We start from the raw sequence: 57,671 nt of genomic DNA on the forward strand, positions 1-57,671 counted from the left end.
CAGCATCGCCGTAGGTTTTGCTTTTCGCGGCAGCGGTTACCGTTACTGTTTTTGCGCCAATCGTTAAATCAGCACCAATATAAGTTAAAGTATAGTTGCCATTCAGTGCAAGTGTACCCTGGTTGATGGCATAAGTACCTACGTTTTCGCCTGCTGCCCTTGTTAAGCTACCTGTAAAACTGTCTGCACCTACCAGTGCGCCCGAGGTAATGCTGTACGTCAGTGCAGGGTCGGCATCGCCGTAGTTCTTTGTCTTCGCATCTGCCGTTACCGTGATCGCTTTTGCATTAACAGTAAGTGTTTGTTGTTTATTAGCAGCTGCGCTGTGTGTCGCATCTCCTGTCTGGATGGCTGTAATGGTTGATGTACCTACAGCAATAATGTGAATTTTACCATTTACAATTGTTGCTACGCTTGTATTACTACTTGTATAAGTAATTGGAATGCCAGGATTGTCACTGGTTGCTCCCGGATCAAAGTCTGCATCACCATAAGTTTTTGCAGGCAAAGTATTGAATGTAATAGTTTGAGGAAGGCTTGGGGTTCCGTCTACCAGTACGCCAGCGGTACTGCCCACATTATTTAATGTAGTATTTACATCGTTACCAGCTGCATCCCTAATGGTAGCCCCATTGATATTTAACGCACCTAAAACAATGCCATCCAAATCTCTGTCTGTACTGGCAACTGTGTATCGATATACGAATGCAGTGGTGCCGCTACCCGAAATATAATTTGCACGTACAGTACCCCCTGTATTTAAATTTACATCAATATAAGGTGTACCACCTGTGGCGTCGACTGTAACAGCTTCTGAAAAATTAACCGTGAAATCAAGGTTTTGTGAAGCGGTATAAGTACCATTAGCCGGAACAGCTACCGAGGTAACGGAAGGTGCAATTTTATCGATATTGTATGTTTCTCCAATAAACGGCAGGTTAGTAATTGTGCTAGGCGAGATACCGGTAGAATTAGCAAGATTTAGCCTAATCGTTCCAGAACCTGTACCCGTATTAATGGTAACGGTATAAGTAGTACCTGAACCAGATACGGAAGGCGAAATACCGTTTATGGTACCACTTGTGGTGATGGAAAAATTAGTTGTACTCAGACCTGTTACCGATTTATTAAAAGTAACGGTATAGGTTACAGCCGCAGCATTAGTTGGATTCGATGCCGCACGAACAATTGAAGTTACTGTCGCCTGGTTAATAACCGTTACATTTTTGGTAGCTGTATTACTATTTGCAGTACCATCGTTTACTGTAAAACTTATCGTTCTTGTTGCGGTATTTGGTGATCCCGCCGTATTATTATAGGCAACTGATCTTAAAGCAGCCTGCCATTGCGCAACCGTTGCAATAGCCCCACTTGATGTTAAAGTTAATACACCTGTACCGGCATTATAGCTACCGGTAATATTGCCATATAACGCTGAAGAATTATTCGTGTAAGTCAATATATCTTCTCCGGCAATGAAGTTTCCAGTGATACCAACCGTAGCAAAACTTAGTGTGGTGTTATCAGCATCGGCAACCGTTAGCCCGTTATCTATTACAACCTGCGAACCCGAAAAAGTATTTGAACCACCGGTGGTGGTAACTATAGGAGCTTGATTGGCTTGTGCATAAGTAACCGAAAACTGACTGGCTGCCGTATTGCCATTGCCTGCAGCATCCTGTGCCACATTAGCCGCAATGTTCATCGTTACCGCACCATTCGCTGTTGGTGTGGCATTAAAAGTGTAAGTGGTTCCACTGACCGAAAATCCACTGAGTGTGGCGTTCCCCGGCGTAATATCTCCTGCTACAAAACCCGTTACAGCTTCCGAAAAGGTGACCGTGAACGGAATTGGTGAAGTACTTGTTGAACTGCCTGATGCACCGGAAGTGCTCGTAATCACCACTGATGGACGCTGCGAGTCAACCGTAAAAGTATTCGTATTGCTGTTCGCGCTCACGGAATTTCCACTGCTTTGTGCAGTAGCATAAACCGTATGCGAACCTTCTCCAAGATCAGTCGGCTGAAAGATAGCCCAGTTCCCACCAGATGTGGCCGTTGTGGTATTACTCAAAGCTATACCATCCACATAAATGGTGATGATGGAACCTGCCGGAGCAGTACCGGCATAAGCAGGCTTTGTAGATGTTGTTGTACCGTTATTGGACGGTATTATCAATACTGGCGCAGCTGTTGCTGGTGCATAGGTAATAGAAAATGCACTGGCTGCGGTGTTGCCATTGCCAGCTGCATCCTGCGCTACATTGGCTGCAATACTAATCGTTACCGCACCATTTGTGGTTGGCGTGGCATTGAAAGTATACGTTGTCCCACTTCCTGAAAAACCACTGATTGTGGTATTTCCTGGAGTAATATCTCCTGCTACAAAACCCGTTACAGTCTCCGAAAAGGTGACCGTAAATGGAATTGGTGAAGTGCTTGTCGAACTGCCTGATGCGCCTGCAGTGCTCGTGATCACCACTGATGGCCTGGTGCTATCAATCGTAAAAGTATTGGTTGTACTGTTAGCGCTCACTGCATTACCACTTACCTGGGCAGTTGCATAAACCGTATGCGAACCTTGTGCCAGTGCCGTCGGCTGCGTGAGTGACCAGTTCCCGCCAGTTGCTATTGTGTTACCTAACGATGCTCCATCTACGTAAACCGTAACGGTTGCACCCGCTGTTGCAGTACCAGTATAATTTGGGGCGGTCGTAGTGATTAAACTGCCATTTGAAGGGCTGGCTACTGTTGGTTGTGCGGTGACGGCCTGAGTTGTAAATGACTGATCAGCTCCATAACTGGTACCAATAGTATTAATTGCATAAGCCCTGACATGGTATGTTGTAGCTGGCGAAAGCCCGCTTACTGTTCCAGTAAAGGTGCCCGTTCCCGAGCCTGTTAATGCTTTGGCAGCTGAAGTTGTGGGATTTATTGTTGTAGCATATACCACTCCTCTCTCACTCACAGCTGTTGCGCCAGCCGCTGAAACATTTCCACCCATTGTTGCGGAGGACGTCGTTATGCTGGTTACAGCATCTGTGGAAACTGTTGGTGAACTTGCAGGTATGGTAAAATTAAGTATACTCCCATTCGATGAGCCTCCAGCATTGCTAGCCTTTACTCTAAAATAATAAGTTGTTCCAGCGGTTAATCCTGTAAGGCCTACACTTGATGATGTATTTCCTGTTCCTGCATTTACAGTACCGCCGGTAGTGGCACTTACTGTCGTAACGCCGCTGCTCAAGGTAGAATTTGTACTATAATCAAAACTAACCGTAGCAGTCCCACCATTTTCATTTACTGTTCCATTTAAGGTTGCAGCACCCGCTCCCGTGATGCTTGTTGCTGCATTAGTAGTCGTTATCGGCGGGCCGGTAACAATTCCCAATTGATTAATGGCAGGATCTTGAGTTTCTGTCCCTGAGGTTGAACCACGCACACCATTCAATGAAAGTGCCGTTGAATTGTTAACCACCTGACCGCTTTGCTCATTCAATTTATAATAAAGTACAAGACCAGTTTCTGTACCGGTTAATTCAACAGTTCTATTGGATGAAAGCTGAGCCTGGGTACGTGCAGTATTCCAAACCCGAAAATCATCCATATTGCCATCAAAATAATCCAATGCGCCTGTAACAGTTGAACCATCACTCAGTCCACCGATTTTAAACTGAGTCAAACCAGAGCCACTGTAATTTGGCGTAGCGCCGTTCAGTCCTTCTTGATCTGAATCTGAACTTATTAATGAACCATCTACGTAAAAAAGCCAATCGGCACCATTATATACATAGGCGAAATGGTGCCACCCAACAGTTGATAGTCTGTTCCCTAAATCAATCGATTGTGAAAACCCTGCAAAATCAGAACCAATGGATACAATCAAGGTATTTTGATAAAGTCCAAATCCGCCTAATTCAGTTTGCCCTGCAGAACCAGGAACATAAATACTGGTAAACATTAGGTTACTATTAGCCGATGGCCTGGCCCAAAATTCAACGGTAAATTTATTGAGATTAGAGATGTAACTACCTACATCACCTGATGTAACTATACTCTCTTGTGCTCTCGTAAATTTGTATCCTATTTGGGCATAGCCTTTAAGACTACACAAACAAAAAAGGACAGTAATAAAGAGTAAAATTTTCTTCATATCATAAAGTTTAAATACATAGGTAAGGGTTTTGCCATACGGGCAGGGATTGGGCACTTTCTTTAAATGCATCCGTCATATCCGGGAACTGGACATATTGTTCAACAGCCTTGAAAGTCTGATCACATAAATCAGCCTCAAAGATGACCAGGTGATTGTTCCTGGGATCTTCACCATTCAGGTAACGTAATATAGAATCCATTACGTTTGAAAATATATGTTTATAGGGTGCCTCAAATAAAGCGTTTCCCTTATCGTATAAATGGAGATCTCCGGCAAAATAGCAGTTGCTGAATGCCGGATGACTTAAATCACTTTTAATTTCAACAGGAAAAGCAAATGAGATGGTAGGCTTATACGTAATTTCCTGCTGAAACTTTTTAATAAAATCATCAAGCTCCTGTCCGCAAAGTAATACGTGAACATGCGATGGATTTCTGTCTTTAATCTCATCGATCAACGCATCAGCACTGGAAACTCCAGGATTATTTTTTAAAATCGAATAATCGAGTTTGTTCGAGCATCCACTATGGTAGCCGATCCGGAAACATTCCAGCAAACTATATCCTGCGTCATATAAAGAGGTGCAGACCAGACAGCTTTCAGGCTTAAGCTGATCGGCAAGCCAATAGGCAAGCATAGACTGCATCCACCAGGCATGATAACCAATCAGAATGTAGTTTTCAGGATGCAGCAACTGGAAATCATCTGTTATCACTTCCCCTAAGCTGATGTTTATAAACCTTTTAGGCCTGAACTTTTTTACCTTATCAAATAAGCCAATCATGACGTGGTAAGAGACATAACCTAAAATAACATCTACATCTTCCTGATAGTATAACTTTTCAATAGCTGTTTCCACTCCCTTAGGATTACCATTACCAATAAATTCAGGAAATAGTGCTATATCCTTCTCATTGCAATAGTTTTTTAAAGGGTTCAGGAGTACTTCCCTCAACGAGGGAAATTCTCCTGAAAAAGGAATTAATAATCCTATTTTTTTCAAAACTTCTATTAGTTACGACTAGGAAACAAGCCTTGTGTGCAGATAAGAAAATTGATCCCCAGTGATGGCTGTACAACAGGAACATTTGGTGCTGAAGCGATGGCACCATTTAATGGAAATGTAAAATTACCTGTTACCGGTAAGCTCACTGGTATTGCAGCACCTGTACCCGTGCTGCCCGAAGCTGCTGCAGTCGATGTTGCATTAAATGGAGAAAGCGTAGTATTTGAAGGCGTTGGTCCGTATATTTTTGCCGGAGCACTGCCTAATCCTGCAGCGATAAAGCCTTGTCCAAGTACATTGGAAGTAGTTGGAACGCCTGTAGAATTGCCTATTGTACTTGCGTTATTTACCGGTATGCTGATATTTACAGTTAGCGCAGGAATATCATGATTATGCGAAGGAAGCTGACTGGATGTAAGTGTAATGTTTCCAGATGCCGTTAAGCCACTCCCTACAGTAGCGGTAGCTGTACCGGCAACGGCGGAAGTCACATTTACCGACGGGCTACCTACAGTTGCACCTAATGCCAGTTGAACATTCGGAGCAACGGCATTGGCTCCAAGTGGCACACGCCCTCTGAAATCCGGCAGGTTGAAAGTCGTTTGACCATTTCCGCCAAAGGTACTACCAATAACAGCGTATAAAGCCGCATTGCTATTGATATTTAATGACTGACCATAGCAAAGTGTAAAACTTACAGGCGAATAGCTTCCTGCCCATAATACAATAGTTCCCAGATAAAGTTCCATAATTTTAGATTTGTTTAGATTTGATTTATTTAATTAATTTACATCCAATACAGTGGCTACAAGCTGCCCGGCTTCGAAGCGTTCATCTTTTCCAGCCCCCAATGCCACCAGTTTAAATCCTGACAATACACCTTCGTTGAGACTTAGAATATTAATCCGCAATAAGTGATCATCCACACATTGCACAAACAAACCACTACCATCGGCATGAATAATCGTACCGGGAAATACACCTGCCTGGCCTTTGCCATCTACAGGGGAAACTTCAAATATTCTTACAGGTTGTTTCCGAAAGGTAGTGATGGCACCGCCATAAACAGGATTGCTTGCATTAACCAGGTTTTCAATTTGGGCTGCTGTCTGACTATTCCAATCAATGGTGAGATCTTCAACTTTGACTTTTGTGTAATTGCTTGAGGGGTTTATTTCCTTTATGGGATGGGGGGGCATTTGATTCAATTGCTCAATAAATTGCAGAATCATATCCGTAGCTGTTATGCCATGTCGTCCGTCTGCTATTGCCCAGGTCTCGCCAGGAATAAATGGTACAACCTTTTGCATCACCACATTACCGGTATCAAAACCTTCATCAACTTTATGAATACTTACTCCGCTACTGCTTTCTCCATTTTTTATTTGCCAGAAAATTGGATCCGGCCCACGATAGGCAGGCAGCATACTATAATGAATATTATAAAAACCAAGCAGAGGGAATTCATATATGCTTGCAGGAATACGGTACGAGAAACCAAACATAATGGCTACATCTGGCTGTATTTCAGCAAAAAGTTGCTCAATGTGTATCTCCAGATCATACTTATGAACTTTAAGAAAGTGAATGTTTTTTATTTTACAGAAACTTTCAATTTCCAGATGGTTATCTCTAAGCTTATCAGTTGATACCACTGCACTTAAGTAGCCTATCGTATTGAAATAATCAATAACAGACAGAGAAGAGCGATAGTTAGAAAAAAGAATTATTTTCACTAGGATGAGATTGAGATATCGTTAATTAAAGGTAAATCTATCTAATAAATTTTTAACATCAAATAGTATTTTTCAAATACTTACTTTTAAGTATACATTTTATCATCTTTAATATTAGATTCGAAAATCTAAATATTAATCTTTGCTTTGCAATGGTAATCTACTCAAAGGCCGACATCCATGTTCCAATTTCAAAGATCCAACATGAACTCAAAAGAATAAGATCAAATTGGATAAATCATTTCAATACAGCTCATTATCAGGGATTGTGGACAGTCCTTCCCCTACGTACTCCCGGGGGTGCTGACAGTATAATCCCGGATTTGGGCATGGCAGACCATTATAAAGATCATCCTAATATGTTGTTATTTCCTGCTATAAAACAGTTGATAGATGAGATGCACTGCGAGACCATGTCGGTAAGATTGCTTAATCTTGCTGCCGGAGCAGTCATTAAACAACATTGCGATGCTGAATTGGCTTTCGAAAAAGGTGAAGCCAGGCTACACATTCCTGTACATACCAATCCTGATGTAGCGTTTTATGTGAATAACGATCGTGTGATCATGAATGAAGGTGAATGCTGGTACATCAATGCAAACCTGCCCCACCGGGTTACTAATGATGGGCATAGCGACAGAATCCACCTGGTTATAGATTGCAAGGTAAATCCCTGGCTGGAACATTTCATTTTAGATAGCAAAATCATTGCCCATGCCCCTGATCAAAACCGCGATCCTGAATTATTGAAACAAATGATTGCTGCACTAAAAATGCACCAAACCTCACATTCATTTAAAATGGCAGCTGAATTTCAAAATGAATATGATGATTTAATCAAGAGCAAAGCATGAACGAATCACATTTAAAGCACTGGATTCCGTACCAGCTTAATGAAAATGAAGGAAATTACAGCTGCCGATGGCTTTATACCAACGGAGTTCCTTTTACCGGACCATTCTTTAATGAATCCATCAATAAATGCCTGAGTCACCCCTATAACTCAAATGCCTTTAAGCCTTCTACCGATCTCAGCGTATTACCGGAGTGTTCATCGGCTCTAAACAGCATCGCTCCTACCGCATTCATTTTTCATGTGTCCAGATGTGGCTCTACACTAATCTCCCAATCGCTCTGCCTTAACAATCATCATATTGTACTGCCAGAAGTACCCTTTATTGATGAATTATTGCGCTTAAATAAAAACCGTAATTGGTCTTCTCCATTAAACCGGGAAGAACTGATTAAAGCAGTGATCAAAATTTATGGCCAAACCACTGAAGGATTAAGAAAGTATCTTTTTATCAAAACCGATAGCTGGCACATTCATTTTATGCCCCTGCTCAGAAAACTTTATCCCCATGCCCCATTTATCCTGCTGTACCGCAAACCTGACGAAGTTATGCGCTCGCACCAGAAATTACGAGGGATGCAAGCCGTTCCCGGGGTGATTCCAAACGAATTGTTAGGAATAGAAAATGAGAAGATCAGTCCTGCTGATTTCGATGGCCATACCATTAAAGTATTGGAGAATTATTTCAAAGCTTTTATTCTTGCTTCACAGCAAGACCCGATGAGTTTATTGCTTAATTACAATGAAGGAATTATCAATATGATGCAGCGTTTCTGCAGATTTACCGGCGTAGAACTGAATAAAGCCGATTGGGCACTGATAGAAACCCGCAGCGGCTTTAATGCAAAATATCCTGATCAGGTTTTTCATGAAGAACAGCCAGATGAAGCCATCCCTGTTTACCAGCAACAAGCTTTTAATTTTTACCATGAACTCGAAGAATTGCGGAAGGCACAAATTGCAAACACTTAAATCAATATGGATCATCTTACCAACCACATACTGACCTTTTTAAGGGAGATCGGCATCAGTTATAGCCTTGAACCAATCAACACCGAAACCTTTTTACCAGGACTTAAATTACGTGCGGGAACATTGATAATCGATGTGGAGAAATTGCTTTACCCGGGCGATATTTTACATGAAGCCGGGCATTTGGCCTGCATGCCGCCTGCCATTAGAAATGAGATGAGCGGCAATCTTGAAAATGGAGACTTACACAATGGTGGTGAGCTCATGGCTATTGGCTGGTCTTATGCCGCTTGTATGTATCTGGAGATTGAGACTGCTGTGGTATTTCATGAACATGGTTATAAAAACGCTTCAGAATCAATAATTGGAAACTTTAGCGAAGGCAGATTTATAGGCGTTCCCTTGCTGCAATGGCTTGGAATGACTTATGATGAAAATCAAGCAAAAATTCATGGACTAAATCCTTACCCTGCCATGCAAAAGTGGCTTTGTACAAAAAGACCGGAATAGCTATTTTAATTTATTTACCAAATTTTGATATGCTTTTTCTATGGACTGTTATAATAATAAAGTACATATTTAGCAAAAGTTATTAAATATGATGATTTGCCTGAGAAAGTTTAGTTGGCTCAACTTGGGAAAGAATAAAGTCAGTTAATTGTTCGCAAGCTTCCTCTTCAGTAAGTTTTTGCGTATTGAGGTGTAGATCTACCCGTACCGGATCTTCAAATACATCATTAATGCCTGTAAAATGATATAGCTTATCCTGATGTCCGTCCGGCAAAAGCGCCTTACGGTATAAACCTTTGGTATCACGCAGAATGAGCTGATGAATCGGGCAATCAATCCAGATTGTTCTCGCATCATAAAGTTCACGTAATTTCTGCCTACCAGCCTCATATGGATTAATAGCCGCAATTATAGCAATAGTACCCTGCTGAACAAATTCGTTAGCTACATGACCAAGACGCCGGATATTTTCAAGGCGATCAGCAGGGGAAAAACCAAGATCATGATTCAATGTTTTTCGGTAGCTGTCACCATCAATTACCTTAACGGAATAACCAAGAGCAGTAAGCCGTTGGTTAACCAATTGGGCAAGCGTGGTTTTGCCTGCGCCTGATAAGCCTGTAAATTGAAATAAGAGCATTGCGTTATTTTTAGTTTATAATGAGATCAATAAATTCATTAATTATACGTGAAAAATTAATAAATATCCAATGATCGTAAAAGTTCTGAATAGGGCTAAAGTTTTGTAAAGCTAATATATTGTACAAATCTGGGGTGATTAGATCGGTTTGCAGTTGCGGCATGAGGAAGCGTTTCTAACCATAAAATTAAATCACCTTTATTTCCTGCTACAGCTATCTGACGATTTTGCTGCCTTAAAACATCAATAGCATGATCGGGATGGGCATACATTTGAAGAAAAGAGTTTATCTCATGCTGAAATCCAGGAATTAGTGAGAGTGCGCCCCTCTCCTCTGGCACATCATTAAGGTAAACCAAGCCCTGTATATGATATTTAATGCCTGTTGAAAAATCTATATCCCAGTGTAAAGGACTACCTCTAAAATTGAAACTATCTGTTTCTGGCGGATTATACCCTAGCTTTTCGGTATTTGCTATAATAGCATCAGTTTGATACAACTGCTCAAATACCTGCCTGATTGAATCAGAATTTTTGATTTTTGCAATATGTTCATTCTGATAGAGCTGCAACATTATACCTTGAAGCAAATCATGTTGGCCATACCAGCTAGATGGTTGCTTCAGATTTAATCCAAGCATCTCTGTAATTACACCAATCACACGGTTACAATCATCCTCATTAACCAAACCCGGTATCCTGAGGTAGCCATTTTTATCCCAGAATTCCAATTGATCAGCGTTTAATATTTTTGAAAAAGTTTGATCAGAACAATCTACCATACCCACATACCATGAATTAAATTTCTCTACAGCTTCTAAATAGGCCTTTTTACCCATTTTATCTGTAATCCATTGCTTAAACTCATCATCGCTGTGACAGTACCCATATAAAAAATCATAAGTCTCGAAAATTCCAATGTTAAAATGGGAGAGAAATACTTTTTCAATCTTAAAAAAATCTTGATTGGTATTTTCCTGATATTTCTGAGGGCTATGATAGGCCCGGTAAAGACTTATAAAAGAGCAGTAAGCATTATTTTCTTTAGGCTGAATGGATTTCAGTGAAAAGGCATTGATTATCTGATTGTTATTGCTACTCACTGAAAATTAATTGGTTTTATGACATTTAGTTTTTTGAAAATGGGTTGTTTTGCATGTGCTCATTCTTATTATTGATATACTTTACAAACCATTTTGTTATGGCCTTGTTGTTTCTATCTTTGTATGCGGTTTTAGCATGCCAGTTTTGATCAGAATAACGATTAAACATACTGGTAAATGAATAAGCTTTTAAACACTCTAATATAAGAATATAATCATGTCTGACGAAAAAATAATCTTTTCTATGGCGGGTGTAAATAAAATTTACCCGCCACAAAAACAGGTTTTAAAAAATATTTATCTCTCTTTCTTCTACGGTGCAAAAATCGGAGTAATCGGTTTAAATGGCTCTGGTAAGTCATCTCTTTTAAAAATTATTGCCGGTTTAGATAAATCATACCAGGGTGAAGTGGTTTTCTCTCCGGGTTATTCTGTGGGCTATCTGGCTCAGGAGCCGATTCTGGATCCGGAAAAAACCGTTCGCGAGGTGGTTGAAGAAGGCGTTGCCGAAGTTACTGCCATTTTAAAAGAATACGAAGAAGTGAATGAGGCCTTTGGTTTGGAAGAAAACTATTCTGATCCAGATAAAATGGATAAGTTAATGGCCAAACAAGGCGAACTTCAGGATAAAATCGATTCTTTGGGTGCCTGGGAAATTGATTCGAAATTAGAAAGGGCCATGGATGCCTTACGTTGTCCTGATCCGGATACTAAAATTGGTGTATTATCAGGTGGTGAGCGCCGCCGGGTGGCCATGTGCCGTTTATTGCTTCAACATCCTGATGTACTCTTATTGGATGAGCCTACCAACCACCTGGATGCCGAAAGTATTGATTGGTTAGAACAATTCTTGCAAAACTACGAAGGAACTGTAATCGCAGTAACCCACGACAGGTATTTCCTGGATAATGTTGCCGGCTGGATTTTAGAATTGGATCGCGGCGAAGGGATTCCATGGAAAGGAAATTACAGCAGCTGGTTAGATCAAAAGGCCAAACGTTTATCACAGGAAGAAAAAACCGAAAGCAAACGTCAGAAAACACTGGAACGTGAGTTGGAGTGGGTACGGATGGCACCAAAAGCCCGTCATGCCAAATCTAAGGCCCGTTTAGCAAACTACGACAAATTAGCTTCTGAGGATGGCAAAGAAAGAGAAGACAAACTCGAACTCTTTATTCCTGCCGGACCACGTTTAGGCAATGTGGTAATTGAAGCCACTAATGTAACGAAAGCTTACGGTGATAAAATATTATTTGATAACCTGAACTTCTCTCTGCCTCCTGCCGGAATCGTAGGTATTATTGGCCCGAATGGTGCTGGTAAAACCACATTGTTCCGCCTGATTACCGGCCAGGAAGAAGCCGACGCAGGAACTTTCCGCGTGGGTGAAACGGTAGAACTGGGTTATGTAGATCAGATGCATAATGACCTGGATGCTGATAAAACTGTTTATGAAAATATCACGGATGGATTGGATAACATTCAATTGGGCACAAAGGCTGTAAATGGTCGTGCCTATGTGTCCAAATTCAACTTTAATGGTGGCGATCAGCAGAAAAAAGTGGGTGTGTTATCAGGCGGTGAACGGAATCGTGTTCACCTGGCCATTACTTTGAAAAAAGGCGCAAATGTACTTTTGCTGGATGAGCCGACCAATGATATTGATGTGAATACGCTACGTGCTTTAGAGGAAGCTTTAGAAAACTTTGGCGGTTGCGCCGTGGTGATTAGTCACGACAGGTGGTTCCTGGATAGGATTTGTACGCATATTCTGGCCTTTGAAGGTAACTCTGAAGTGTATTTCTTTGAAGGAAATTATTCGGACTATGAAGAAAACCGCAAAAAACGTTTGGGTGATGTTACGCCAAAACGAATCAGATATAAAAAATTAGATTAATGAAAAGTCCCGATGAAAGTCGGGACTTTTTTTGTATTACAGCCGCTGATTGATGATTTACTGAAGGTTCATTTACTGGTCCAGAAGACAAACCGCAACCATTTCTTCAAATAAATTAGCTAATTAGAAACTGGTGTTACCATTGTGCCTGGGTTATAATTATCCTTTGATTTTCTTTTACCTCTAAAAAACAAGTAGAGATTGATGAATAACATCAGCCCGAGGTAAATAGAAAACCCGCCTATTTTAGTACCTAAAGCCTCTACCAAATGCTGATAACTGTTTAAACTGGCAGTAATTTTCATAATTAACAAAGCAAACCCAATGTTCAGTAAATAAAAGCCTGTTTCAAAAAGCTTATTGGTAGCATTGGCAATTTCCTGCCGTCCTTTAAAAATATCGAGCATATAAATTTTACTGTTTTTAAATAATGTTCTTGAAACATAAAGAGTTAAAAAAAGCACCACAGGAAGATAAATAGCATAGCCAATTAAAATTTTTGAAGTTTCCATGATTAAATTTTTAGATTGTTATTTAATTAATTTATGAATGGCATTGGTAAGCAAGAAAATATTAATGTAATGGAGCACCGATAATGCGGAAATGATAATGGCCACCTTGATCACCAATACTTCAATCAGTTGCAAAGGCGAATTTATGATCTCCCAGGTGGCAAGCGTCATCACGCAATAGCCTATATTTACCAGGTAATAGCAAATCAGAAGTGTCTTATTAATCTGCAAACATAAATCCAAATGGTCAGGGATAAGTGCTCCAACAAAAACATTCCCGTTTCGATAGCAGATCTCCCCTACGATAACGATGATTAAAATAATAACCGTTATAAAAATGCAATATCCTATTAAATTGTAACTCATTCCGAATGGATTTAATAAAGTGAATATTTAAAAGGGGATCAAATTCGACGATCTGCCAAATAGTATATCATCCTGATGCACTAACTTAACCTCTTTCACGAAGTAAAGATAAACACAACTTATTGTATTTTCAAATATTATTGAAAGTTTTGTTTAAAAAATAACCCACAATTGAATTTGTGGGTATTCATGCTATAATTTTCTTTTTAAGGCTTCATCAATGGCTTTTTCAGTTACGGCTTCCATAATTTTATATCCTGCTAAATTTGGATGTACGCCATCAACTGTTAATTCTGCTCGCTGCCCCTTTTTATCATCTACTAATGGTGTCCAATAATCTAAAATGGTCAATTTATTTTCTATGGCATACCTTTCAATGAGTTGATTCAGTGCTACAATTTTATCTGCAGGCTGAATATCTTTGTTCCAGGGATATGCATAAACAGGCAGGTATTTGCAAAGGATTACCTTAATATCATGAAGCCTTGCCAACTCTGCCATTGATTTAATATGACCCATGATGCTATCATTGGTTACATGCCCTGTATTGCCTGCAATATCATTACTTCCCGCTAAAATAATTACGGCTTCAGGTTTTAAATTAATAACATCCTGCCTGAAACGCACCAACAACTGTGGAGAAATTTGTCCGCTTATACCCCTGCAGATGTAAGGATTATTGCTAAAATATTCAGGCCTTTTTTGCTTCCAGAACTCAAATATGGAACTACCCAAAAAGACAACACTTTTTTCTTTCTTACCTTGGGCCATCAAAAGTTCATTTTCCTTTTGATACTTACTTAGTGCGGCCCAATCGTCTGCAAAATTTTCCTTTTTAGATTTCTCTTTTACATCCTTAATTTTTGAATCTTCTGTGAGAAAACGACAGGTGGAAATGAATAAAATAAAGAATAGTAGGCTACTTTTCATAATTGTATATTGAATGCTAAAATAGCAATTATGTCATTAATAGGATTCATTGTCATCAACATTAAATGCTGCTGATCTCCCTTTTTTATTTCCAAACTGGCTCAGGTTATAAATCAACGTAGCCTGCACAAAACGGCTGATAAAACGCGTTCTGTTTTCGGAAATGGAATTGTTAGTTATACTGGTGCTAAAGAGTGCGCCCTGATTAAACAAATCATTAGCCTGTACTGAAAAAACCAGTTTATTGTTTTTCAGGAACGATGTGTTCAATCCCATATTAACCAGCAAGGGGTTGCCTGCATATAAACTATAGCCAAAATTAAGGCTTTTAGCGGCAGATGCATTCACCCTGAAATGCTTATTAGGAATCCAGCTGGCGCTCCCACCTAATGCAAGTACCTGAATATTTTTAATATTCTGATTCATTACCGCATAAGTATTGGAGCTGAAACTGTAAGATACATTGGTATTTATTGCATATTTCTTCTCATTCAGGCTAAACCTGAATCCATTTGAAATGTTAATCCCACTGCTGCGGTTTAATACATTATCAGTATAAAAAACATTATGGCTATAGGCTATGTTTCCGTTAAACAATAAAGAGAGTTTGTTATTCAGTAACCTTTTATTCAGTGAATAATTTCCACCCAGGTTATAAATGCCGTTTACATTCTCGTAAGTGGTTTGTTGCTTTAGGCTGTTTAATGTATCCCTCAGAAAGATGGTATTGCTCACCACACTGTTAAAGGCAAAAGTTCCTGTTAAACCTGCCATAATACTTAATCCGGATTTAATTCCATATTTATTATAGCTCAGATCAGCAGTATGATTTGATGTGGCTTTCAGATCCGGATTGCCGATAATGAGATTTTGGACATCATTACTGTTTCTGATAGGCTGGAGTTTATTAAAATCTGGTGAATTCGTTGTACCATTATATCCAAAACTCAGGTTACCTTCATTTTTAAGCTGATAACTTAAATTTGCAGATGGTGCATAATTGAACTGATATTTTTTCAACTGCTGTCCGGTATTGCGGTCTCTGCCCATGATCATACTTGGGGTAAAATTGAGTCCGATATTATAACTAAGCAGCTTACTATTGAGGTTATAGCTTACTCCAATATTTTGATTGATAAAGCTGGATACATAATCCTGCCCAAGTGAATCTACCACAAAACTGTTTCCAGGCAGATTGGTAACGGTTGTAGTTTGCTCATGCTGACTTCTGGTTACAGAAAAACGATAAGTAAAATTCAAATAACCTGTACCGGTACTATCTGTTGCCCTTTTCAATGCATCTGAGAACTGGATATTACCGCCAAAAGTAGCATTTGAAGTATTATTATCCACCAATCTGTTCAGAAGAGAATCTTTCACCAGGATATTAGTTGTTTCATTATAATAACGGATCATATCTCGAATGGCACTGTTCGAATTTCCCTTGCCGCTTCCAAAATTAAATCCCATAGACAGGGATTGTTTAGGATTTGCTAAGCGCCTTGACCAGTTAACATTACCATTTAGGTTGGCGTTACTGCTTTTTGATCCGGCATCAGATATCAGATCTTGCTTAATATAGCCCGTTTTATTGGAATTAATTATGGCTTCATTTCTGGCATCCGTTAAAGTTCCGTTAAGGGAAGCATTAAAATAATTCTTTTTTGTAGTGCCGGTTAAACCAAGGTTAATGCTATTGTTCAAAGAATTAGCACTATTGTTACTCTGCCTTAAATCGTAAATGGTTCCCTGTGGATTAAATGTTTCCAGGTAATTGCTTTGAATAGATTCATTTGCCCCCCGGCTAATGTTATAGCCCCCATTATAGTTCAGTTCTTTTGAGACCTTTTCCCTGATGTTCCCGTTCAGGGCAACATTATCCATCTTTGTAAATTCGTTATTGGTAATGCCATAGCGGCCACCAAAGCCAATTTGTTTTGTTTTTTCCCACACATTGCCATTAACCCCTAAGTTATTGGCATTATTGGTGGCCGAGCTCACATTTGCATTACCAAACAGTCCGTTATCCTTTCCAGGCTTAGTCACGAGGTTTAACATTTTAATAGGGGTGCCCGTTTTGATGCCCGTAAAATTAGCCTGATCGCCATAATCATCAATCACCTGTAGCTTGGCAATAATATCAGCAGGTAACTGCCTGATATAATCTTCTACATTATTGGTAAAAAAATCCTCCCCGTTTACCCGAAGCTTGGTCATTTTTTTGCCCATAGCCGTAACTCCCCCTTTTTCATCAACTTCAATGCCCTGCAGTTGCTTCAGCAGATCTTCCACTTTATCATTTTCCCTTATGGTATAAGCACCGGCATTGTATTCGATGGTATCTTTTTTGATTTTAACGGGATCTACTTTTACTTTAACCTCTACATCTTCCAGGTGGATGGTTTCTGCTTTAAGTAAAATAGGCTCCAGAATTAAACTCTTTTTTGATTGTTGAGTTTCGTAAACAGATGCAAAGGATTTATATCCCAATGCTGTAATGGAGAGATAAAACTTGGATGGTTTAACTTTTGAAAAGGCAAAATTTCCTTTGGCATCAGAGGTTGTACGGAGCGTATCCTCAGCCATAATTAAGCGGATACCAGCACCTTCAATAGGATTTTTTAGAGAATCGATTATTTGTCCGCTGATTTTTACCGGCGATTGAGCGAAAGCGTTAAGAGAAAATATAGAAATTAAAAAAAATATTAAAAAGCATAAATTATTGCTTTTTTTCATCCCTCGGACCCCTTTTGTAAATTACCAGACCATTTAAAAAATTACGCAGAATCTGGTCGCCGCAAGGTTTAAAATTCTCGTGATCTTCATTTCTAAAAATATCGCCCAACTCTGCTTTGGTTACTTTAAACCCTACCAGGTCACAGATCGTAATGATATCATCTGTTTTTAATGATAATGCTACTCTTAGTTTTTTTAATATATCGTTGTTACTCATGTTTTTTATTGTTAAAGGATTGAATTAATGAATGTTTGAATGATAGAAGGATTGAATGTTTAAATGTTTGAAGGCAGTAAAATTACAATGAACTTATGAAAAAAAGTATCAACTTTAGCTTTCAAAAAAACGTTAACTCGCTATTTCCAGCTTAAGTTTTTTCCCTTTAATTTTCTCATTACTCAAAACCTTCAGCAAGTTTTCAACTTTATTGCGCTTTACAGCAATATAACTGGCAGAATCTTTCACCTCTATTAATCCTAAATCTTCTTTCTCTAATTCACCTTTTTTAAGAAAAACACCCACAATGTCAATCTTGTTGATCTTATCCTTTTTACCGTTTGGTATATATAGCGTAACCCAATCACTGGCCTCAGGCAATTGATAATGTTTAGATAAGTCTTCTTCCTCAACATTTTCTGGCAGGTATTTATAATTTTCTTCAGGAGTAAGTACAACATACGCCGTGCCTTTTGCATTCATTCGTGCTGTTCTTCCATTTCTATGGATGTAAGCATCCTCCGTGTAAGGCAACTGGTAATGCACAATATATTCCACCTCCGGAATATCTAATCCCCTGGCGGCAAGATCAGTGGTAATTAAGATTTTATGACTTCCGTTTCTGAATTTAAGCAACGCTTTTTCCCGGTCAAATTGCTCCATTCCGCCATGAAAAACATCATGCCCCAAGCCATTTTCAAACAGCAGATCACTAATCCGGTCAACCGTTTCACGGTGATTGCAAAAAACCAGTGTATTTTTACTGCCAATTTTACTTAAAAGCTTAAATAAAGCATCCAGTTTATCAGCTGCCGGGGCTGTTATTTTTTTGAGTTTTAAATCGGGTTTAACCTGAATATTTTTAGAAAAATCAATTTCAGCAGGTTTGTTCAGCTTTACAAAAGCCGGAATTTCTTCCATTTTAGTTGCGGAAGTCAGTATCCGCTGTTTTAAAGAATATAGAGACCCGATGATGTATGACATATCCCTTTCGAAACCAAATTCTAAAGACTTATCAAATTCATCTAAGATGAGCGTTTCAATAAATGATTCGTCAAAATGATGGTGCTCCAGGTGGTAAGCGATGCGCCCAGGTGTTCCGATTAAAACAGCCGGAGGATGTGCGAGGTTATTTTTTTCTACCCGCACGGCATGGCCACCATAACAGCAATTCACTTTGAAGGGTGTACCCATCTGCTTAAAAACCTGCTCAATTTGCAATGCAAGCTCTCTGGAAGGTACCAGAATCAGTGATTGTACACCCTTCACTTCAGCATTCAAGCTGGAAATTAATGGAAGTAAAAATGCTAAAGTTTTGCCGGAGCCGGTTGGGGCGATCAATAAGATATCTTTCCTCAATTTTCCCTGCTTAACCGCCATTTCCTGCATCTCATTGAGCGCAGTAATATTTAATCTTTTTAAGGCATTTTCTATCATTGAGTCAAAGATAAACATTTCTCAGCCTCCGGGAAGCTGCCATGACCTAGAACTTGAAAAACTTGTTCTTAAATCGCTTTAAAAGAGAGAAATTTAACCTTTTTTCCAAAAGCAACAGCATGTTTCCTCTTTTAGAGATGGAAGAGTTCACTTTTTCGGTAACCAGGTCTACTGATGACATAAACCTGTCGGTTAATTCATCTGCAAATTTGTTAGCTCTACTATTTTGCAACATTTGAAATTCTTGAATGAGTTCGGCTTTCATAACATTAAAGTATTTAGTGAGATAATACCATTATTAACGACGGGCTGGAATATTTGTTTCAAAAAGCAGCCGCCAATATCATTTAAATTAATTAACTTGTTGATAACTAAACATTTGTTAGCAAATAAACAACTTAACATTAACACGCATTTAACTTATAGCACTTATTTTTATAAAAACCTGATTACCATTTATTAACCTCAATAAAATTGTGTATGACCTGGAAAAAATTTAGTGGTGAAATTATTCAATCTTCCATCCACGAGGAAATCGAAAAATCTATTATCAGAGAAACTGAAAAGGGCTTTAAGCTTAAAGTTTGTATTGGAACCGACTCACAGGTTAAAGGTGCCATCACTGATTTTGCAACAGTAATTGTATTGCTGAGAGAGCATCATGGTGGTTTCATGTATATCCACCAGGAAAAGAGCACACAACAGGTCAGTATAAAAGAAAGAATGCTGGTGGAAGTGCAAAAATCTATAGAAACGGCTTACTCCATTTGCGATTTACTGGATGTTTATGATGTGGCACTTGAAGTCCATGCAGACATTAATACGAATCCACTTTTCAAATCCAACAAGGCACTTAATGATGCCATGGGATACATCATGAGTATGGGCTTTATTTTTAAGGCCAAGCCTGAAGCCTTCGCAAGTTCTACCTGTGCAGATAAGATGGTGCATTAGATTTACATATAAATAGCTTTGACAACTCCCAGCAGGCGTATTCAGCCAAAGTTGTCAAAGCTAAATCAACAGGTGACGTTGCATTCGCTTTACATGCTTTGTGCTCAAATCTTAAATCAGTTAAACTAACCATCGGATTCATCCAGTTCACGCCTAACAAGATATCAAAAAACAGACTTCAGCGTATGTTGTGTACTTTCTCTGTACGCTCAGTGCTTAATTTCACGGGCAATTTGAGAAGGCTAATTTTATTTAGTGGCTTGCCCTATATTTTCATGCGTTTTTGTTGCTCACCAGTAAATAATAATCCCAACAAAATTTCTTCTCTGCTGTTATGTTCTAAAATAGAAAATTGAAAACATACCGATTAGCATTCGAACAAAAACTGCCAGTTGATTTAGATACCGCCTGGGATTTCTTTTCCTCTCCTTTAAATCTTGCCGAGATTACGCCGAAAGATATGACCTTTGATGTGACTTCCCCAAATATGGAACAAACGAAGATGTATCCTGGTATGATTATCACTTATAAAGTTTCGCCCTTATTGGGCATTAAACTTGATTGGATGACTGAGATTACTCATGTAAAAGAAAAGGAATATTTTGTTGATGAGCAGCGCTTTGGTCCTTTTGCATTCTGGCATCACCAACACCATTTTAGTAAAATTGAAAATGGAATTTTAATGCGCGATATTTTGCATTATGCTATAGGTTATGGTCCAATTGGTAAGATTGCAAATGCCGTTACCGTACATAAAAAGATCAATGCTATTTTCGATTTCAGGTTTAAAAAAGTAGTAGAAGTTTTTGGTCAGCTTTAGTAGTTGTTTGGCTTACCACTTTTTAGTGGAAATCGTTTCTGCGGGTTTAGCTATTTTTTTAACTGTTGCATCAGATGCTAAAAACTTCTTTAAACTTTCCCCGAACTTTTCAACCTTCTGGTAAGCTGCGGTCTGAATATCTTTCCACTGCCCTGATGTAAGTTTATCTACCTTTTTTTCTAAAGGCGAACCAATGTGTGTTGTGGCCACAAAATTCCCATACCGATCTCTTTGATATGGAATAAATTTAAAGTCAGTGAGCCAAAATCTGTATTTATGATCCCTGGCCTCAAAATTAAGGTTATAGATGACTTCTCCACTTGGATGCCCCACCACCAATACTGTTTTATCAATAATTAATTTCCCTTTTGCAGTTAAAGATGAATCTGTTTGATTTTTAGTTTGAATTATTTTTTGCTGTGTGTTAATGAAATTTTTGGCACGTTGTACCAATACATCCTTACCGACCTTTTGAGAATCTACGATCTTATAATAAATAAATTTACCATCCTCAGCTGTAGTAAACAGTTTCTGTTGTGCAGATAAAGTAATGGAAAATAAAGTAAAAACCAGAAGTAAGCCGTATTTCATTGCATTTAATTAATGGATGCTGTAATATTTAAAGGTAACAAAAAGCCGCCAGTTTTGAATGCTGGCGGCTTCTATTAAAAAATCCATTTAAAAAGCGTAAACCGCAGCTAAAGAGAATTGTCCGGCGTTTGGTGCCGCCATGCCGTTTTCTTTCACAAAGGGTTTGTTACCGCTATGGTCCAATCGCACCTCAGGAATGAACGTTAACCCACCGGATTTAATATTGGCAGTGAAAGTTACTGCCGTATATTTATCACCAGCTACTCCAGCCACTTCTTTATATTTAAAATACTCTCCTCTTAAACCCAGTGTTACCGCATCTGCAACGGCAAATTGCGGATAAAGTGCTGCACCAGCATAACCACCGCCATCATTGTCGACATCATAATTGGCTGCATTTAAACCCAATTTAAATTTACTGGTAATCTGATAAGAGGTGGTTAAGTCTTCAATGGTTCCATAGCCACCGGCACCTGCGCCAGATAATACATTCAGATAAGCTGTCCATCCTTCAACCGGGGCAATCATTAACTGACCACCAACGCTCGATACACCGCGGGTAGCGGTATACACATTCCAGTCGTTAAATAAACCAGCCATTAAACTCACTTTATCAGAGAATTTATAGGTTGCCTTAATCCCGGCGTTCTGGAATGGACCATTGGTGAATAAATACGAAGTGGAATAGTTAAAGTTCCCTACAGGAGAAATTACTTCGTATCCGATAAAGGTCCCCATATAACCAGCCGTCATGGAAAATTGATCAGTAAAATCATAATTAACGTATAGATTCTGGATATGGAATGAGGAAACATCTTCAGCTGCGTTTATCAATGACTGCGCCTGCCCACGCGGGCCAAAAGATAGCTCTCCAACAAATGAAGCTTTACCTGTTCTTTTTTTAAGCACCAGATCAATCATACCTAAGGAAACAGAATTGTGATCTGATGCAAATGAGGTTTTGATATTAGGTTTCTTGGCAAAATCATACTTAAAGTAAGTATCTACTGATCCTGAAATTTCAAGAGGTGAGTTTGGTGTCTCTTGAGCAAAGGCACACGTAGTGCTGGCCATAGTAAATACAGCAGTTAAAAATTTCTTCATGTTTGAGCTATTGGGGTTTAGATATAGTTTTTAGGGCTTAAGAAATGGATTCAGTTACCGGACTGTTTCTTTCAATATAGATCGCTCTTTCCTCAACCAGTAAAGTTCCCTGAGAGTATTTCTCATTGTGCTGCGATTCATCAAGTCCCATTTCTTCTTCTTCTTCAGATACACGGATGGGCTGAATCAGGTTGATGAATTTGAAAATTACGAATGATACCACAAAACTAAACACAATAACAATGGCTGCACCTTTCAACTGTGTGAAAAAGAATTCCGGATTACCATAGAATAAACCATCATTACCCAAACTGTTTACTGTTTTTGTCGCAAAAACTCCTGTTAAAATCATCCCAACAATACCTCCGACTCCATGACAAGGAAATACATCTAAAGTATCATCTAAACTTGTTTTTTGTTTCCATGAAACAACCAGGTTGGAAATTACCGCGGCAATAACCCCGATAAATATGCTTGATGGAATACTGACGAAACCCGCACCAGGGGTAATGGCTACTAAACCAACTACTGCGCCAATACAGAAACCCAAAACTGAAGGTTTTTTACCTCTGGCTACATCAAAAAACATCCAGGATAAACCAGCGGCACCAGCGGCGGTATTGGTGGTTAAGAAAGCAGATACAGCTAAGCTACTTGCCCCTAATGCAGAACCTGCATTAAAACCAAACCAGCCAAACCATAATAATCCTGTACCGATTAACACGTAAGGGATATTTGCAGGCGGAACTTCTTTATGCTCCATATGCGATTTTCTGCGTTTCAAAACCAAGGCTCCTGCCAAAGCCGCCATACCTGCAGAGATATGTACTACCGTTCCACCAGCAAAATCTAACACACCCATTTTTAATAAGAAACCTTCAGGGTGCCATGTCCAATGTGCCAATGGCGAATAAACAAATACGGCAAATAATACAATAAATAAGATATAAGATGTAAAACGGATCCGTTCTGCAACTGCTCCAACAACCAAACCAGGTGTAATGATGGCGAACATTAATTGAAATACTGCAAATAAGGAAAGTGGAATAGTTAAGTCTGAACCTCCCTGTAAATGCGGCGCACCTGAATTTACATTTTTAAAGAATAAAAAGGTAGATGGATTGCCGATAAAGCCGCCGATAGTATCGCCGAATGCTAAGCTAAAACCTACAACAATCCAAAGCACAGTAATTACACCTGCAGCCACTACACTTTTAATCATGGTGGAAAGCACATTTTTCCGGTGAACCATGCCGCCATAAAAAAATGCCAGACCAGGTGTCATTAAAAAAACCAATGCTGCGGCAATTAAAATAAATGCCATATCCGGACCACTGTATTTTCCTTCATCAAAATTTGGAAGAAGTGGAATAAATAGGGCTAGAATCGCGACAATCATCAAGATCAAGAATGGCGCATACTGTTTTAGTGAAAGTTTAGTCATCTTTTTTAAGTTTATTTTGCTAGTTGATATAAATAGTTTAATTATTTCCGAATTACTTCCATAAAAATACAACATATTGAATTTTTAACACTATAAAATGTTAATTTTCTAACAAAAACATTAAATTTTTATAAAACAATAAGATTTAATCGATTTTAAATACCAATTAACAAAAAAACAATCCTTTTTGATCGCATTTTTTAATAAAATTAAAATCAAAATTTTAACACAAACCGCTAAGATGGCAATACAAATCAGACGTTTTCTAAATAAAAAAGATCTATAAAACAAAAAACCCATGAAAAAATCATAGGTTTTCTAAAAATTTTATAAAGATTTCAGTTATTGAGGTAAATACGATGATCCTTGCACGATGCCTCTTTTTTCTAATTCTTTATCCATATAAGTCTGAATTGCCGATTTATTTAATCCCCAATTGGGTGCGATTAATAAATCCCAGTCAGAAATACCAAATAATCGCTGAATAACAATATCCGGACGGAGCAATGGAATTAACTCGCAGAGTAAATCGGTATATTCTTCTAAGGTAAACAGCTTGAATGGTTCTTTTTTATATTTAGCCCCCATAATAGAACCTTCCACTACATGCAAATGATGGAATTTAACAAATTTGATTTGCGGGAAACGATTAATTTCATGAATATAGCCATACATCTGCGCTTTGGTTTCCCACGGAAAACCGAAGATAGTGTGCACGCAAAGGTCTAGCTTACTGTTCTCCAGAAGTTTCACCGCAGCGACAAACTCAGCATGACTACAACCCCTGTTAATCTGATCAAGCGTTTCGTCGTAAATAGATTCCATGCCCATTTCTAAATCAACATCAAAGCGATCGGCATAACTTTCCAATAATGCTACCTTTTCGGCATCAATGCAATCTGGCCGGGTGCCCACAGAGAAACCTACAATATCTTCTGTATTGATGGATAAAGCTTCGTCATACATCATCTTCAAATAATGTACCGGCGCATAGGTGTTGGTATTGGGCTGAAAATATACAATATACTTATCTGCACGATAGGAGGCTTTTGCTCTTGTCATCCCCTCAATCAACTGATCTTTAATATTCGGATTCTGCCTGGAGGGTTCGGGAGTGAAAGAATCTACATTACAATAGGTACAACCGCCAAAGCCCTTGCTTCCATCACGGTTAGGACAGGTAAATCCTCCATCTACGATCACTTTAAATACGCGCTGCCCTTTATACTTTTCGCGCAAATATGTACCGTAATTTCTATATCCTTTTATGCCTAAATCTACGAGTGTTCCCATTACCTGCAAAAATACGCTTTTTGAACGAAACGCAGGGTTAGATTTGAGATGTGAGAAATGAGATGTGAGATTGAGCGTACATTGAGCAGGCAGGAATGCATAACTTTTTAAATTCTTCTATTGATTTTGAACCATGTTTTTCATTGCTCAGGCAACTAACCATATCATGTTTGATCGAAGCATTTTTTTGTTTCTTGGTAAATTGTTTCCCATTCTAAATTTAGGCATGTAGCGGCCATTTTAAATTATTATTCTGTACTTGCAGTTCGCAGTTCTATACTTGCAGTTAACAGTTCTAAATTTGCAGTTCGCAGTTCAGACGTTGCAGTCGTTAGTTCAGGCGTTGCAATCGATGATTCAGACGTTACAGTCGTTAGTTCAGGCGTTGCAATCGATGGTTCAGACGTTGCGGTCGGCAGTTCAGGCGTTGCGGTTGATAGTTCAGACGTTGCAGTTGGTAGTTCAGACGTTACAGTCGTTAGTTCAGGCGTTGCAATCGATGGTTCAGACGTTGCGGTCGGCAGTTCAGACGTTGCGGTTGATAGTTCAGACGTTGCAGTTGGTAGTTCAGACGTTACAGTCGTTAGTTCAGGCGTTGCAATCGATGGTTCAGACGTTGCGGTCGGCAGTTCAGACGTTGCGGTTGATAGTTCTATACTTGCAGTTCGTACTTCTATAATTGCAGTTCGAAGTTCTATATTTGCAAATTAGCTATCTAAATTTCATTCTATCGGGCGGTGTCTCACCGCACGAAATTAAAGTATTGTAGTTCACACGCGGCAAGCGTACGATAGCGAGGAAACAAAAAAAGTTTCCCGTTATTTTATTTCGGAATTGTTTCGGTCAGGCCCATTTGCTGGCGCATATGTAAAGTTTTTCAACTTTTTTATAATTCATCTAAATCTATTAGCCCTTTGCTCATAATGCACACGCGGCACGCATGCGCCAGCGATGGAACGTATGCCATCATTCCAGTTCATATATTCATTACAGATCTTCATCTCGAATTCCGTACTGTACTGGCTCTGCCATTTACTCTTGCATATTTTTGAATATCTCTCCATTTTGTTTACAATTGTGTAAACATATTTCAGGACGAGACAAAGTTTCCCGTTATTTTATTTCGGAATTGTTTCGGTTAGGCCCATTTGCTGGCGCATATGTGAAGTTTTTCAAATTTTTATAATTCATCTAAATCTATTAGCCCTTTGCTCATAATGCACACGCGGCACGCATGCGCCAGCGATGGGGGCTGTTTCATATTTATAATTACCCCTGTTAATGATAGCGATATAAATTTATTGGACTTTGGAATACCAATAAGCGCCTAATTTTTGAAATGAGCGCATGCGGTTTTTATTAAGTTTTACAAATCCAATTTCTCTTTCAAAGGCAGTCATCAATTTTCTTAAATTCCCACAAACATCTAAATCATATTTTTCAGCAAAAATAGAATCAACAATTTCTATTTTTTTGCCGCTCTTGAAGTTTATTTGAATAGAAATAAGAGAAGTACTGGTATGATGGTAATCATGTGCAAAAATGCCTATTATGTCTTTTTTGTTATAAATAGTGCTCCTCCCATTGATGTTAATATCTATCATTTCGGGCAAGAACCTAATTGTAATATTCTTGCTTAAGTATTTAATCAATAATGATAAAATGGCAAAAAAGATCATAGCAGTAAAAACAAGCCCCCATACACCTAAATATCGAAAACCATAGGTACCATAAATGATGAATAATGGCATGCCAATTACTAATCCTCCTAAAGGAAACCAAAAAAAAGGTAAAATAAGTACGTTTTTCAATACAAATTCTTTATTATTTACATCCATATTTTAAATTTACTACTTTGTATACCAACTAGCTGTTATATTGCTAAAAATCGGAATCTGCCTTTCTTAGCTAAACTAAAATCCAATTCTGTTAATAATGTATCTAAAAAAGCTTTAAATTTTTCATTCTTAACTTGGTCATACTTTTCTGGCAAAAACAAAGCTGAATATTCATTGGCCTCGAATACCTTTCCATTTCTATAATATATTGTTATAGACGAAGCAAAGCCTTTTTTAGTTGAGTCTGAATGGTTAATGGCTGCCTCATCATGAAAGTAAAATCCATTAACTTGACTAAGGTTAATCAAAATTGTTTTTTTCCATTGCTGATAATTAAATTATCTCCTACAATACTCAATTCCAGATTCTTACTAATTAGAAAACTTTCCGTTATATAAACTAATAGTACAATAATTGATAGTTATACTTTACTTCTTCTTTTCGTTCTATCGTGCGGTGGTCTCACCGCACGAAATTAAAGTATTGTAGTTCACACGCAGCAAGCGTACGCTAGCGAGGAAACAAAAGAAAGTTTCCCGTTATTTTATTTCGGAATTGTTTCGGTCAGGCCCATTTGCTGGCCCATATGTAAAGTTTTTCAAATTTTCATAATTCATCTAAATCTATTAGCCCTTTGCTCATAATGCACACGCGGCACGCATGCGCCAGCGATGGAATATAATTAATACACCTACTGCCCAGCCAATTGCTTGTGATATTTGCTTATTCATTTACAGACCGGAACTATTATTTCTTTTCAAACCTCTTCTGAAATTCGTCTTTTGGCATAATGTAAGTTAAATAGGTTAGTACATTGTGTTTGTATTGTTGATCAGTAGGCTCTAAATTTTTATATCCGTTCACAGAACCTTCATTTTCTGAATCATATCTGATCGGCTCATCAACTCCTTTAAAATTAAAAACAGGAATAGGCTTTTCTTTAGTACCGTAATTGGGATTTTTCAAATCCTCCTTATTTACCCATGCCATTATTTCTTTACCTTCTAAAACATCAGACAATGGATAGTATTTCTGCTTATCGACATCATACATCGCTATTTTAAATATTTTTTTCATCTTTAAATCTAAAAATGAAACAGAAAGAATATTTCCACTTAAACCCTTAAAACCAATTGCGCTTGCCCCTACTTTGTAATGGTCAAAACCAACACTTAAGGTATCAGAATAATCACCTTGAATAGTTGGGACATTTAAGCGCAATACTTCAATACTCTTATAATAATTTGAAAAACCCTTTTCTCCGTCATTTTTACGTACCGTAATTTTGTTATAGAGAAATACAAATAAGGGGAACAATACAAATACACCGACTATCCATCCTATAAATTGCTTATTCATTAGTTTTTTCAAAACGTTTTTTAAATTCGTCTTTTGGCATAATGTAGGTTAAATAGGTTAGTACATTATGCTTATATTGTTGATCAGTAGGCTCCAAGCTCTCATAAACTACTTTTGAACCCGTTGCATCTCCGCCCCAAGTCCTTATCGGCTCGCCTATCCCTTTAAAATTAAAAACAGGAATAGGTTTTTCTTTAGTACCGTAGCTAGGATCTTTTAGGTCATCTTGATTTACCCATGCAGTTATTTTCTGTCCTTCTAACGAATCCGAAAAAGGAGCAAATTTCTGATTATCAACATCATACATTCTTATTCTATAAAACTTATGTTGATTCAAATCCAAAAATCGAACACCAATGATATTTCCACTTAAACTTTTATATCCTATTGGGCTTGCACCAACCCTATAATGGTCAAATTCAACATTTAAAGTATCAGAATACCCTCCTCCCAATTTTGGTACATCTAATTGAATAGAGAATATTTTTTCGTAATATGCTGAAAAGAATTTTGCTCCATCATTCTTTTTTACAGTAATTTTATTATACAAAAACACAAATATTGGGAACAATACAAATACACCGACTATCCATCCTAAAAATTGCTTATTCATAATTATTATTTATTAGATATAATTGAAATGTTATTTTTTCCATCCAATTTATTTAGTTCTCTTGAAGCTAAGGTTGTCGTATCTTCATAAGATTTTTCCAACATATCTGTAGTTTCGCCAATGACAAGGTTAGCAGCAGCACCTATTAAACCATTTTTCATACTCGATGGTTTGAAATCGCTCATTATCCTGCTTTTACCGATAGCCGTTGCTACTCCACCTAACAACTGCGTACCAGGACTTTTAACTAATACGCCGGCTCCATAGGCTACATAACCTGTTCCCATTATTAATGCCCCTGGGGCAGCAGTGCCGGCAACTGTACTGGCTGTTGCCTCAACCGTTCCTCCAACAAAAGGTGTATCCGCCACATCGTCACTCATGATTGATTTAGCAATTAATTTATCCTCTCCAGACCAATATCCCAATGGGGTTAGCACTGCCGTTGTAACGGCACCAAGCACACCGATACCCGACATAGTTAATCCACTGATTACCCCCATTACCAATTGAGAGCCTGCTTGAATGGCTACTTCTTTTCTATTGTTGCTGCTAATCTGTTTCGCGGCCTCTTTAGCAATAACCGGATCTATTATCAGATTTAAAACTCCACCTTTCGGACAGTTTAAATATGATCGATTCAATATTGCTAATTTACTCTGAATTCGAACAGTGGTATGCGGTTTTTGCCAAAATACATCCAAAGTAGAATCACAGTCGTGGGCAATTTTTATTCCCATCATCACACCTGAACTCACAGCCACAACGCTCGCTGCGATTATAACCGCAACCAAAAGACCACCTGATAACACGCAAGCGGCACCTATTGCAATACCCACTGCTAATGCAGCTAAACCACCCCAAAATTTAGCAGGGCTTTTACATGAAAGACTGCCGGATATTTTATTATCGACAATTGTTAACAATGGAACATTTTTACTTTTATACAAGGTTTTATATGGCCGGGTAGATTGCGCTGTTTGCGGACTACTGGACATCATATATGTGCATATAACATTTGTTCCCTGCGGGATGTACGATTCTGCCATTACTCTATTTTCCTAAGTTTATAATCAACACTTAACTCAACATTATTCTTCACTTCTTCGGCAATACTTAAATCAGCCTGTAAAATCCATTTATCTTTTTTATCCAATAAAACTGTTTCTACAATGCTAGCATCATAACCAGAGAATTTATATTTGACGAGCGGTTTATATTTTAAATCATAAAGCTGCTCAAACTTCTTTGCATCTTCTTTTTGCAATCGCCCTGTATTATTGTATTGAACCTGACTTTCGTTTTCGGCAATGATGTTTTTGGTAAAATTTAAAGTGGAACTTTGACCTTCGAAAAGTTGCGAATAAAAAGGTCTTTTATGCTCTTCAAGATTTAACCTGTCATTGACCAGGTATTCATCAAAAAACAAATCATAAAACATCTTAGTTTTTAAATCATCTATCAGATTTTTTTCAATCACGATGGTATTTTCGGCTACAGTCAAAAATTTTAACACATTTAACTTTGCTTCTGGGCTTTGCACTCCGGCAAATCTCTTTTCAAGTTCAGCCCTGTATTTTTTCCATTTTTCAATAATCTCACTGTGGTTAATTATTCTATCAATATCTCCATTGGTTTGATTTACCGCTACCATGGCTGTACTTTTAACAACATCGAGTTCAATAAGCAGGTTAATCGTTTCCTGCAAGCTATCTGGATAAATATTGACGATGTTTTCTTCCATTTTTACATCAACTACCAAATTTGTTTTGCCAGCTGATTTAGTTACAAAAAATTCTCTTTTTGTCTCTGCATGGCTTTGTATCACTCCATCCATTTTAGTTATGGTAAGTTGTTCAACCCTGTATCTTGCATTACCTTTCAAGCTTAGTTCTTCTACTGCCTCTGGTTTATTATCAACCAAGTTTTCTTTTGTAATATCAGAATTGACGGTTTCATTGCCGTCATCAAAAAATTTAAATCTGCTGCTCATAATTAATTAATATCTACTTGACTACCTGTTATTGTTTGTACACCTCCTGAAGTTTGAGAAATAGTCGCATCCGAGCACACTATAATTGTTCCCTGCGATTCTAAATTATAAGTTTTACTACCAACGTTTACCGCAGTTGTCCCAACTGTACCCATATTCACCGCTGTACCTGGCATATTACCTGCATTGGCATTGATCGCATCGGTACCCTGAATATTAATAATTTTACCTACAATATCAATCGTTCCGTCTTTTTTTAAGGTAATGCTGCTATCGCCCGTCCGGATGACAATCGTTTCAGCAGATTCTGCCGTAATCTGACCTGGCCCGTTTTCAACCTTAACAAAATTAGCGCCGTTTGTTCCCAGGTTCAGTGCATGGTTTAAATCATCAAAAGTTAACGCACTTCCCTTTCTGGAGGTTAAGCCTTTGGTGTTACTATTCTTGAAACCTGCGCTATCTCCACTTTTGCCATGGTAAACGCTACCAATCACCACTGGCCGGGCCACATTCCCTTCCTCAAAAGCAATCACCACCTGATCTCCTTTTTCCGGAATCACATGGAAGCCCCGGTTTTTACCGGTATCGCCGCTTCCGGCATTTGGGCTCACCACCCTTAACCATTCAGTAGGGTCGTTGGTTTGGCATTCCCATTTAAACCGTACTTTAATCCGGCCCTGCCCCTGCGGATCGTCATTATCCAGCACATCCGCCAGTTGCATATCCGGACTGGGCTTATCATAATTTTTAACCAGTAGGCGCTCTGTGGTTGATACTAAACCTTCAAAGGTATTGCTGTATTTTCCGGTTCCATCCAGCGTATGGTTAACACTGGTAATTAAAAACTTACCCAGGCTTTCTGTAGCAAAAGCAATTTCCTGCCTGATGCTCATCGTAATTTCGGCAATGGTACCAATGCCTAGTTCGGCATTATCGCCACTGCCATTTACTTTTAACAACTCGCTGATGTGCGCTTTTTCTTCATTTTCTACGTGGCTTTTAATGTCGTTTCCATTATCTACCCTGATCAGCGAGGGCTGGTTAAAGGTTTTGCTGAACATGTTGTTCGAAGCTTTGATGGCATGAGCCAGATCCGGATGGCCATCCGCCTTGCCGCTACTTTCGCTGTGCAGCATTTCATCCTGCTTCGGGTTATAGGCAAAACGTTTGTTTTTAATGGGTGCCACTTCCATGGCATATTGCAGGCTATGAACATCCCGTCCGTAAAATAAGGATACGTCTTTTTGCTCATCCGGCTTTCCGAAATTCAGCTGCTGCCCATCATAATACAGCCATTCATGGTATTCGCCCGATAAACGGTTCATAAATTCCCAGTCGCTTTCTTTATACTGGATCAGGTAATCTATACTCGACTGGCGGCTGGCATTTGCTACAATTTTTAAATCGTTAACCGGGGTATCTTTTGTGGCCAGTTTTACAATGTCGTTTAAATCCTTATCCAGATAAGATCCCAAATCCTGACCCCTGTCTATTAATATAGTGGGACTATAGCCACTTACAATTAGCACCCCATGGTAACCATGGCTTTGCGAAAGTTCTACCTTGGTAACCAGGCCTGAAAAATGCTGCTGGCGTTCTGGTGAGTGACCAAAGGATGCTGTTAAGGTTTTTCCTACGAAATCCCGGCTGTCGTCTAAATTGATTAATCCCGGCGTGCCCAGTTGGTCGTGGTTAAAATGCAGCTCAAAATAATGATGCTGATTAAAAGCCTGTACCAGGTTAAAGGAGGCAAAGTGTGCTATTGGCGTATCTTCTATATTAATTTCTACGATAAGTTTGTTTTCCATAATATTTATAGGTGGTTGAGCAGATTAATTTATATTGATTTATAGATGGCAATTTTAAACAAGCCCGGATAAAAATGCACTTCAAAGGGTAAGCCTGCGGTATTTCTATTAAGCGAAGAATCTATTGCTTTTTTTGTATAAGGATGAACCTCTACCGTATTCCCTTTTTTCAGGTAACCATTACCGATCATGGTATCTATATCATTTGGTTTAACATGAATACAGCCATGTGATTCTCCCAACTGAAATATTTTTCTCCTTGCTGTTGAGGCTTCATCTATAGGTGTGGTATGAATGAAATCGCCCATAACATATTCCTTACCATTCATTTTACGATCAAGGTTAACATCCTTGAAGTATTTAACAGATACGTGTCCGAAATCATTAAAAAGCCATTTAGTAGGGATGGGAGAATTTGGATAGAGCTCACGTTGATATTTGAGTACGGCATTTGCAACGCCTTTCTGATCATTTTTATATTGCCCCCATTGTGCGTTCACATCAGTTAATTTTTTCCACACTCCGTTGTACTTAACCATTACAATATCTCCAGTGATTTTAACTTCAGTACCCCAGGCTATACCAGACCATGCAGCATATTTACCATAGCTAACATGTTTCTCGATACTTTTAATCACAAACCTACCAACAGTTGTAGATGTTTGCGCATGTCCATCGCCACCCATCTTTACGTTTTCAGGGCCTCCATGTGCATCAAATTCCTTTATCTTTAAAAGCGTATTCATCTATAGTTAGTTATATTTTAAAATCTCTACCATAATTACATGGGCCTGATCTAGTTTCTCATGGTTATTAAAAGTTAGTTTAATGGTTGTACTATCTGATACTTTAATCTTTACTGGGAGAGGTTGTGCCGTTATCCCAATTTCAGGTTTTTCTTCTTTAATACTTCCGAAGTAGCTAGCAAAATCGGCAATGCGTAAAGAATCTGAAATCGGCTTAGGTATAAGACATATTACACCTGCCTTTATCATATTCCTTTTCTCCCCGTTTTTATAGTATTGCACCACGATGCTTTTTTCCGAATCGTGCTTTTCATCATGATAAATCTCAAGTTTGAGTTTTCCTGAAAATTTTTTATTTAATGCTTGAATATGTGGTTCATTAAATTGGGCTAATGGAAGTTTAACCAATGAATCAATATAATTAAGAAATAGATCAGCAATTCCCGTTTTATGATTATCTACAAGTTGAAGTTTACTTTCTTCTTTTTGATGATGATCTTGATTTCCACTACAACCGAGAAAACAACTTATGATGAAAGTGAAAATAATGGTGTGCCCTATTTTAGAATTAAAAGATAAGCTTTTCATTGAGGATTAGTTATGGTTAGATGGTTTAATAAGTTAAATGGATAGTCTGTTAATTAGAAAATCATGGCTGATAAAATATAGAAACCATAATCATTTTGATAGCATAGTTGCCCCCCAAACCAAATTATAAATACCTAATTGCCGGAAGAGACTTCCTATGAGGTTTTAAAGGAAAACTTAATGTAAACGTATTGTTCCAACGGATCAGAATATACAACGTATCAGAGAAACTCAAAATAGCTTGGAAAGCCATAATATTTAAATTTAGCGTTAATAAATTTGGTTAAAGCAGCTGAGAGCTACCAGCTTAATGTAAATCCAAATATCAGGCCAATTTAAATTTGATAAACTGTTAATGAGTATGATAATTATATACAAACACTAAAATGAAGTATAAAAAGCCTTAAAGGCTATTAAGGAGAAATGATTAGCCAGATTGATATATTAAAAAATTACACTATTTGAATGTAAATACCTACAGTAATGCAGATAAAATGTTCAAAAAACATACATCAAAATAAGTTTGATTGTGCAGCGAGATTAATATCATCATAGGTAGCACTAGTCATGCTACCTATGATGGGGGTGCTTATAAGTTTTCAGGTAAAGACATAAATGCTCCGATCACCTGGAATACTTTTATAAATTTTAGCAGTTGTTATAATTTAGCATCATTCCTGTTGATGAAAAAGTAAACAGGCACACCCAATAATACAATAATGAGACCGGGCCAGGTATATTGTTGTTTATAAATAAGAAGCAAAATACAGAATGCGGATCCTATTACAAGGTAGATTATAGGTGTAACCGGATATAACCAGGTTTTATAAGGCCTTTCCAGATCAGGTTTTTTAAACCTTAAATAGATCACACCAAATACTGTAATCATGTAAAACAATACGATAACAAAAGAAATCATGTCTAAAAGGTTGCCGTACTGACCGCTCAGGCATAAAACGGATGCCCAGATTCCCTGCATCCAGAGGGATTTTTCAGGAACACCATTTTTATTGTTTTTAAGTGCTGCTTTAAAAAACATCCCATCTTGTGCCATGGTCTGAAAAACCCTTGCTCCTGCCAGCACGATACCATTCACACAGCCAAAAGTAGAAATCATCACCAAAACCGCCATTACGATCGTACCTATTCCGGCACCAAAAATTTGTTCAGATGCTGCAACGGCTACCCTGTCATTTACAGCAAAGGCAATATTATCCCTGGTTAAGGTATTGAGGTATATAAAATTAACCAGTAGATAAAGCACCATCACCGCTGTAGTGCCCAAAACCATCGATCGCACTACATTTTTCTTAGGATTTTCGATTTCTCCGGAGACAAATGTGACGTTTTCCCAGGCTACACTTGAAAATACAGAACCAACCATGGCAGCGGCAATGCCCCCCATTATCGCCATGCCGGAAACAGATTCCCATCCGGCTTTCATAAAATTGCCGTTCAGATCTGTTTTAAGATTATTGAAGGCATTCCAACCGAATTTCATATTTTCTGCCCAGAAGCCGTTTTTTACCAGGAGAAAACCCAATATAATCAAGCCAATTAAAGCGATAATTTTAGATCCCGTGAAAATATTTTGCAGCACCTTACCGCTTTCTACACCCTTTGTATTGATATAGGTTAGCAGCAGAATAACTGCAATAGCCAGCAACTGTATCCAGGTAATTTTATAACTTCCGCTCTGAAAAATCGGGGCAGCATCATTTAATGCCGGTATTAAATAGGCCGTAAATTTACCAAAAGCTACCGCAACGGCAGCAATGGTACCAGTTTGAATCACCGTAAAGAGCCCCCAGCCATAAAGAAAGCCCATCATTTTGCCAAAAATCTCTTTTAAATAAGTGTATTGACCACCTGCTTTAGGAAACAGGGCAGATAGTTCTCCATAAGAAATTGCTGCAGCTATTGTCATTACTGCAGTGATTACCCAAACAACAATGAGCCAGTAACCTGAACCTAAATCCCTCATGATGTCAGCGCTGACAATAAAAATACCGCTTCCGATCATTGAGCCCATTACCAGCATTGCCGCATCAAAAAGGCCTAATTTTCTTTTAGAAGATTCTGCTTCATGTCCTTTTTCCATTTTCTTAGTTGTTTGGTTTTAGTTAGTTTGTGGCTAATTTATTTATAATAATAGAGAAACGAACCTGTTGGCCTGTATTATTTTAGTCGTATAAAATTCCGGCTTGGTTAACGGGTCCTCAATTATGAAATTTTATTTATGAATGCACCCTAAGATTCAGTCCATTAATAATTTCATCTGAAGAAAATAAAATATTATATTGCTGATTAATAACCAAATCTCTAAAATCAGCGTGCTGTTATGTATGAGCTTAATGGCAAAGAACTGATCGCTATGAACCAATAACCAAATATTTTAACTATGATTTTTTTACAAGACAATTTAATTTACTGCATTCCTGCATTGGGCCTGATCGGAATAATTGTAATGATGATGAAAAGTGCCTGGGTAAACAAACAGGATGCAGGCGACAAAAACATGCAGGAACTGGCCGGCTATATTGCCGATGGCGCAATGGCATTTCTTAAAGCAGAATGGCGGGTACTGAGCATCTTTGCTGTTTTTACAGCGGCATTACTGGCCTATTCCGGAACCATTACTGAAATTAATGGTGTTCCGATGCATTCCAGCTGGATCATCTCACTTTCTTTTATCATAGGTGCGGTATTTTCGGCAACTGCCGGATACATAGGAATGAAATCGGCAACGAAGGCTAACGTGAGGACTACCCAGGCCGCAAGAACGAGTTTAAAGCAGGCACTAAAAGTTTCCTTTACCGGTGGAACGGTGATGGGATTGGGTGTAGCCGGATTGGCTGTTCTGGGTTTAGGCGGTTTATTTATCGTCTTCATGCAGTTGTTTCACGTCACCAATGCCAATAGCGTAGAAATGAGAACCGCCATCGAAGTACTAACCGGCTTTTCTCTGGGCGCTGAATCCATTGCCCTTTTTGCTCGTGTTGGCGGTGGAATTTATACTAAAGCAGCAGATGTTGGTGCAGATTTGGTAGGAAAAGTCGAAGCTGGAATCCCGGAAGATGATGTAAGAAACCCTGCTACCATCGCTGATAATGTAGGTGATAATGTGGGTGATGTGGCGGGCATGGGTGCCGATTTATTCGGATCATATGTGGCCACTATTCTGGCTACAATGGTTCTGGGACAGGAAATAACCGTTACAGATCAGTTTGGCGGCATGTCTCCTATTTTGCTTCCCATGGTTATTTGTGGCCTGGGCATTATATTTTCCATCATCGGAACCTGGTTTGTGACCATTAAAGATGAAAAATCGAACGTTCAAACCGCGTTAAACCTTGGCAACTGGTCGTCCATTATCATTACCGCTGTAGCCTCCTTCTTTATTGTAAAATGGATGCTTCCTGAAACCTTAAGCCTTCGCGGATATTCATTTACCAGCATGAATGTTTTTTATGCCATTATTGTTGGCCTTGTAGTGGGAACCATTATGAGTGTAGTGACAGAATATTTTACGGCCATGGGGAAAGGTCCGGTTAATTCAATTATTCAACAATCATCAACCGGGCATGCCACGAATATTATTGCCGGTTTATCGGTTGGGATGAAATCCACTGTCATTCCGATTTTGGTTTTGGCGGGTGGAATTATGGCTTCCTATCATTTTGCCGGATTATATGGCGTTGCCATTGCGGCGGCGGGTATGATGGCCACCACAGCCATGCAACTGGCCATTGATGCATTTGGCCCGATTGCAGATAATGCCGGCGGAATAGCAGAAATGAGCCAGCTTCCGCCAGAAGTACGTGAACGTACAGATAATCTTGATGCAGTAGGCAATACCACTGCCGCAACAGGTAAAGGTTTTGCCATTGCATCGGCCGCATTAACATCTTTGGCCCTATTTGCCGCTTTTGTTGGCATTGCCGGAATTACGGCGATCGATATTTATAAAGCACCCGTTCTGGCCGGGTTATTTGTAGGTGGCATGATTCCGTTTATTTTTTCGGCACTTTGTATTCAGGCAGTGGGTAAGGCGGCTATGGACATGGTTCAGGAAGTACGGCGACAGTTCCGCGAGATTCCTGGAATTATGGAATATAAAGCAAAACCAGAATATGATAAATGCGTGGCCATTTCTACCAAAGCTTCCATCCGGGAAATGATGATGCCTGGTGCCATTGCTTTGATTACCCCTATCATTGTCGGTTTTACATTTGGACCAGAGGTTTTAGGTGGATTACTAGCCGGCGTAACCGTAACTGGTGTGTTGATGGGTATTTTTCAGAGCAATGCTGGCGGTGCCTGGGATAATGCTAAAAAATCTTTTGAACAGGGGGTCATGATTAACGGGGAAATGTTTTATAAAAAATCAGAGCCGCATAAAGCTTCTGTAACTGGTGATACCGTAGGTGATCCGTTTAAAGATACTTCTGGTCCTTCAATGAACATTTTAATTAAATTAATGTCTATTGTTTCACTGGTTATTGCGCCATATATTGCCGTAAAAGCTGTTGCGGCAGAACATCGGACAGAAATTCACAGCGAAATGAAAATTCAGCAGAAAACAGACCGTCTGGGCAACACAATTACAGACACCTTAACAAATGTTTCCGATACTTTACGCAATTAGTTGTAAAAACATAGATATAAAATATTAAGGAAGGGGATTTTAACACAATCCCTTTTAATTTTTGGTAATTTTTATTTAGGTTTACCGCTTATTATCATAAAAATCAACAAAACATAAAAGACTAAACAACTTATGAATCTAAAAAAGCCTATTGATGTACTTATAGCAGAATCTGCTGAAAGTGGCGAAGGCACACTCAAACGTACACTAAGCAGTACGAGTCTTGTCGCTTTAGGTATCGGCGCTATTATTGGGGCAGGTTTATTTTCTTTAACAGGTATCGCAGCAGCAGATCACGCTGGCCCTGCAGTAACCTTATCATTTGTATTGGCCGCAGTAGGTTGCGCATTTGCCGGATTATGCTATGCAGAATTTGCATCAATGATTCCGGTAGCAGGTAGTGCATATACTTATTCTTATGCCACTATGGGCGAGTTTATGGCCTGGGTAATTGGATGGGATTTAGTACTGGAATATGCATTGGGCGCTGCTACGGTGGGTGTTTCCTGGTCAGGATATTTCAATAAGTTACTTCATGAATTTGGCCTTGAAATGCCGCTTTATTTAACCAAGTCATTTGCTGAAGTGGATGGCGGAGGAATTAATTTCCCTGCAGTCGTAATTGTTTCTTTACTTTCCCTGATGTTGATTCGCGGTACCAAAGAATCTGCAAGCCTGAACAATATCCTGGTCATCGTTAAGGTTACTGTGGTAATCGTATTTATTGCATTGGGATGGAAATTCATTAATCCGGCAAACCATACGCCGTATATTCCTGAAAACACGGGTGTTAAAGGTGAATTTGGTATTTCTGGTATCGCAGCAGGTGCTGCATTGGTATTCTTTGCTTTTATCGGTTTCGATGCCGTTTCTACAGCTGCACAGGAAGCTAAAAACCCGCAGAAAGGTATGCCAATCGGTATCCTGGGTTCATTAGTCGTATGTACCATATTATATGTTCTGTTTGCACATGTTATGACTGGTTTAGTACCTTATAGTGTATTTAAGGGTGATGCCTCTCCGGCTGCAACAGCATTTAAAGTAACCGGATATAGCTGGTTACAAATGGGTTTAATCATTGCCATCCTGGCAGGTTATACTTCTGTTATACTGGTGATGTTAATGGGACAATCAAGGGTGTTTTATACCATGTCTAAAGATGGATTACTACCTAAGTTCTTCAGCAACATCCACTCAAAATTCAGAACGCCTTTTAAAACAAACTTATTTTTCATGGTGTTCGTGAGCATTTTCGCCGGATTTGTTCCGGTAACAGATTTAGGTCACATGGTATCAATAGGTACATTGTTTGCATTCTCCCTGGTTTGTATCGGTGTTTTATTATTGCGTAAAACTGATCCTGACAGACCCAGACCTTTCAGAACACCATTGGTTCCTTTCGTGCCAATTATGGGTGTAATTGTTTGCGTTTATTTAATGTCGTCATTACCGATTGAGGCCTGGATCAGGTTAGCCATCTGGATGGCTTTAGGTACGGCCATTTATTTCTTCTATGGAAAGAATAATTCTGTTCTACGGAATAAAGGAAAAGTAGTTCAACCTGTTGATCCGCCAAAACCTGGCTTATAATCAATAAAAAAATATGTTTTAAATCCCCGGTTAAAAGTCGGGGATTTTTTTTGTGTTAAATAATTGTTAATAAACTACCTTTGCACAAAAATCAGAGATATTATAAATGGTACCACATCAAAACAAGTATTTTGCCATTCTTGTGCTTTTGTTATTGCTTTCCTTACAAACTTATGCGCAACGTACCATTAACGATATAATGGATTCCACAACGGTTAACCATTTATTAATCATTTCAAAAAAATACGGTTCTCTTTCCTTTAGCGGTTATTTACAGCCTCAGTTTCAGGTGGCGCAATCAAATGGCACACAGGCGGAATATCAGGGCGGCAATTTCGGCGAATACACCAACAATCGCTTTCGGTTAAGACGGGGCCGGTTACGTGCTGATTACATGTTATTGGATGATAACAACAATCCTTCTACTTATTTTGTATTGCAGTTCGACGGAACAGAACAGGGTGTGAATGTCAGAGATTTCTGGGGCCGTTATTATGAAAACAAATGGAAATTAATTCATGTCACATTAGGTTTATCCGGCAGGCCATTCGGAAATGAATTACAACTTTCTTCTGCAGGCAGAGAAGCGCCTGAACGCGGACGCATGTCGCAAATTTTAATGAAAACCGAACGGGATTTGGGCGCAACATTTACATTCAATCCCCGATGGAAAAATGCCAGACTTAAAAATGTGGTATTGGATCTTGGGGTATACAACGGGCAGGGATTGGCTGGTCCGGCTGAATTTGACAACAGCAAGGATGTGATTGCCAGGTTAAGCCATAAGCCATACACGTTTAAGAAAATGCGTTTCTCTATAGCAGGCGGAATAAGTACCTTACAGGGAGGATTAAACCATCGCTTACCCGTGAGTTATAAAATGGAACACAATGGTCATTTATGGCAAATGGTAAAAGATTCTTCTGCCAGTACTTTAAATGCTGTTGCACCACGCCGCTACTACGGTGCAGATATTCAGCTGGCTACTGCAACCAAAAGCTGGAAATCAGAATTGCGTGCTGAGGTCATATCCGGACTCCAAACCGGAACGTCTACTACCTCAACCACACCAGGTTCGTATCCTGTAGATGATAAGGCTGAACCTCTGCCCTATTACACCCGGACTTTTAATGGGGCATATTTTACGTTTGTTCAAACATTAAACAGTACAGACAACCAGATTATATTAAAATACGATTGGTACGACCCCAATTCAAAAGTGAAAGGCATGGATATTTCAGCAGCAAGGGGATTATCAGCTGCAGATGTTCGTTTTGATACTTTTGGATTTGGTTTTTTACATCATTTTAATCCACATTTTAAAGCAGTGCTTTATTATGACGTCATTAAAAATGAATCTACAGCCTTATCAGGTTATACCGATGATAGAAAGGATAATGTATTCACTTTAAGAACACAATTCTATTTTTAAGAATTTTTTGTAAATGAAGTTTAGCACAAATTGCGCTACCTTTGATCAAAATTGCGCGATATGAAACTTGATTTTATGAAATTCGATTTAAATCAGATCCTCACGACCACGATGGTTATTTTTGCCATTATCGATATTTTAGGTTCTATTCCGGTTGTCATTCAGTTGCGAAAAAAGGCTGGTCATATTGAATCAGAAAAGGCATCCATTGTAGCTACCGGATTAATGATTTTATTTCTTTTTCTGGGTGAGTCATTGCTCAAAGTCATTGGCCTGGATGTAGAATCCTTCGCCATTGCAGGCTCTATCGTTATTTTTTGTATTGCCATGGAAATGGTTCTCGGGCTTACGATCTTTAAAGAAGAGGCACCTGAAACCGTCTCTATTGTACCACTGGCCTTTCCATTAATTGCAGGTGCCGGTACCATGACAACACTGCTTTCATTAAAAACGGAGTACCAGACCCAGAATATCCTGGTAGGGATTATCCTGAACATGCTTTTTGTTTATTTTGTATTGAAAAATACGGAGCGACTGGAAAGGTTATTTGGTAAAACCGGTCTGAATATTCTGCGTAAGGCATTTGGCGTGATTTTACTGGCCATCGCCATTAAGTTATTCCGCAACAATACAGGCCTTTAGCACTTCTTGTAATCTCAGTGATAGTTACCTTCTTGTGTTAGACTGACGAAGTTTCGTCTGCACTTAGCCATTTAAAACCTTGTAAATCTGCTAGTGTTGTAACAAAAACTGGTTATATTGATCTTAATATCAAGCTAACCAAAAATGAAAAGCTTTGAAGAATATACTGTTATTATCGGCGCCATTGCAATTTTGATGGAGGCAGTGAAATACCTAAAAAGAAATATGAAGGAATGGCTCGAAAATATCTAGTTACTATAAAAAATATTTGAGCTAAGCTGATTTGTTCCTTTCACTACACTACAGGACTTAATAATACAACACACGCTCCGTCATGGCGAGGAGGCACGACGAAGCAATCTATTCTTGCTGAGATCATTTCTTCATTAACCTGGCAACAAACATCGTATCTGCATAATTCTCATAACCGTCAATCAGTTCCATCTTTTCCAGTTCGAGTGGCAGGTTTTCCAGCATATATTTGACCACATCCTCATTTTCTTCTGCAAATGCCGAACAGGTAATGTAAATAAGTGGTTTTCCGGGTTTTAAATATTTGATCACATTCTGTACAATCCCCTTCTGGATGGCTGCAAACTGGTTAATTTTTCTTTCTTCGAAAAACGTAAGCATTTCAGGGGTTCTGCCCCATGTTCCTGAACCGGTACAGGGCGCATCCAGGATGATTCCATCAAACTGATAATGATGCAGCACCTGATCATTATTTTTCAAAAGATCCAACTCTTTTTTATGGTACTTTTTTATTCCTGCGAGACGAAACCGCTCATCAAGATTTTGTAAAATGCTGTCGCGCAAATCGGTTACCAATAACTCTACAACTGGCTCAATGCTATGCAAAAGCAACGTTTTCCCACCAGATGCGGCACAGCAATCCCACCATTTATCCCACTTATCTGGCTTAAAATAAGTACCCGTATGTTGTGAAGAAAGATCCTGAACCTGGTAACTTCCCTCCTGCAAAATGCTTTCCAGCTTTGTTCCGTTTGGCATTGCCAGGGCTGTTTCACCAATGGCCTTTACAGGTATTTCCTGCGCACTAAGCCTGCTCATCACTTCTGCCTGATCATTGGCATGAACACGAATAAAAAGATCCGGCTGCTTGAAAAACGAAGTCAGAAACTCCGGTTTATTTACGGCTTCCGATAAATGCGAATGAAGTGGATAAACATCCTCCAGGTTAAAATCAGGATATGTCGTTTTTATAAAATCTATCTTTTCGGATAGTGGATGCAAAATGCGGTTAATCCATTCCGGGAATTTTTGGGCAACAACGGGACTTAAAGTTTCCTGACAAAGAAAATCTGCAATACATAAACGCTCTTCGTTATTCAGTGTTTTTAAAGCATTACCCAGCCTGAAAAAACTATAAACATGCCGCGTTGCCCATCTCCGGTCAGAGGAGCCCATTTGCTTATGCTGCTTAAAATATCCAGGTAAAAAACGGTGTAAGGGCAAACTTCCATCGTAACTGTTTAAAATCTGCTCAAAGGCCCTTAACTGATGATTGGCTTTCATAAAAGAGGAAAAATTTAGTCTACAATTTCTAAAGCGAAATTTTTGTATTTCAGCAGCATTAAACTGGTATTAATGTAGCCCAGTTTTTCGTCATGGATAAATGAAAATGTATTGTGAAGCCCTTTATACTTATCTTTTGTCAGGTATTCGCGGTAATCTTCTCCATGATTACTCAATAATTTACCAAAGTAATACCCCACATCAAAACCTTTAAAAGCATACTCTCCGGGTTCAAAGCCATAGCGGTAACGGTATTTTTTGATAAAACCAATAACTGCTGTATTTTTATAATCAATTTTATAGGAAGAACTGATAATGGTATTTAATGCCTGAATTTTATCCGTTGGATAGTTTTGTTTTACCCAATTCGGATGTCCGAATAAGTTAATTACATAACCACCTGAAGCCAGATTTTTAAGCTTATAAAGTTTATCAATTGTTGGCTGAACGAAGGCACGATCAGATGAGGTAACCACTACAGCATAATGCTTGCCTTTTTGCATCTTGGTTTCAAATGTAAAAACCGATGCATATTCCTGAACCACAAACTTACCATTGGTTTTTAAATAATCCCTTACCGGCGCAGCAAATGCCTCATCATCTGTTTTTTTAGGATTGATGATAACCACAATTGTATTGGACGGATTAAAATTTTTGACAATATAGGTGGCAATTCGCTGTCCATGTAACTCAATATTGTTCATAATGGACACGAGATTAGGGTTATTAAACTCTGCCGGATTGGTTGCAGCCAGTGGAGATACAATGGTAGCATCATTTTCTTTTGAGTAAGCAGAAATATGTTTTAAACCATCAGGAAAAACCGGACCGATAATTAAATTACTTTGCTTAAACCGTTCGTTTTTATACAGCACGGAGATATGAGCATTATCATCCTGTGTATCAAAAACATTCAGTTTAAAGTTTAGTCCGGATGCTGCTGCAGAATCCAACCCAAGCTTAAAGCCCTGATAAAAATCGATGGGCATGGCGAACTTTTCAATATCTGCTTTGGTGGCTGTCTTTAAATTGAGTTCATCTAATTTAAATGGAACTAAAAGAGAAACACTTGCCTGCGTAAACTTTTTAGCAGGCTTTTTCTCTTCTTGCTTCTCCTTTTCTTTTGGTTTAGCAGTATCTTTTTTTGTCGTTCTGACTTTTGGTGAACAGGCCACAAAAATCATCGCCAGCAGCATCAAAAACCAATAATTCCTCTTTAAATTCATATGTGTATTTTAAACAAAATATGCTGGCAAATGTTTAAACCGCCAGCATAATCCTATATTCTTTAAATTGACTCCTGACTTAGGACTCAAGACTATGAATCAATATTATTCCCACTCAATTGTTGCCGGTGGTTTGGAGCTGATATCGTAAACCACACGGTTAATCCCTTTCACCTTATTGATAATTTCATTTGATATTTTGGCGAGTACAGGATATGGCAAATGGCACCAGTCTGCAGTCATTCCATCAAGAGATTCAACAGCTCTTAGCGCAATTACATTTTCATAAGTGCGTTCATCACCCATTACACCAACAGATCTCACCGGCAGAAAAATTGCACCTGCCTGCCAAACCTGATCATAAAGACCAGCTTCTTTCAGGTTATCGATATAAATTTTATCTGCTTCCTGTAAAATAGCTACTCTTTCTGCGGTTACTTCACCAATAATCCGGATGCCTAAACCCGGACCCGGGAAAGGATGGCGACCCAAAATAAAGGATTCAAGACCTAAAGTTGACCCCACTCTTCTTACTTCATCTTTAAATAAAGTTTTAAGTGGCTCCACAATTTTAAGCTTCATAAAATCAGGCAAACCGCCCACATTATGGTGCGATTTAATGGTAGCAGATGGTCCTTTCACTGAAACTGACTCAATAATATCCGGATAAATGGTTCCCTGTGCCAACCATTTTACATCCTGAATCTGGTGCGATTCTTCATCAAAAACTTCAATAAATACACGTCCGATAATTTTACGCTTTTGCTCCGGATCTTCCACACCGGCCAGCTGGCTCAGAAACTTATCCTTGGCATCAACACCTTTAATGTTTAAACCAAAATCTTTATACTGTTCTAAAACACTTTCATATTCATTTTTACGCAATAAGCCATTATCCACAAAGATGCAATGCAGGTTTGTTCCGATAGCCTGGTGTAATAAAACTGCGGCAACACTACTGTCTACCCCACCCGATAACGCTAAAACAACTTTATCATTGCCTACAGTCGCTTTGATATCCGCAATGGTAGTATCTACAAAGGCTGCTGAAGTCCAATCCTGACTACATCCGCAGATATCGACAAGGAAGTTTTCCAAAAGCACCTTTCCATCAATACTATGTGTTACTTCCGGGTGAAACTGAATGGCGTAAGTATCTGAATCTTTAATATGGTAAGCAGCAACTTTAACACTATCCGTACTGGCAATTAATTCAAAGTTATCAGGAATGCTGGTGATGGTATCGCCGTGGCTCATCCAAACCTGAGAGCCAATATTAATGCCTTTGAAAAGTTTGTTTTCCTGATTGACAAAATTCAGGTTCGCGCGGCCGTATTCACGGCTGGATGAAGGCTGAACATCTCCGCCGGAATGCTGGGCGATGTACTGGGCTCCATAGCAAACAGCCAATACAGGATATTTATTATGGTATTTAGCAAATTCAATCTGCGGTGCATCATCCTGGCGAACGGAAAACGGGCTACCCGAAAAGATAACACCTTTTACATCTTCAGTAATTTCAGGAAGATTATTGAATGGATATATTTCACAGTAAATATTTAGTTCGCGAACTCTCCGGGCGATGAGCTGTGTAAACTGCGAACCAAAATCGACGATAATGATTTTTTCTAGCATCTGCAAAGCTACCAATTAGATATGAGATTTCAGACGGGTGAGGTGAGATTTTTAGCATGAAAGTTTAGGCTTTAAGCAGAGCACACAGCGTTTGGGCTTTTGACAACAATCGTATGTCGTTTGGGCATCGACGGGACAAATTCAAGCTATAAACTAAAGCGCGATCAAACCAATGAAACTTAGGATTCCATTAATTTCACTTCTACCCCGAACTTCCGGAGAAAATCTACCCCTTCATCACTGGGTAAACCTTTATAAGCGGCATAAGATTTAGAATAATAAACCAGTTTAATTCCCGATGATAAGATTAACCTGGCGCAGGCGATACAGGGAGATAATGTGGTATACAAAGTACATCCCTCTATTTTAGAACCGTTTTTTGAGGCATAAAGAATGGCATTTTCTTCGGCATGCAAAGCCAGCGAGCAACTGCCTTTGCTGTCTCTTGCACAACCATGTTCCGGCCATTCCTCATCACAATTGTGCGTTCCGGCAGGTGGCCCGTTGTAGCCTATGGAAATGATCCGGGTATCTTTGGTTAAAACCGCACCTACATGTGCACGAACGCAATGCGAACGGGCAGCCAGATCGGTAGCCAGGTTCATGAATATGGTGTCGAAGCTTGGTTTGTCAGTCATGTAAAAATTAAAAAGCCACAGGAAATTTATCCCTGTGGCTGCAAAAATACTTTATTAAAATTAATGTCCGCCTTCGGCTGTAATATTTTCAACGTCAATACCTTGTTTTTTAAGTTCACCGCTTACTTTCCATGCAAAGAAAATCAGGTAGGCAAAACCAATTACCGGAATGATGTATGAATGATGGATTCCGGCACTATCAGCCAGTTCTCCCTGAATCGGAGGAATAATTGATCCACCCAGAATCATCATAATTAAAAATGATGAACCCTGAGAGGTATATTTACCCAAACCTGTAATGGCCAGTGAGAATATGGATGGCCACATGATGGAGCAACATAAACCGCCACTTACAAAAGCAAAAATAGCCACATGACCAGTGGTTAATAATCCGATAATCATGGCTACGGCACCAAGTGTACCGAAAATGGCTAGTGTTTTAGCAGGTTTTTCCTGGCCAATAAATACCGCAGCAACCATAATGGCAACACATACGGCATAAACATACAAGTTACCTACATCTGTACCCGTTGCATGGTTAACCCCTAAAATAATGGCAAATGCCACAAATGGAACAATGACAGTTAAAATCTTTTTGGTTGTTTTACTTAAATTAAATGCACCTACAGCACCAGCCCATCTTCCAATCATCATACTGCCCCAATACAAGGAAATGTAGGGTTTAATATCGGCATCATCCAATCCTCCAAAATCCGGCAGTTTAAGCAAGGCACCCAGATTACTTTGGATGGTTACCTCTGTACCCACATACATAAAGATGGCCAGCATACCCAATACCAGTTGCGGATATTGCATCGCACCCCAGCTTGCAGCATTATCTTTTTTAGTGAAATAACCGAATAATAAAGCACCCAGAATAATAACCAGTGAAGAGTATACAAAGATAGAAGCACTGATGCCTGTCAGTTTAGCCAGTGGACTTGCTGCAGCCACCATCAGGAAACCAACAATCATCACTACCAACGGACCAGTAGGTTTACTGCTGGCTTCAATCTTTTCTGTACTGGTTACATCAGGAAGTTTAGAAATAGCAAAAAATATGGCTACTGCCAGAAACAATCCACCCAGGATATAATATAAGTTGTTAATTGATGAAATTTCAACGGCTTTTGCTACGGCATCGTTCGCTGTACCAAAAAGTACCACACTAACAATAACAGGTCCCATTAAACCACCGAAGTTATTGATTCCTCCTGCCAGGTTTAAACGGTGTGCACCACTTTCAGGCTCACCTAAAGCCACCACAAATGGGTTTGCTGCTGTTTGCTGTAAGGAAAAACCCAGTGCAATCACAAAGAAGGAAAATAAGATGAATAAAAAAGAACCGGAATGTACGGCAGGTATCATTAAGAATGCCCCTCCTGCAGAAATAATTAGGCCGGCAATAATTCCTTTTTTGTAACCAATTTTGTTGAGGATATCAACTTTTGTGGCTTGAGATGCAAAATACAAGATTAATGAGCCAATAAAATAGCCACCATAGAAGGTGAAATCAATAAGTTGAGATTCAAATTGCGTTAATTTAAAATGAGTTTTACAAAAGGGAATGAAGATACCGTTTGACGCGGCAACAAAGCCCCAAAAAAAGAATACAGTGATAATTGTGTATAATGCTGTACCATAATTTTTTGTTGTTTCTTTTGACATTTCGATTTAAATTGTTTTAGTTTTAGTGGGGCTAAACTTAGCTAAAAAAAAATAAAATCCATTAATTTTTGTGCGGCAGACCTAACAAAAATAAATGTTACATGTTTAGGTATAAAATTGCATATTCGCATATTATAAACAATACAATACATGTTTGAAGCCATATTATTAGGTATTGGGGCAGGGATTATATCATCGTTTCTAACAGGTCCGGTATTTTTTGCAATGATTAAAACCAGTATAGAAAGAGGCTTTATGGCGGGTTTTTCTCTGGCTGTTGGGGTAATAATTAGTGACGTTATATTAATTGCGATCGTTCTTTTTGGCAGCCAGTTTTTTGACTATAAAGCAGACTTTGATAAATATGTAGGTGCCATAGGCGGAGTATTTTTACTCGCCGTAGGGATTTATTACCTGGTTTCTAAAATCAAGGTTCATTACGACAGTTCAGCACTTCAGAAAGTCAGTAAAAGAAGTTATGTATTAAAGGGATTTTTGATGTGCATCCTTACGCCTTCTACACTCATGTTCTGGATCATCGTAAGTGGCATCATCTCGGTTAAACTTAATAATATGCTGAACGAGAAACTGTTTTGTTTTTTTATTGCCATGGCTACCCAGCTCAGCATCGATGCAACCAAAAGTTTTTATTCCAGTAAACTTCGTTATAAAATTAAGGAAGACGCCTTAAAAACGCTGAATAAAATTGCAGGTGTAATTATTATATTCTTTGCCTTCTGGCTGATATATAAAACTTATATCCAGTTTTACGCTTAGTATTAATCTTACTATAAGGGCACGAAGAATTGTCCTTGCGAAGCGAATTTTTTATTAGCTGAAGCCATATACTCAACAAGGCTTACCTGGTGTAAAAGATTGCTTCTCCATATCTGCTCAGCAAGAACAACTCCTCTATTAGGCAAGTTCAACCAGACAGCCCCAATGCATTCACAAAAAAGGCCCATATTTTCATATGGGCCATCCAATATTATATTTTAATCTTCGCTTAGTAAGCCCTTTGATTATTTCCTTCTTTCCAGTTGATGAAGGCTTTATTTACAACTTTATTTCCACCAGGTGTTGGGTAATTACCGGAGAAATACCAATCACCTTTATTTTTTGGACAAGCTTCATGAAGGTTCTCCAGGCTCTGGTAAATCACCTCTACTTCTGCAACAGTACCTTTAGGCGTAATGATCTGTGCGATTTTAGCTGAAATTTCCTCTGGTGTAAATGGTTTGTAAATCTCTTTTACGTGATTTACAATTTCCTCTTTTGGCAACAACAACGATGCTTTGCATTTGGCATAAACATCCTCAATCACCTGCCACATACCACGTTCAGTAAGCAACTGGATCGCCGCATCAAAAGCTACGAATTGTCCCATTCTGCTCATATCAATACCGTAACAATCCGGGTAACGAATTTGCGGTGCCGAAGAAACAATGATGATTTTTTTCGGATGTAAGCGGTCTACAATTTTGATGATACTCTGTTTCAGTGTAGTACCACGCACGATAGAATCATCTAATGCAACCAAAGTATCCTGATGATTATTGATAATACCATAGGTGGTATCATAAACGTGTGCAACCATCTCGCTTCGATCAGCATCTTGCGTAATGAATGTTCTGAGCTTTACATCTTTTACGGCAAGCTTCTCTACCCTTGGGGCCAGCGACAATAAAGCCTCCAGCTCTTCGTCTGATAATTCTTGTTTCTGATGTAAAAGGATATCCTTTTGATGCCTGCGAACATATTGCTGCACACCATCAACCATTCCAAAGAAAGCCACTTCCGCAGTATTCGGAATAAATGAAAACACCGTATTTTTTAAATCGTAATTAACAGCCTGAAGGATTTTATCACTTAGTAAACGACCTAATTGCTTACGTTCGCGGTAAATCTCTACATCACTTCCTTTAGAAAAATAAATCCGTTCAAAAGAACATGAAAGTCTTTCAGTAGGTTCCCGGAATTGCTGCATGCTTACCTCGCCATTTTTCTTGATGATTAATGCATGCCCCGGATCGATCTCCTTCACATCTTTAAACTGAATATTAAATGCGGTTTGTAAAGCTGGTCTTTCTGACGCTGCAACCACGATTTCATCATCGTAATAATAGTAGGCGGGACGAATTCCGGCCGGATCACGCATAATAAACGAATCGCCGTTACCCACCATTCCACAGATAGAATAACCACCATCCCAGGTTTTAGCCGAGCGGCGAAGAATATTCGCAATGTCTAGGTGGTCGGAAATTTTGTGTGTAATGGCTACGTTATCGTGCCCTTCTTTTTTGTACTGATCAAAAAGTTCCTGGTTTTCATCATCTAAAAAGTGCCCGATTTTTTCTAACACGGTAACCGTATCTGCTTTTTCTTTAGGATGTTGTCCTAACTCGTATAATTGCTCTAACAATTCATCAACATTGGTCATGTTGAAGTTACCGGCAATGACCAGGTTACGGGTCATCCAGTTGTTTTGCCTTAAGAAAGGGTGGCAATTTTCGATGCTATTTTTACCATGCGTACCATAACGCAAGTGGCCCATTAACACTTCACCGATAAAGCTTACGTTGTCTTTGAGCCATTCTGTATCCTGCATTAATTCAGGCGTATTTTCCTGAATATCGACAAATTTGTTCTGGACATATTCGAAGATATCCGCTACTGCATTCGAAGCCATGCTCCGGTATCGGCTGATGTACCTGCTACCTGGTTTCATATCCAGCTTAATGGTAGCGATACCTGCGCCATCCTGGCCCCGGTTATGCTGTTTTTCCATTAAAAGGTATAATTTGTTAAGGCCGTAAAGTGCTGTACCGTACTTTTGCTGGTAGTAAGAAAGTGGTTTTAACAGGCGAATAAAAGCGATTCCGCATTCGTGTTTTATCTGATCACTCATTGTGTGGGTTTGAAGGCGCAAAGTTATCCTTTTAAACAATCACAACCTAAATAAAAAGTATTTCTTTTGTCAGTAAGAAGTTAATTCGGATTACAGACCGCACCATTTAAGTATTTTTATATCAATTCTAAGATATGGATGATATAATGAACATGTACAATATGGCGAAGCCTGTGTAATGTGTTAAGCCAGAACTGATAAATGATAAATTATTAAAAGACTTATGTTAAGCAATGCTGATAAAGATGCAGTCGTTTCATTTTTAGCTGCATGAACCTCCTGATCCAATACACCTACCCCTTTAACCAAGTTAACGCTCACGCCATTTTCTCTGATTTCAACGCTTCTCCAAAGAAAACCGAAGCATGTTCATCAAAAGCTGAAGGATCTCCGCTGGTGTAAAAAGATTTCTTTCCGGCTCTTGCTAGTTTTGCCTCAATCTCCGGATGTCTTTCCAAATAATCAACTAAACTATTAGCAACAATTTCTCCTTGCGTTAAAATGTTTATGGTTTCCGGCAATGTATTTTTCAGTTTTGGCAACAACAAAGGATAGTGTGTGCAAGCCAGTAAAACACAATCAATACCTGCAGATTGATCCATTAGCAGCCGGCAATATTCCTGAACAAAAAAATCAGCACCTGTTTGCAAATGTTCATTGTTTTCAATTAATGGCACCCACATCGGGCAGCTTTGCTGAAACACTTTAATATCGGGAAAGAACTTATTAATTTCCAACAGATAGGATTGCGAGTTGACCGTTCCGCGGGTTCCCATTACGCCTACCTGTTTGTGCTGCGTGAATTGGTCAATTACTTCCGCTGTCGGCCTGATTACCCCTAAAACCCTTCTATCCGGGTACTTTGCGGGCAAGTCTTTCTGTTGTATCGTCCTGAGTGCTTTCGCAGAAGCGGTATTACAAGCCAGAATCACCAGTTGGCAACCCCGGGCAAAAAGCCATTCCACACATTCTAAAGTATATTTGTAAATGGTATCAAAAGAATGGTCTCCATAAGGAGAGCGGGCATTATCACCCAGATAGATGTAATCATATTCCGGCAACTGATCTGCTATAGATCTGAATACGGTTAATCCGCCATAACCAGAATCGAAAATACCTATGGGTGATGTTTGCATTGCTTCGGCAAGTTAAATATTGAAATGTGGTAAAGTTAACTGAAAATTGGTTAAAACGCTGAGAAGGTTTAGCACCGCCTGAATAGCATCTCCTTAGTCTTTTAACTTTGCAACATTAAAATGCTTCAAGTACAAAAAAGCGGAACTAAGTTAAACTTAATTCCGCTTGTATTTTTTAAATCATGAAGGAAATCCTCAGTTCCTAATGCTTTACTCAGTACTATTTTTTAGGCGCAGGTGCTTTAGTAGCAGTAGCTGAAATACCTAACTTAGTTTTAACTGAAGCAGTGATATCATCACCACCTTCCCAGAAAACAAGGTTATTACCACCCTGACCGTTTGCAATGTCAAAAACATAAGCTAAACCTTTTTCTTTAGCTACAGCAGAAATGGCTGTTGCAACTTTAGCCTGGATAGGCTGGAACAATTCACCTTGTTTAGCACCGATATCCTGTGACGCTTTTGTACGTGCATCAGTAATGCGTTTTTCTAAATCCTGTAATTCCTGTCCCATCGTTTGTAATTGCTTACCTACGGCTTCCTTATTTGCCTCACTTAAGGTTTTTTCTAAGCTCTGGGCACTGGTCATTTTTGTCTGATATTCTTTGATCATCGCATCAATATCAGTTTGTTTTTGTTTGCCTAATGTTTCTAAAGTAGTTTGAGCCGCTTTAGCTTCGGGAAGGTTTGCAAAAACCTCTTCTGAATTAATGTGACCTAATTTTTGTTGCGCACTTGCCATATTCACTGTAAACACTAATCCTGCTGCTACAAAGAATACGTTAATTAACTTTCTCATCTTTCTATTTTACTTTTTTTATTTTTTCTAATTGTTTCTCAGAATTCAAGGGGCGAATATACTAATTATTTGCACTTCCTGGTTTGTAACCTAATTTTACAACAACATCATTACTAAGATCGTAGCTGCTGCTGGCATAAATCATCATGGTAGCTTCACTGCTCTTGTCAAAAATGAAATCGAGATATTTTGCTTTTGCAATTTGTTTAATGGCATCAGCTACCTTATCCTGTATAGGTTTCAGTAATTTTGCCCGGCTTTGGAAAAGTTCGCCATCCGGTCCGAATTTCTGACGCTGAAATTCCTTTGCCTGTTTTTCCTTTTCGATAATTTCATTTTCGCGGCGCTTGCGCATATCGTCAGTAAGTAAAACCTGGTCTGCCTGATAAGCCTTGTACATCCGGTCAATTTCAGAAAAATTCTGATCAACCTGTTGCTGCCATTGTTTGGATGCCACTTCCAGTTGGCTTAATGCAGATTTATACTCAGGCATTTGCTTTAAAATGTATTCTGTATCTACATATGCAAACTTCTGTGCAAAGGCACCAAAAGATGTACAAAGTAAAAATGCGACTAAAAGATATTTTTTCATTGTGTGTAAATTTGTTTTCAAAGGTAAGTGAAGCAACTATGATTTCAAAAGCCAATAAATTTATATGAACTCATCACCCTTTTCTTATTAGCTAAAGATTTTATTTAATCAGTTTAAGTTCTATTTAAACCCCGACTGACTTATTTTATTACCTGAAACATAATCAGTACAAAGATACTATGAAATAATAAAAGCCCAAGTAAACTTGAGCTTTTAACCTTTTTTAACAAAAAATTTATTCAGGATAACCTATTAGAAGTTTTTAATAAAACTTTCCTGAGGATTTTGTGGAGCTTTTCTCCATTCATATGTTGCGTTAAGAGTGTTTATAACTGGTGTGATACCAGATGAACCATCGGAAAAAGTATTTCTACATTCAGAAATTAGACTTTGACCACCTGTATCAAAACTTCTTGTAAAAATTCCGTAGTGAGTAATAGTATAACTTCCATAAATTCTTGAATAATACATAGGATCTTCTCTCCAACTCCTACTTCCAAAAGCACCACCTTTTCTGTATGCTTCACCTATTAAAGATACCCCACATGAAGAACTAAATGTATAGTTTTCTGCCCAAGCAAATATTTTCACTCTTTCTGGTCTGCCATTGTCGTATTCATTAGAATAATTTACTTGTGTACCACCACTTAGTACAGCTAAAGTACCAGGTTTTTTTAATCCACTTGATAACGACATTACACTCAAGTTTCTACCGTCAGACTTTACATTTAAGGATCCACTAACAATAATTTTTTCTATTACTTTTGAAGTATCAGTTCTAAATGTAGAGTTTTGTCCATTTGCTTTTAAATCTTTATAAACATCAAAATCAGCATTTTTGATGGTATATTCTCTATCTGCAAAAATAAAATAAATTTTATCACCAATATTTATTGCACCATCCTTATTTAATAATCTTCTAATTACAGGATCTTTAACATCGGCAATCCTATTTTCATTTAGCGTATCTTTTGCTAAGGATTGATAATTTAAGGAAGATAATTCTGCATCTACATCCTTCAATGAAATAGCATTGTAATGCTTTATCACTGTGTTAAAGTTTTCTTGAGATTTAAAAGATAGCATCCCATTTTTAACTAAAGTTTCCGATTCAATAGAATTGTCAGATAAACTTTGCTTTGAATCTTTTTTACAGGATGCTATCGTACCTAATAACATGCCTGACATAATGAAGCTAAGGACTGTGTTTTTTGTTTTTCTTGTCATAAAAATCTTTTTAAATTTATTACACAATTATACAAATAATAATACAAAATAAATAAAATAAATAATTACAATTAAAAATACATAAAACACTTTATTTTGCATTATAAATAATACAAAATAAAGCATTAAAACAAATGTAATTTTCCCAAGAACAACTATATCTTTAATTATAAAAGTCGATTTTAAGTGGAGGTATCGAAAATTATAAATAAAAAAAAGGGATATACTATTGCATATCCCTTCTTTCAAATGAAAAATCTATATTTTAAAAACCACCCAATTGTTGAGCAATACTAAATGTAAAATTCTGACGTCCAAAATTACCATCTCTACTATTGATAATTTTATCAAATCCATGACCATAGTCAATTCCTAATAACCCAAATATTGGTAAGAAAATTCTGGCACCAATACCTGCAGATCTTCTTACGTTAAACGGATTGAAATCACCAAACCTGTTCCAGGTATTACCACCCTCTGCGAAAGCCAGTACGAAAGCGGTTGCCTGCTGACTTGAAATAACAGGATAACGAAGTTCTAAAACATATTTAGTGTAAATCGGACTTCCGGAAGTTTGAGCCGTATTTATAGCATTAGGATTTATATCTACCGGCACTACAGCATTGTTTGCATAACCACGCATGGCAATAATTTCAGAACCTTGTAAGAAATCAAATCCCTGCATACCATCACCACCCAATTTAAAACGCTCGAATGCTGATTGACCAACTGCTTTATTATATTGACCTAAGAAACCAAACTGTGCCTGTGCTTTAACAACCAAGTTTCCGGCAATACGCTGATACCATTGAGAGTCAAATTTCCACTTGTGGTATTCCGTAAAACGGTATTTATCTTTATCAGATGCGGTAGCATAATTCGTTTTGTTAAATAATGAATACGGAGGTGTTGCCTGAATGGTAAATCGAATAAAAGATCCTGATTTCGGGAAAATTGGTGAATCTCTCGAATCACGGCTAATTTCCTGAGACAAATTAATATTATAAGATGTTCCTGTTGAGAATAAAAAACCTGTATAGTTATTTAAAATATATTGCTGCAAGCTCACTGCATGACTCAATTGGAAATAGTTATCCGGCCAGTTTAATCTTCTCCCTAAACTTACGGTTACTCCATTTAAACGAATACGTCTATCTAAAGGACTACTTTCTGTTGCTGAACTATATGGAACATATTGCAATGAGGTAAATGCACTTACACCAAAACTTACCGGTTTCTCGCCACCGAACCAGGGTTGAGAGAATGAGAAACTATAAGACTGGTAATACTTACCATTGGTTTGTCCACGTAAGCTTAATTTCTGTCCGTCACCTTTTGGCAAAGGTTTATAGGCTTTTAAATTAAATAAGTTTCTTAAAGAGAAATTGTTAAAAGTTAAGCCCAATGTACCGATGATCCGGCCACCACCAAAACCACCTGACAATTCAATCTGATCTGAAGGTTTTTCTTCCACTGCATATTCAATATCTACTGTACCATCTGCAGGGTTAGGGCGAGGTGTAGGTACCGTTTTAGATTCGTCAAAGTTGCCCAACTGTCCAATCTCACGAATAGTACGAATTAAATCACTCTTATTAAATTTCTGCCCGGGCTTGGTACGGATTTCCCGCAAAACCACTTTATCATTGGTAATGGTATTCCCCTTTAAGGTAATTCTGTTGTTTACATATTGAGGACCTTCATACATGCGCATTTCCACATCTACGGTATCACCATAAATTTTGGTTTGTACCGGATCGATGTTGAATGTC

At 38.5% G+C, this 57,671-nt stretch carries 49 protein-coding genes (1 of these 49 running past the window's edge); 11 read left to right on the forward strand and 38 right to left on the reverse strand.

Going from position 1 to position 57,671, the window contains the following annotated elements; translation table 11 throughout:
* From OQX64_RS16660 to OQX64_RS16675, 4 genes are all read right to left on the reverse strand, one after another.
* The coding region (locus tag OQX64_RS16660; RefSeq protein WP_265819634.1) for a beta strand repeat-containing protein at nucleotides 1–4,153 on the reverse strand (4,153 nt) is incomplete at its 3' end.
* 10 nt (nucleotides 4,154–4,163) lie between these two features.
* Complete coding sequence (locus OQX64_RS16665; RefSeq protein ID WP_265819635.1) at nucleotides 4,164–5,159, reverse strand: hypothetical protein; 996 nt, start codon at nucleotides 5,157–5,159, stop codon at nucleotides 4,164–4,166.
* 8 nt (nucleotides 5,160–5,167) lie between these two features.
* Entirely contained in the window at nucleotides 5,168–5,911 is a 744-nt protein-coding gene (locus tag OQX64_RS16670) for a phage tail protein (RefSeq protein ID WP_265819636.1), read from the reverse strand.
* 33 nt (nucleotides 5,912–5,944) lie between these two features.
* Nucleotides 5,945–6,898: a methionyl-tRNA formyltransferase gene (locus OQX64_RS16675; RefSeq protein WP_265819637.1), complete on the reverse strand. Its 954-nt coding sequence runs from the start codon at nucleotides 6,896–6,898 to the stop codon at nucleotides 5,945–5,947.
* A gap of 152 nt (nucleotides 6,899–7,050) precedes the next feature.
* Here OQX64_RS16675 and OQX64_RS16680 point away from each other — a divergent pair, with 152 nt between their 5' ends.
* From OQX64_RS16680 to OQX64_RS16690, 3 genes are read left to right on the forward strand one after another with little or no spacing between them, the layout of a single operon-like run.
* Entirely contained in the window at nucleotides 7,051–7,752 is a 702-nt protein-coding gene (locus tag OQX64_RS16680; protein ID WP_265819638.1) for an aspartyl/asparaginyl beta-hydroxylase domain-containing protein, read from the forward strand.
* A complete protein-coding gene (locus OQX64_RS16685; protein WP_265819639.1) occupies nucleotides 7,749–8,723 on the forward strand; it encodes a hypothetical protein in 975 nt (324 codons plus the stop codon). The genes OQX64_RS16680 and OQX64_RS16685 overlap by 4 nt, the downstream gene beginning before the upstream one ends.
* 6 nt (nucleotides 8,724–8,729) lie before the next feature.
* Nucleotides 8,730–9,233 (forward strand): hypothetical protein, encoded by a 504-nt coding sequence (locus tag OQX64_RS16690; RefSeq protein ID WP_265819640.1) that lies wholly within the window; start codon nucleotides 8,730–8,732, stop codon nucleotides 9,231–9,233.
* A gap of 82 nt (nucleotides 9,234–9,315) precedes the next feature.
* Here OQX64_RS16690 and cysC read toward each other — a convergent pair whose 3' ends face one another.
* Together cysC and OQX64_RS16700 are read right to left on the reverse strand one after the other, a co-directional pair.
* A complete protein-coding gene (gene cysC, locus OQX64_RS16695; protein ID WP_265819641.1) occupies nucleotides 9,316–9,873 on the reverse strand; it encodes an adenylyl-sulfate kinase in 558 nt (185 codons plus the stop codon).
* 95 nt (nucleotides 9,874–9,968) lie between these two features.
* Nucleotides 9,969–10,976, reverse strand: a complete 1,008-nt coding sequence (locus OQX64_RS16700) for a phytanoyl-CoA dioxygenase family protein (protein WP_265819642.1) — start codon at nucleotides 10,974–10,976, stop codon at nucleotides 9,969–9,971.
* 217 nt (nucleotides 10,977–11,193) lie between these two features.
* Here OQX64_RS16700 and ettA point away from each other — a divergent pair, with 217 nt between their 5' ends.
* A complete protein-coding gene (gene ettA / locus OQX64_RS16705) occupies nucleotides 11,194–12,873 on the forward strand; it encodes an energy-dependent translational throttle protein EttA (RefSeq protein WP_088303269.1) in 1,680 nt (559 codons plus the stop codon).
* 119 nt (nucleotides 12,874–12,992) lie between these two features.
* Here the strand turns inward: ettA and OQX64_RS16710 are convergent, their stop codons facing one another.
* The 7 genes from OQX64_RS16710 to OQX64_RS16740 form a co-directional block, all read right to left on the reverse strand.
* Nucleotides 12,993–13,385 carry a hypothetical protein gene (locus OQX64_RS16710; RefSeq protein WP_088303270.1) on the reverse strand — a complete coding sequence of 131 codons (393 nt, stop codon included), beginning with the start codon at nucleotides 13,383–13,385 and terminating at the stop codon, nucleotides 12,993–12,995.
* Nucleotides 13,386–13,403: 18 nt separating this feature from the next.
* Entirely contained in the window at nucleotides 13,404–13,751 is a 348-nt protein-coding gene (locus OQX64_RS16715; protein WP_265819643.1) for a hypothetical protein, read from the reverse strand.
* Nucleotides 13,752–13,943: 192 nt separating this feature from the next.
* On the reverse strand, nucleotides 13,944–14,681 hold the full coding sequence (locus tag OQX64_RS16720; RefSeq protein ID WP_265819644.1) for a GDSL-type esterase/lipase family protein: 738 nt from the start codon (nucleotides 14,679–14,681) through the stop codon (nucleotides 13,944–13,946).
* Between the two features lie 36 nt (nucleotides 14,682–14,717).
* Nucleotides 14,718–17,417, reverse strand: a complete 2,700-nt coding sequence (locus OQX64_RS16725; protein WP_265819645.1) for a TonB-dependent receptor — start codon at nucleotides 17,415–17,417, stop codon at nucleotides 14,718–14,720.
* A complete protein-coding gene (locus OQX64_RS16730) occupies nucleotides 17,401–17,634 on the reverse strand; it encodes a DUF1456 family protein (RefSeq protein ID WP_029287857.1) in 234 nt (77 codons plus the stop codon). The genes OQX64_RS16725 and OQX64_RS16730 overlap by 17 nt, the downstream gene beginning before the upstream one ends.
* 132 nt (nucleotides 17,635–17,766) lie before the next feature.
* A complete protein-coding gene (locus OQX64_RS16735; protein ID WP_265819646.1) occupies nucleotides 17,767–19,071 on the reverse strand; it encodes a DEAD/DEAH box helicase in 1,305 nt (434 codons plus the stop codon).
* 46 nt (nucleotides 19,072–19,117) lie between these two features.
* On the reverse strand, nucleotides 19,118–19,336 hold the full coding sequence (locus tag OQX64_RS16740; RefSeq protein ID WP_088303275.1) for a hypothetical protein: 219 nt from the start codon (nucleotides 19,334–19,336) through the stop codon (nucleotides 19,118–19,120).
* Nucleotides 19,337–19,551: 215 nt separating this feature from the next.
* Between OQX64_RS16740 and OQX64_RS16745 the strand changes: the two genes are divergently transcribed.
* Together OQX64_RS16745 and OQX64_RS16750 are read left to right on the forward strand one after the other, a co-directional pair.
* Complete coding sequence (locus OQX64_RS16745; protein WP_088303276.1) at nucleotides 19,552–20,025, forward strand: ribonuclease H-like YkuK family protein; 474 nt, start codon at nucleotides 19,552–19,554, stop codon at nucleotides 20,023–20,025.
* A gap of 352 nt (nucleotides 20,026–20,377) precedes the next feature.
* Nucleotides 20,378–20,845, forward strand: coding sequence for an SRPBCC family protein (locus OQX64_RS16750; protein ID WP_088303277.1), 468 nt, complete (start codon nucleotides 20,378–20,380; stop codon nucleotides 20,843–20,845).
* A 12-nt stretch (nucleotides 20,846–20,857) separates the two neighbouring features.
* Here OQX64_RS16750 and OQX64_RS16755 read toward each other — a convergent pair whose 3' ends face one another.
* The 14 genes from OQX64_RS16755 to OQX64_RS16820 form a co-directional block, all read right to left on the reverse strand.
* Nucleotides 20,858–21,436 carry a DUF4468 domain-containing protein gene (locus OQX64_RS16755; protein ID WP_265819647.1) on the reverse strand — a complete coding sequence of 193 codons (579 nt, stop codon included), beginning with the start codon at nucleotides 21,434–21,436 and terminating at the stop codon, nucleotides 20,858–20,860.
* An 87-nt stretch (nucleotides 21,437–21,523) separates the two neighbouring features.
* Nucleotides 21,524–22,540 carry a porin gene (locus OQX64_RS16760; protein WP_265819648.1) on the reverse strand — a complete coding sequence of 339 codons (1,017 nt, stop codon included), beginning with the start codon at nucleotides 22,538–22,540 and terminating at the stop codon, nucleotides 21,524–21,526.
* Nucleotides 22,541–22,577: 37 nt separating this feature from the next.
* Nucleotides 22,578–23,984, reverse strand: a complete 1,407-nt coding sequence (locus OQX64_RS16765; RefSeq protein WP_088303280.1) for an ammonium transporter — start codon at nucleotides 23,982–23,984, stop codon at nucleotides 22,578–22,580.
* Between the two features lie 342 nt (nucleotides 23,985–24,326).
* On the reverse strand, nucleotides 24,327–25,277 hold the full coding sequence (locus OQX64_RS16770; protein WP_265819649.1) for a TIGR01212 family radical SAM protein: 951 nt from the start codon (nucleotides 25,275–25,277) through the stop codon (nucleotides 24,327–24,329).
* 1,298 nt (nucleotides 25,278–26,575) lie between these two features.
* Entirely contained in the window at nucleotides 26,576–27,115 is a 540-nt protein-coding gene (locus OQX64_RS16775) for a hypothetical protein (protein WP_265819650.1), read from the reverse strand.
* A gap of 35 nt (nucleotides 27,116–27,150) precedes the next feature.
* Complete coding sequence (locus OQX64_RS16780) at nucleotides 27,151–27,423, reverse strand: hypothetical protein (RefSeq protein ID WP_265819651.1); 273 nt, start codon at nucleotides 27,421–27,423, stop codon at nucleotides 27,151–27,153.
* A gap of 439 nt (nucleotides 27,424–27,862) precedes the next feature.
* Complete coding sequence (locus OQX64_RS16785; protein ID WP_265819652.1) at nucleotides 27,863–28,474, reverse strand: hypothetical protein; 612 nt, start codon at nucleotides 28,472–28,474, stop codon at nucleotides 27,863–27,865.
* Nucleotides 28,467–29,087, reverse strand: coding sequence for a hypothetical protein (locus tag OQX64_RS16790; RefSeq protein ID WP_265819653.1), 621 nt, complete (start codon nucleotides 29,085–29,087; stop codon nucleotides 28,467–28,469). The genes OQX64_RS16785 and OQX64_RS16790 overlap by 8 nt, the downstream gene beginning before the upstream one ends.
* 5 nt (nucleotides 29,088–29,092) lie before the next feature.
* On the reverse strand, nucleotides 29,093–30,037 hold the full coding sequence (locus tag OQX64_RS16795) for a hypothetical protein (RefSeq protein ID WP_265819654.1): 945 nt from the start codon (nucleotides 30,035–30,037) through the stop codon (nucleotides 29,093–29,095).
* Nucleotides 30,038–30,135: 98 nt separating this feature from the next.
* Nucleotides 30,136–31,080, reverse strand: coding sequence for a hypothetical protein (locus OQX64_RS16800; RefSeq protein ID WP_265819655.1), 945 nt, complete (start codon nucleotides 31,078–31,080; stop codon nucleotides 30,136–30,138).
* Nucleotides 31,081–31,082: 2 nt separating this feature from the next.
* Nucleotides 31,083–32,888, reverse strand: a complete 1,806-nt coding sequence (locus OQX64_RS16805) for a type VI secretion system Vgr family protein (protein ID WP_265819656.1) — start codon at nucleotides 32,886–32,888, stop codon at nucleotides 31,083–31,085.
* Nucleotides 32,889–32,917: 29 nt separating this feature from the next.
* The gene (locus OQX64_RS16810) at nucleotides 32,918–33,634 is read right to left on the reverse strand and encodes a hypothetical protein (protein WP_265819657.1); all 717 of its coding nucleotides are present in this window, start codon (nucleotides 33,632–33,634) and stop codon (nucleotides 32,918–32,920) included.
* A gap of 6 nt (nucleotides 33,635–33,640) precedes the next feature.
* Nucleotides 33,641–34,222: a hypothetical protein gene (locus OQX64_RS16815; RefSeq protein ID WP_265819658.1), complete on the reverse strand. Its 582-nt coding sequence runs from the start codon at nucleotides 34,220–34,222 to the stop codon at nucleotides 33,641–33,643.
* Nucleotides 34,223–34,880: 658 nt separating this feature from the next.
* Nucleotides 34,881–36,323, reverse strand: coding sequence for an APC family permease (locus OQX64_RS16820; protein ID WP_265819659.1), 1,443 nt, complete (start codon nucleotides 36,321–36,323; stop codon nucleotides 34,881–34,883).
* 300 nt (nucleotides 36,324–36,623) lie between these two features.
* Between OQX64_RS16820 and OQX64_RS16825 the strand changes: the two genes are divergently transcribed.
* The 4 genes from OQX64_RS16825 to OQX64_RS16840 all read left to right on the forward strand — a co-directional run bounded on the left by OQX64_RS16825 (nucleotide 36,624) and on the right by OQX64_RS16840 (nucleotide 42,534).
* Complete coding sequence (locus OQX64_RS16825; RefSeq protein WP_265819660.1) at nucleotides 36,624–38,870, forward strand: sodium-translocating pyrophosphatase; 2,247 nt, start codon at nucleotides 36,624–36,626, stop codon at nucleotides 38,868–38,870.
* A gap of 132 nt (nucleotides 38,871–39,002) precedes the next feature.
* Entirely contained in the window at nucleotides 39,003–40,460 is a 1,458-nt protein-coding gene (locus OQX64_RS16830) for an amino acid permease (protein ID WP_088303239.1), read from the forward strand.
* Between the two features lie 106 nt (nucleotides 40,461–40,566).
* Entirely contained in the window at nucleotides 40,567–41,892 is a 1,326-nt protein-coding gene (locus tag OQX64_RS16835) for a porin (RefSeq protein WP_265819661.1), read from the forward strand.
* A gap of 75 nt (nucleotides 41,893–41,967) precedes the next feature.
* Complete coding sequence (locus OQX64_RS16840) at nucleotides 41,968–42,534, forward strand: MarC family protein (protein WP_029287908.1); 567 nt, start codon at nucleotides 41,968–41,970, stop codon at nucleotides 42,532–42,534.
* Between the two features lie 375 nt (nucleotides 42,535–42,909).
* Here the strand turns inward: OQX64_RS16840 and OQX64_RS16845 are convergent, their stop codons facing one another.
* From OQX64_RS16845 to OQX64_RS16865, 5 genes are all read right to left on the reverse strand, one after another.
* Nucleotides 42,910–44,070: an RsmB/NOP family class I SAM-dependent RNA methyltransferase gene (locus OQX64_RS16845; protein ID WP_265819662.1), complete on the reverse strand. Its 1,161-nt coding sequence runs from the start codon at nucleotides 44,068–44,070 to the stop codon at nucleotides 42,910–42,912.
* A 14-nt stretch (nucleotides 44,071–44,084) separates the two neighbouring features.
* Entirely contained in the window at nucleotides 44,085–45,296 is a 1,212-nt protein-coding gene (locus OQX64_RS16850) for an ABC transporter substrate-binding protein (RefSeq protein ID WP_265819663.1), read from the reverse strand.
* Nucleotides 45,297–45,401: 105 nt separating this feature from the next.
* Complete coding sequence (gene guaA / locus OQX64_RS16855) at nucleotides 45,402–46,931, reverse strand: glutamine-hydrolyzing GMP synthase (RefSeq protein WP_265819664.1); 1,530 nt, start codon at nucleotides 46,929–46,931, stop codon at nucleotides 45,402–45,404.
* 179 nt (nucleotides 46,932–47,110) lie between these two features.
* Nucleotides 47,111–47,569 (reverse strand): deoxycytidylate deaminase, encoded by a 459-nt coding sequence (locus OQX64_RS16860; RefSeq protein WP_088303244.1) that lies wholly within the window; start codon nucleotides 47,567–47,569, stop codon nucleotides 47,111–47,113.
* Nucleotides 47,570–47,629: 60 nt separating this feature from the next.
* On the reverse strand, nucleotides 47,630–49,237 hold the full coding sequence (locus OQX64_RS16865; protein ID WP_088303245.1) for an MFS transporter: 1,608 nt from the start codon (nucleotides 49,235–49,237) through the stop codon (nucleotides 47,630–47,632).
* A gap of 150 nt (nucleotides 49,238–49,387) precedes the next feature.
* Between OQX64_RS16865 and OQX64_RS16870 the strand changes: the two genes are divergently transcribed.
* Complete coding sequence (locus OQX64_RS16870; protein WP_088303246.1) at nucleotides 49,388–50,014, forward strand: LysE family translocator; 627 nt, start codon at nucleotides 49,388–49,390, stop codon at nucleotides 50,012–50,014.
* A gap of 229 nt (nucleotides 50,015–50,243) precedes the next feature.
* Here the strand turns inward: OQX64_RS16870 and OQX64_RS16875 are convergent, their stop codons facing one another.
* From OQX64_RS16875 to bamA, 6 genes are all read right to left on the reverse strand, one after another.
* Nucleotides 50,244–52,145 (reverse strand): class II glutamine amidotransferase, encoded by a 1,902-nt coding sequence (locus OQX64_RS16875; protein ID WP_088303247.1) that lies wholly within the window; start codon nucleotides 52,143–52,145, stop codon nucleotides 50,244–50,246.
* Nucleotides 52,146–52,462: 317 nt separating this feature from the next.
* The gene (murI, locus tag OQX64_RS16880) at nucleotides 52,463–53,281 is read right to left on the reverse strand and encodes a glutamate racemase (RefSeq protein ID WP_265819665.1); all 819 of its coding nucleotides are present in this window, start codon (nucleotides 53,279–53,281) and stop codon (nucleotides 52,463–52,465) included.
* A 220-nt stretch (nucleotides 53,282–53,501) separates the two neighbouring features.
* A complete protein-coding gene (locus OQX64_RS16885; protein WP_088303249.1) occupies nucleotides 53,502–54,080 on the reverse strand; it encodes an OmpH family outer membrane protein in 579 nt (192 codons plus the stop codon).
* Between the two features lie 61 nt (nucleotides 54,081–54,141).
* Nucleotides 54,142–54,672, reverse strand: coding sequence for an OmpH family outer membrane protein (locus OQX64_RS16890; RefSeq protein ID WP_088303250.1), 531 nt, complete (start codon nucleotides 54,670–54,672; stop codon nucleotides 54,142–54,144).
* 252 nt (nucleotides 54,673–54,924) lie between these two features.
* The gene (locus OQX64_RS16895) at nucleotides 54,925–55,899 is read right to left on the reverse strand and encodes a hypothetical protein (protein ID WP_265819666.1); all 975 of its coding nucleotides are present in this window, start codon (nucleotides 55,897–55,899) and stop codon (nucleotides 54,925–54,927) included.
* 265 nt (nucleotides 55,900–56,164) lie between these two features.
* Nucleotides 56,165–57,671 carry the 3' portion of an outer membrane protein assembly factor BamA gene (gene bamA / locus OQX64_RS16900; protein ID WP_088303259.1) on the reverse strand. 1,061 nt of this gene lie beyond the right edge of the window, so 1,507 of the gene's 2,568 nt are visible here — the last part of the coding sequence; its start codon lies beyond the right edge, outside the window — the gene reads right to left on this strand; its stop codon occupies nucleotides 56,165–56,167.

The organism is Pedobacter sp. GR22-10 (genome assembly GCF_026239715.1).
Classification (GTDB): domain Bacteria; phylum Bacteroidota; class Bacteroidia; order Sphingobacteriales; family Sphingobacteriaceae; genus Pedobacter.

Excerpts from the sequence above, each read along its gene's own strand:
- OQX64_RS16670 (WP_265819636.1), bottom strand. The coding sequence starts at position 5,911 with ATGGAACTTTATCTGGGAACTATTGTATTATGGGCAGGAAGCTATTCG.
- OQX64_RS16680 (WP_265819638.1), top strand. The coding sequence starts at position 7,051 with ATGGTAATCTACTCAAAGGCCGACATCCATGTTCCAATTTCAAAGATC.
- OQX64_RS16685 (WP_265819639.1), top strand. The coding sequence starts at position 7,749 with ATGAACGAATCACATTTAAAGCACTGGATTCCGTACCAGCTTAATGAA.
- OQX64_RS16690 (WP_265819640.1), top strand. The coding sequence starts at position 8,730 with ATGGATCATCTTACCAACCACATACTGACCTTTTTAAGGGAGATCGGC.
- cysC (WP_265819641.1), bottom strand. The coding sequence starts at position 9,873 with ATGCTCTTATTTCAATTTACAGGCTTATCAGGCGCAGGCAAAACCACG.
- ettA (WP_088303269.1), top strand. The coding sequence starts at position 11,194 with ATGTCTGACGAAAAAATAATCTTTTCTATGGCGGGTGTAAATAAAATT.
- OQX64_RS16710 (WP_088303270.1), bottom strand. The coding sequence starts at position 13,385 with ATGGAAACTTCAAAAATTTTAATTGGCTATGCTATTTATCTTCCTGTG.
- OQX64_RS16715 (WP_265819643.1), bottom strand. The coding sequence starts at position 13,751 with ATGAGTTACAATTTAATAGGATATTGCATTTTTATAACGGTTATTATT.
- OQX64_RS16720 (WP_265819644.1), bottom strand. The coding sequence starts at position 14,681 with ATGAAAAGTAGCCTACTATTCTTTATTTTATTCATTTCCACCTGTCGT.
- OQX64_RS16725 (WP_265819645.1), bottom strand. The coding sequence starts at position 17,417 with ATGAAAAAAAGCAATAATTTATGCTTTTTAATATTTTTTTTAATTTCT.
- OQX64_RS16730 (WP_029287857.1), bottom strand. The coding sequence starts at position 17,634 with ATGAGTAACAACGATATATTAAAAAAACTAAGAGTAGCATTATCATTA.
- OQX64_RS16735 (WP_265819646.1), bottom strand. The coding sequence starts at position 19,071 with ATGATAGAAAATGCCTTAAAAAGATTAAATATTACTGCGCTCAATGAG.
- OQX64_RS16740 (WP_088303275.1), bottom strand. The coding sequence starts at position 19,336 with ATGAAAGCCGAACTCATTCAAGAATTTCAAATGTTGCAAAATAGTAGA.
- OQX64_RS16745 (WP_088303276.1), top strand. The coding sequence starts at position 19,552 with ATGACCTGGAAAAAATTTAGTGGTGAAATTATTCAATCTTCCATCCAC.
- OQX64_RS16755 (WP_265819647.1), bottom strand. The coding sequence starts at position 21,436 with ATGAAATACGGCTTACTTCTGGTTTTTACTTTATTTTCCATTACTTTA.
- OQX64_RS16760 (WP_265819648.1), bottom strand. The coding sequence starts at position 22,540 with ATGAAGAAATTTTTAACTGCTGTATTTACTATGGCCAGCACTACGTGT.
- OQX64_RS16765 (WP_088303280.1), bottom strand. The coding sequence starts at position 23,984 with ATGACTAAACTTTCACTAAAACAGTATGCGCCATTCTTGATCTTGATG.
- OQX64_RS16770 (WP_265819649.1), bottom strand. The coding sequence starts at position 25,277 with ATGGGAACACTCGTAGATTTAGGCATAAAAGGATATAGAAATTACGGT.
- OQX64_RS16775 (WP_265819650.1), bottom strand. The coding sequence starts at position 27,115 with ATGGATGTAAATAATAAAGAATTTGTATTGAAAAACGTACTTATTTTA.
- OQX64_RS16785 (WP_265819652.1), bottom strand. The coding sequence starts at position 28,474 with ATGAATAAGCAATTTATAGGATGGATAGTCGGTGTATTTGTATTGTTC.
- OQX64_RS16790 (WP_265819653.1), bottom strand. The coding sequence starts at position 29,087 with ATGAATAAGCAATTTTTAGGATGGATAGTCGGTGTATTTGTATTGTTC.
- OQX64_RS16800 (WP_265819655.1), bottom strand. The coding sequence starts at position 31,080 with ATGAGCAGCAGATTTAAATTTTTTGATGACGGCAATGAAACCGTCAAT.
- OQX64_RS16805 (WP_265819656.1), bottom strand. The coding sequence starts at position 32,888 with ATGGAAAACAAACTTATCGTAGAAATTAATATAGAAGATACGCCAATA.
- OQX64_RS16810 (WP_265819657.1), bottom strand. The coding sequence starts at position 33,634 with ATGAATACGCTTTTAAAGATAAAGGAATTTGATGCACATGGAGGCCCT.
- OQX64_RS16815 (WP_265819658.1), bottom strand. The coding sequence starts at position 34,222 with ATGAAAAGCTTATCTTTTAATTCTAAAATAGGGCACACCATTATTTTC.
- OQX64_RS16820 (WP_265819659.1), bottom strand. The coding sequence starts at position 36,323 with ATGGAAAAAGGACATGAAGCAGAATCTTCTAAAAGAAAATTAGGCCTT.
- OQX64_RS16825 (WP_265819660.1), top strand. The coding sequence starts at position 36,624 with ATGATTTTTTTACAAGACAATTTAATTTACTGCATTCCTGCATTGGGC.
- OQX64_RS16830 (WP_088303239.1), top strand. The coding sequence starts at position 39,003 with ATGAATCTAAAAAAGCCTATTGATGTACTTATAGCAGAATCTGCTGAA.
- OQX64_RS16835 (WP_265819661.1), top strand. The coding sequence starts at position 40,567 with ATGGTACCACATCAAAACAAGTATTTTGCCATTCTTGTGCTTTTGTTA.
- OQX64_RS16840 (WP_029287908.1), top strand. The coding sequence starts at position 41,968 with ATGAAATTCGATTTAAATCAGATCCTCACGACCACGATGGTTATTTTT.
- OQX64_RS16845 (WP_265819662.1), bottom strand. The coding sequence starts at position 44,070 with ATGAAAGCCAATCATCAGTTAAGGGCCTTTGAGCAGATTTTAAACAGT.
- OQX64_RS16850 (WP_265819663.1), bottom strand. The coding sequence starts at position 45,296 with ATGAATTTAAAGAGGAATTATTGGTTTTTGATGCTGCTGGCGATGATT.
- guaA (WP_265819664.1), bottom strand. The coding sequence starts at position 46,931 with ATGCTAGAAAAAATCATTATCGTCGATTTTGGTTCGCAGTTTACACAG.
- OQX64_RS16860 (WP_088303244.1), bottom strand. The coding sequence starts at position 47,569 with ATGACTGACAAACCAAGCTTCGACACCATATTCATGAACCTGGCTACC.
- OQX64_RS16865 (WP_088303245.1), bottom strand. The coding sequence starts at position 49,237 with ATGTCAAAAGAAACAACAAAAAATTATGGTACAGCATTATACACAATT.
- OQX64_RS16870 (WP_088303246.1), top strand. The coding sequence starts at position 49,388 with ATGTTTGAAGCCATATTATTAGGTATTGGGGCAGGGATTATATCATCG.
- OQX64_RS16875 (WP_088303247.1), bottom strand. The coding sequence starts at position 52,145 with ATGAGTGATCAGATAAAACACGAATGCGGAATCGCTTTTATTCGCCTG.
- murI (WP_265819665.1), bottom strand. The coding sequence starts at position 53,281 with ATGCAAACATCACCCATAGGTATTTTCGATTCTGGTTATGGCGGATTA.
- OQX64_RS16885 (WP_088303249.1), bottom strand. The coding sequence starts at position 54,080 with ATGAGAAAGTTAATTAACGTATTCTTTGTAGCAGCAGGATTAGTGTTT.
- OQX64_RS16890 (WP_088303250.1), bottom strand. The coding sequence starts at position 54,672 with ATGAAAAAATATCTTTTAGTCGCATTTTTACTTTGTACATCTTTTGGT.
- OQX64_RS16895 (WP_265819666.1), bottom strand. The coding sequence starts at position 55,899 with ATGACAAGAAAAACAAAAAACACAGTCCTTAGCTTCATTATGTCAGGC.